Here is a 48399-nt window from a genome sequence, read left to right as displayed (position 1 = left end):
ACGGGCCACCGTGCATCGTCGACACCGCTCTTGTGCGGATGTTGCGCCACCTAACAACGAAGATGCTTTGTGCGCACACAGCGGTCTCACGCATGAGCGCTTCCCACCGCACATTGTTCACGCTTCCTCTTTCTGACTCAGCGCAGCGGCTCTTTCAGCAGCGCCAGCGCTTCCAGCGCCGAGGCTTCCTCATGCACGATCGCCGCCAGGCTGCGCGCAATGGCGGCTGGGCTGCGATGCTGCCACACATTGCGGCCGATCGCGATGCCTGCGGCTCCCGCATCCATGGCATCTTCCACCATCTTCAGCAGGCTGGCGTCGTCATTCATGGCGGCACCACCCAGCACGATGACCGGCGTGAAGCAAGAATCCGTGACGCGGCGGAAATCTCCCGGCTTCGCATCGATCGGGTAGGGGACCTTCACCACATCTGAGCCGAGCTCGGCGGCGAGACGGGCGGCAAACTGCACCTTCTCCAGCGTGTAGTGCTGGCTCTGGCCCAGACCCACGGGCAGCGCCTCGATGATCGTCGGGATGTCCAGGTCGAAGCTCGTACGGATGAGGTCGGCCACCTCCTGGAAATTGATCCGCTCATTGAATCCGCCGGGGTAGAGCATGTTCATGACGGCATTCGCACCCACCATCTCGGCCTCTTCGATGCCGTAGACATTGATGGATCCAGCGCCTTCACCCTCGGTGCGCACATTGTACACGTCCGTGCGCAGGCAGATGCCCTTGCCGGCCATCGAGTCAGAGGCACGCATCGCCACGCCCAGGTTGATCACGTAACCGTCCACATAGGGGCTGACGCTGTCGATCATGTCGAAGGGGTTTTCCAGCCCGGGCACAGGGATGGCGCAGCCGTGGTCGATGGGCAGAATGACGGTGCGTCCGTTGCGGAAGAAGGCTTCGAGATTTTCTTGGCGGGTCATGGGGAAGGGGAATGCATGGAGGGGGATAGGGGGGCGGTCAAGCAATGGTCGGACTGTCTGGAGCCCTGTGGGGGCGCAGCCTCCTTCTTGGGGAGGCCCAAAACCAGAAAATGCCTCAGTCCTTGCCCTCTTCCTCAGAGGTTTCGACGCTCGGCCGCTGCCGGATGCACACTTTGTCGATGCGCTGGCGGTCCATGTCGATGATCTCCAGGTCAAATTGCTCCACCGTGAAGCATTCTCCCTCGCGGGGCAGACGCTTCAAATGATGCATGATGAACCCGGCCAGCGTCTGAAAGCTCTCCGCCTGGGTGCTCACCACGACGTCGAAGCCTGAAATGGCTGCGTTGACCGCATCGATCTCCGCCATGCCATCCACCATCCAGGTGTGCGGATCGGACTGGCGGATCTCCATCTGGCCGGGCAGATCAGGCCGGAGCGTGAGGTCACCCACCACTTCCTCCGCCAGATCCTCGACCGTCACCAGACCACGGACAATACCGAACTCATCCGTTACCATCGCGGCGTGCTGAGGGGCCTTGCGCAGTTCTTCCAGCAAGGTCAGCGCCGGTTGGTTGTCAGACACAAACACCGGCTCGCGCATGAGCTCGCTGATCTTTTGGCCAGACTTGGTGGCCAGAGCTACGAACAGAGCCCGCAGGGAAACCATGCCTACCACATGGTCACGCGTCTCGTCATAGACGGGAAAGATCACCTGCCGTGCGCCCTCCTGCAGATACTCGGCAGCACTCTCAGCGGTGTCGTCGATGTGCAGGAAGATCACCTTCGGCTTGGGCTGCATCACCTCCTCCGCGCGCACATCCCGCAGGTCAAAGACGCCCTCCACCATCTCGCTTTCACGGTGGTGCACATTGCCGGTGGTCAGGCCCTCGCGCACCATCACTTCCACTTCGGCCAGCGTGGGACCGCTCGGCGGCACGGATTTGCCAAACAATCCCAGCATCGTGCGCGTGCTCAGCTCCAGCACCCACACCAGCGGGCTGCCGATCTTTGAGATCAGGTTCATCGGCCCCGCCATGAAGATGGCGATACCCTCCGGGTTCCTCAGCGCCAGGCTCTTCGGCACCAGTTCACCAATGATGAGAGACAGGTACGTGATGAATGCCACCACGATGGCGAAGGCGATCTCGTCCTCCTTCCCCGCCATCCATGCCCATGGGATGTTTTTCAACCACGGCTCCACGTAAGCGGAAAGGCTCGCTCCACCGAAAGCGCCGGCGAGCACGCCCACCAGCGTGATGCCGATCTGCACCGTGCTGAGGAACCGCTCCGGGTTCTCCGCCAGCTTCAGCGCAAGTCTTGCCCCGGTGCTGCCTTTCTCGGCCCGATCCTGCAGCCGCGCCCTCTTCGCGGAGACGATGGCGATCTCGGCCATGGCAAACAGGCCGTTGAACACAAGGAGGACAATGATGATAACAAGCTCGGTCATGAAGGGGAAGCAGCCACGATGGCGTGGATTGGCGCAGAGGCAATTGTGAACGAGAGCGGGTTAGGCTGCCTGACTCCTCCGCGCAAACCACTTCCGGATCTCCTCCGCCCACAGAACGCTGCTGCCGATGAGGAACAGCAGGAAGAAGTCCGTCAGCGGGATCGGCACCGTGTAGAAGATGCGGTTCATCGGCTCGGTGTAGATCACCATCATGTGCAGGGCCATGCCCAGCACCAGGCCGCCGACGAGCCAGACGTTCTTCAGCACATCCAGGTTCAGGCTGGATTTGAGAGCGCTGCGGCAGTTCAGCACATTGAACCACTGGCTGATCGCCACCAGGGTGAAGGTCTCTGTCTGCACAAGCTCAAAGGGCGCGCCGCTGTTCAGCCGCCACATGAAGAAGCCGAAGATGGCCGTCACGCTGGTGCTCACCATGAGCAGCATGCGCCGCCACATCGGCGGGGTGATCAGCGGCTCTCCCATCGGCGTGGGCTTGCGGCGCATCTCATCGCCCTCCAGGCCTTCCATGATGAGGTTCACGGTCACCGTGCCTTCCGTCACGATGTTGATCCACAAGATCTGCACTGCTGCCAGGGGCAGGGGATAACCGCAAAGCAGCGCCAGCAGCAGCACTAGCACTTCGTCGATGCTTGTCGTGAAGAGGAAAAGCACCACCTTCTTGAGGTTTTGATACACCAGCCGGCCTTCCTCCACGGCCTTGACGATGGTGGCGAAGTTGTCGTCCGTGATCACGATCTTCGCCGCGCCCTTGGCCACTTCCGTGCCGGTGATGCCCATCGCCACACCCACATCCGCCGTCGCCAGGGCAGGGGCATCATTCACGCCATCGCCGGTCATCGCCACCACCTGCTTCTGGGATTGGAAAGCTTCCACAATGCGCAGTTTCTGCGCCGGGTGCACACGGGCGAAGACGGAGATGCTGCCCAGCCTGCTCCGCAAATCTTGTTCGGTCATCTGCTCCAGCTCGGCACCGTCCACGGCAATGTCACCTTCCTTGGAAATGCCTAGCGCGGTGGCGATCGCCAGCCCCGTGGCCTTGTGATCTCCCGTGACCATCACCGGCCGGATGCCTGCTGCACGGCATTCCTCCACGGCAGCCTTCACCTCATCACGTGGCGGGTCGATCTGCCCCAGCAGGCCCAGAAACTTCAATTTTCCACGGAACGGTTCAAAGCCTGCCTTTTCATCCAGCGGAAGGTCCGTCACTTTCGCCACGGCAAGCACACGCAGGGCTTGCGAGGCCAGATCCACAGCGGTCTGCTGGGTTTTGGCAAGATCGAGCGATGAGGTGTCGCAAAGCTCCAGCAGCATCTCCGGCGCACCCTTGAGGATGATTTTGGAGCCGTGCTGGGTGGCCATCATTTTTGTGGCCGAATCAAAGGGAATCTCGCCCTTGCGGGGATGCTGCTTGCGCAGCGCATCTAGGTCCACGGAACCCTTCGCAGCCACCGTGAGCAGTGCTGCTTCAGTGGGATCACCCAGGGCTCGCCAGCGAGTGTCCTCCTTATCGGGCGGTACAAGCTTCGCATCATTGCACAGTACCACACCTTCCAGCATGGCCTTCAGCGTCTCATCATCCGAGGTGGAGATGTTTTTGTCCTCCAGACTGAGCTTTCCTTCCGGTGAGTAACCTGCACCGCTGACCTTGATGAGACGGCCGTCCGGCAGCACCAGCGTGGTCACCGTCATCTCATTTTTGGTTAGGGTGCCCGTCTTGTCACTGCAGATGATGCTCGTGGAGCCCAGCGTCTCCACGGCCGCGAGACGTCGCACTATGGCACCGCGTTTCGCCATGCGCTGCATGCCCACGGCGAGGGCGATGGTCATGGCCACAGGCAGGCCCTCAGGCACCATCGAGACCATCTGGCTGATCGCTACCATGAAGATCTGGTCAAACGGAATGCCGCGTGACAAACCAAACACGAGAATCAGTACGAACAGCACGATGGAGGCGATCACCAGCCAGCGCCCGAACTGCTGCAGGCGCATCTCCAGCGGTGTTCGCGGCTCGGAGGCCGTCGCCGTCATGCGCGCGATCTTGCCGACCTCCGTCTCCACACCCGTGGCCACCACCACCGCACGTCCGCGGCCCGCCGTGAGATGCGTGCTGGAGTAGATCATGTTTCTCCGATCTCCCAATCCAGAGTCTTCGGGCAAAACTTGAAGGTGTTTCTGCACGGGCAGTGACTCGCCCGTCAGCGCCGCTTCTGTGGCTTCCAAGGAGGCCGCTTCCAGCAGCCTCGCATCCGCACCCACCTGATCACCAGCGGCCAGCAGCAAAATGTCTCCCGGCACGAGATCCTTCGCTTCGATGATGGTTTCGTGGCCATCACGAGTCACACGCACCTTGAGCGCCGAGAGCTTCCTCAGGGCCGTCATGGAATGCTCGGCACGTCCTTCCTGGATGGCGCCGATCACGGAGTTCACTAGCACGACGACCAGAATGACCACAGCGTCACTCGCGTGACCCATGGAAAACGAGATGATGGCGGCAACAAAAAGGATGTAAATGAGCGGGCTGGCAAACTGCGCGGCAAACACCTTCCACATCGGCTTGTGCTGCGCTTCCGGCAGTTCGTTTGGCCCATGTTCCGCGAGTCGTTCAACGGCGTCGCCGTTGCTCAGTCCTTTTTCGATGTCCGTTCGCAACGCAGAGATTGCCTCGGATGCTTCCTTGCTGTGCCAGATAAGAGGCGTGGTCGCAGGCATGATAATATTCTTTTTTACCTACGCATAGACTCACCCCGTTGGTTGTGCTGTCCGGAGCATTGTCAGGAAACCGCTACATAACTTCTAACGAAGTTTATCTCGTTGGTTCTCAAGGGTTGACCCAGGCGTTATCTTTGTGCAGGGGAAAATGCCAGCCCGGATGCCCGGTGTGACGGACTGGCCCAACAAAATCCGCAGAAATCACACATCATGCACCACATTCTATTCCTTCAGGATCTCGCTGTCGTGATGATGATCGCAGCCGTGGTCACCATCCTGTTCCGGCAGTTGAAGCAGCCGGTCGTTTTGGGCTACATCCTGGCTGGCGTCATCATCGGTCCGCACACGCCTCCGTTTCCGCTGATCCATGACAAGCACACCATCGAGACGCTTTCTGAGCTCGGGGTGATCTTCCTCATGTTTTCGCTCGGGCTTGAGTTCAGTTTGAAAAAACTGACCAAGGTGGGTGCCACGGCCTTGATCGCGGCTTCAGCGGAGATCGTGCTCATGATCTGGGTGGGCTACCAGCTTGGTCAAGCATTTGGTTGGGGCACGATGGATAGTGTCTTCCTCGGGGCCATCCTCTCCATCTCCTCCACCACCATCATCATCAAGGCTCTCGAGGAGATCGGGAAGACGAAAGAGCGCTTCGCGCAGATGATCTTCGGCATCCTGATAGTGGAGGACATCCTGGCCATCCTCATGATCGCCATGCTCTCAGGCTTTGCCACCACGGGCTCCCTGGCTGTGAAGGACGTGGCAGTGACCGTGGGCAAGCTCAGCACCTTCCTCGGAGTGCTGCTGGTCTTCGGTCTCATCCTGGTGCCGCGCCTGCTGAACTGGATCGCCAAGTTCAAGAGTAATGAGATGCTGCTCGTCACCGTCGTGGGCCTTTGCTTCGGTGTGTCGCTGCTCGCTGTGCATCTCGGTTACAGCGTGGCGCTCGGTGCTTTCATCATCGGTGCCATCATCGCGGAGGCACGCCACATCGCTCACATCGAGACGCTCATGCATCCGGTTCGTGATCTCTTTAGCGCGGTGTTCTTTGTCTCGATCGGTCTCTTGATCGATCCGCAGGTGCTCATGGACCAGTGGCTGCCCATCCTCATCATCACGGCTGCTGTGGTGATCGGGAAAGTGCTGACCTGCGGCCTGGGCACCTTCATCGCGGGAAATGACATGAAGACCTCCATGCGCGTCGGCATGGGCCTGGCGCAGATTGGCGAGTTCTCCTTCATCATCGCGGCGCTCGGCCTTTCGCTGAAAGTCACCAGTGACTTCCTCTATCCCATCGCCGTGGCAGTCTCGGCTCTCACCACCTTGCTCACACCCTATCTCATCCGCGGATCTGACAGCATGGTGCGCGGCATGACAAAGGTGATGCCGGACGGCATGATGAAGACCCTCGATACCTACACGGATTGGGTGGGCAAACTCGGGAGTGGCAACGGCAAAAAATCTCCCGCGGCTTTTCTCCGCAAATGGGGCTGGCAGATCCTTCTGAATCTTCTGCTCATCGCCGGCTTCTTCATCGCCGCGGTGTTCATGCTGGACCGTGTGCATGGCTGGTGGCCCACGGCTCCCTGGGGACGTGATGGCATCAAAGGCATGCTCTGGCTGGTCGCGATGATTCTGAGCCTGCCCAACCTCATCGCCATCGTGCGCAAATGGCAGGCCTTCGGCATGCTCGTCAGTGAGATGAGCGTCTCACATGCGGCGGCCAAGGACAACACCAAGGCGCTGCGTGGTCTCATCTCTGGCATCGTTTTCATCGCGGGTTGTGCGGCCCTGTTCTTCATCATTCTTGTGCTCAGTTCCGCCATCCTGCCTTCGCGGAATCTGCTCATCGTTTTGGCGCTCGTGCTGGTGTTGCTGACCATCCTGCTCTGGCGAGTCTTTGTGCGCGTGCACACCAAGGCTCAGTTCGCGCTCTATGAGACTCTCAATGAAGCGCCATTGCCTCACCATGAGCTCGAGGCCTCGGCGATGCCGCCGCTGCTGCGCCATGCGGAGCTGCTCAGCCTCATCATCACCCCCGAGTCCCAAGCCGCCGGCAAAGTCATCGCCGAGCTGCAACTGCGCACGCGCACCGGTGCCAGCATCGTCGGCATTGAGCGCTCCGGTGAGAACATCATCAACCCCAGCGTCTCCGAGGAGATCCGCATCGGTGACTCCGTCCTCCTGATCGGCAGCGCCGAGCAAATCCAAAAAGCCCGCGAGGTCCTTGGTTGATCTCGCAACTGGTGTACGTTGTTCACGCTTCAGCGTGTTCAATGAACTTCCAAGCATACGCTAAAGCGTGAACAACGTACACCTGCTTCGAGCTTCGTCGGAAGCTCCGAACAAAATAGGTTAGCGCTTAGCTCTCAACTGCTCCCGCAGCCTCTCGACCTCACCGAGCAGCTCCGTGAGCAGTTTCACGCCTTCCAGGTTCATCCCGCAGGCTTCACGCAGATGCTCGACTCGTCGCAAACTGCGCACGGTGTCATCATCAAACTGCGGTCGAATGATCCCGCGCTCTTGATACTGCACCAGCGTGGTGGACTCGATGCCCGTGATCTTGGCGAGCACTTCCAGGGTATAGACTTCGTTCATGTCAGGCACGGGGTTTGAAGTTGGAGGTGGCGCGCAGCTTTTCCCAGAGCTCGCGCTCGGCATCACTGATTTGCGTTGGCAGCACAAGATGGATCACCACAAAGAAATCACCGCGCTCGCCGCTCTTGGCCTTCGGCAGGCCTTTGCCGCGAACGCGCAGCGTCTGGCCATTCTCCGTGCCTGCGGGAATACGCAGCTTGATGCTGCCGTCGAGCGTGGGCACGATGACCTCGCCGCCAAGCACTGCCTCCCAAGGTGCGGCATCAAGCTCATGATACACATCCGCCTCACGCGTGGTGAATTCCGGATGCGCCGCATGCCTCACCCGCAGATACAGATCACCCGCCTCGCCGCCGTTGTGTCCCGGCTCGCCATGCCCCGGCACGCGAATGCGCCGCCCATCGGTGGCACCTGGCGGAATGCGCACCTGAAACTCCTGTGTCTCCACGGCGCCCGTCTGGCGGTTCACCGTCTGCATCGAAATCGGCCTCTGCGTGCCATGCATGGCCTCGTCCAGCGAGACCAGGATGTCTCCCTCGATGTCATGCCCACGACGCGCACGGCCACCTCCGCCTGATCGCGGTATGTACTCTTCCTGGAAGCCATACCGGCTGCCACCGCTGAAGTACTGCTCAAAGAAGTCGCTGAAGCCCGTGCCGCCAAAGTGAAACTCCTGCTCATGGCCCTGACTCTGCCCGTGACCGCCCCCTGGATATGGAGGTGGTGCCTGCGCCTCTTCCTGCCAGTTTGCGCCTAACTGATCATACTTCTGCCGCTTCTCAGGATCGCTGAGCACCTCGTTGGCCTCGTTGATCTCCTTGAACTTCTCCTCGGCCTCCTTCTTGTCCGTCGCAGTGTCCGGATGATACTTCCGCGCGAGCTTGCGGAAGGCCTTTTTGATATCGTCCGCACTGGCATCACGGGAGACACCGAGGGTGGCATAGTAGTCTTTGAACTGGGCGGGCATGGTGGTGAACCGTGAAGATACGTTGGCTGCCGATGATGAGGATGAACTGTGTTTGTCTCACCACGGCCAGAGCAGCAGAATGGCCACCCCTCCGAGCATGGCGATGCCCAGGCCCATCAGGGTGGGTTTGATGAACTCTCGCGCACCCAGCGTGACGACGAGGATGCCTTTGAAGACCACATTCGCCATGCCGCCCACCAGGATCATGCGCCAGGCCGTGCCGGGGTCCAGATGCGTGGCACTCACGAGCTTCGCGGTGGAAAGGGTGATGGCGTCCATGTCCGTGAGCCCGGAGATGGCGGCGGCAATGTAGAGACCCGAAGGCCCGAGGTATTGTTTGGCCGCTGCCACTACCACCAGCACCACGGCATAGAGCAGGCCAAAGACGACCGCGCTCTTCAGTTCTGATGGTGGCGACTGCGGCACGCGATGCGTTCCCGTATTTCCCGAGATGCGATAGGCAATGGCCGCGACAAGACTGAACCACACCATCATCGTCACCAGAGGCGGCATCATCTGCTTGAGGTGACCGGGCGCCGTGATGGCCACCTCGGCTAGTACACGCACAAACACGATGGTGGAGGCAATGAGCGCCATAGCGGCCAGGCTGACTCCATTGGATCCTTTTTCCTGGCTCCTTCGTGCGAGGCTGGCCGTGGTAGCTGTGCTGGAGATGAGCCCTCCGAGAATGCTCGTGACCGCTGCCCCCTTGTGACCTCCCAAGAACTTGCCCGCCATGTAGGCCGCGAGGCTGATGCCGATGATCAGCACCACCATGAGCCAGATGGAGAAGGGATTCAGCACGCCCATGTAGCCCATGTCCTCATTCGGCAGGGCAGGGAGGATCACCAGCGCCGCCAGCGCGAGGCGTGCGATCTCGCGCAGATCAGCCTCGCCAATCCGCCTGACCATGCCGTGCAGTGTCTTCTTGCTATGCAGCAGCACCATCACGCTGCCCGCGATGATGATGGCGATCAGCCGCTCTCCATGCACGGTGATGATGCCAAGCACAAACATGACCAGCATGGCCATCTCCGTGGTGAGGCCCGAGTCGGGATCCTCCCGCAGCTCGCTCAGATGCCCTACGATGACCAGGGCGACGAAGCCGATCATGGAGGCGGCGATCACCCAGCCGCCAAACATCATGCCCAGCAGCCCGCACAGAGCCCCGAAGACGGAAAGCAGCGCGAAAGTACGGATACCGGCCACTTTGCTTTGCACCCACTCCCGCTGCAAACCCACCAGCAGGCCCAGCCCCAGCGCCGTCCCGAAGGACTGCAGCAGTTCGGAGGTCTCGGGAAGCGTCGCAGGCATGAGGAAAGGTCGCCATAAGACTCTACGCTCTTGCACCCTCTCTTGCGCTGTCCAAACTCGACCTTGTGCCAACCGTCACCCCCTCCCTGGTCGCATCCCTCCGCTCTGCCGTTGATCCCTCTCGCGTGCTCACCGAGCCCGAGGACATCCTGCCGTACAGCTTTGACGGCACTGCTGCACTGAAGGTGAAACCCGGCGCGGTGTTGTTTCCCCTCACGGGGGAGGAGGTGGCCGCCTGCGTGAAGCTGGCCCGTGCTGCGAAGGTGCCCGTGGTCACCCGTGGCTCCGGCACCGGCCTCAGCGGCGGCAGCGTGCCTCTGGAAGGCTGCCTCGTCCTCTGCCTGGCGCAGATGGACAAGATCCTCGAGGTCGATGAGAAGAACCTCACCCTGCGTGCGCAGAGCGGTGTCATCACCAAAGACATCGACGACGCGGCAGGGAAGGTGGGCCTGTTTTATCCGCCAGATCCCGGCAGCATGAAGATCAGCACCATCGGCGGCAACGTAGCCGAGAACAGCGGCGGCCTGCGCGGCCTCAAATACGGCGTCACCCGTGACTACATCATGGGCCTGCAGGTCGTCCTTGCTGATGGCACGCTCACGACCTTGGGCAACAAATGCGTGAAGGACGTGGCCGGCTACTCCATGAAGGACATCTTCATCGGCAGTGAAGGCACGCTCGGCATCATCACTGAGGTCATGCTGAAGCTGGTGCCGAAGCCGAAGGCGCGCAAAACCATGCTGGCCCTTTATGACAGCATGGAAGCCGCCGCGGAGACCATCAGCGCCATCATCGCGGCGAAGATCATCCCCTGCACTCTGGAGTTCCTCGACCGCATGACCGTCGGTTGCGTGGAAGACTTCGCCAAGATCGGCCTGCCCACCGAAGTGGAAGCCGTGGTGCTCATGGAAACGGATGGCCATCCTGTGGTGGTCGAAGAAGAAGCCGCGCAAATGATGGCGCTGGCCCGCCAGCATGGTGCTCGCGAGGTGCGCGCTGCTGCGGATGATGCCGAGGCCACACGACTGGCCACCGCACGTCGCAGTGCCTTCTCAGCCCTGGCTCGCAAACGGCCCACGACCATTCTCGAAGACGTCACCGTGCCGCGCACGGAGCTGGCCCACATGGTCAAGTTCATCCGCGAGGTCGCTGATCGTCACAAGCTCATGGTCGGCACCTTCGGTCATCTGGGCGATGGCAACCTGCACCCCACCTTCCTCACCAACGAACGCGACCATGAGGAGATGCATCGCGTGGAGGAAGCACTGGAGGAGATCGTGACCGAGACCATCCGCCTCGGCGGCACCGTCACCGGTGAACATGGAGTTGGTTTGGCCAAAAAGGCCTTTGTGAAGCGTCAGCTTGGCGAGGCCAGCTATGAGCTCATGCGCAGCATCAAGCGTGCTCTCGATCCCGAGTGCCTGCTGAACCCGGGGAAGATTTTTGATCTGTGAGTTCGAGTGCTATTTCCATCACCGCCGCCGAGACTGTCTGCTCGCTTGGCGGCTCTTTATCTGAATGTCTCGCCTCCTGGCGTGCTGGCAAGACAGGTCTCGCCGAGCATGACGGCATGCTGCAGGGCCGCATTGCGGACCGGTCCGTGCTCAAAGGCCGGCGATATGGTGCCGTCTCGAATCTCGCCGTGCGTGTGGCACGTGCCGCCGTGGAGCGTTCTGGCTGGACTGCCGAGGAAACGAAGACGGCCTGGCTCTTCGCCGCCAGCAGCCGTGGCAATGCGGATGAACTTCTCGGCCACAATGACTGGCGGCGCCCTTCCGCACGCTTCCGTGCCAGCAATACCATCCACAGTGAGATCGCTGCCGCCGTGAGTATTGAACTCGGCATTCGCGGTCCCTGGCAGATGCTTTCCAGCGGATGCTCCGCTGGTCTGGATGCGCTTGGCATGGCCTGGACAGCTCTGCGCGCAGGCTTGTGCCAGCGTGCGCTTGTGGTGGCCGCAGACTTGCCGCTTGTGCCGGAGTTGATCGAGGCTTTCCGCGCGACTCGACTGCTCGCCACGGACTCTCTTAATGATCCGCTGTCTCCGACAACGACGGGTTTGCATCTCGGTGAGGCCGGTGTGGCTCTGACTCTGGAGCTTTCGGAGACTGGTCTGGCTGAGGTCACGCGCTATGCGGCCAACAGTGACGCCTACGACTCACTGGCAATACCCGAGGACGGTGCATCTCTGGCTGAGTTGCTCTCCACCTTTCCACGGCCGGTGATCATCTGCCCTCACGCCACCGGCACGCCGAATCATTCCAAGTCCGAGATGCACGCGCTGCGCACGGCTTTCGTGAATCCTCTGCCGTCCATCCTGCTGCTGAAGCCTTTCACGGGCCACACGCTTGGTGCCAATGGTTTGCTGGACACCGCACTCATCGCCTCTGCGCTGCCCAATCTGCCTGGAAACCTTCCCGGCCTCACCGGTGTCTCGCCAGATGTCGTGGATCTGCATGTGGGAGATGAGATTCTGAAAATCACCTCCGGCATGGGCGGGCATAATGCGGCCATCGGTTTGAAGGTCGTGGCTCCGCCGGTGCCCATTGAGATTCCGATCCCGGTCCCGCCATGAGTTGTGTTGTTCGACAGATCATCGCGCTCCTGCTGCTGACGGCTTCCATGTCAGCGGCAGCGGATCTGGTCCGCCATGATTTCTCAGGCTCGGGCATGTCCACCACTTTCCGCATCGCTTGTTATGCCGAAAGCAAGGAAGCTGCTGCCAAGGCGGTGGATGCTTGTTTGGAACGTGTGGCGTATCTGAATGCCATCTTCACCGATTACGATCCCGCCAGCGAGCTCATGAAGCTCTGCTCACCCGAGGCGGCGTATCCGAGGAAAGTGAGTCGTGAGCTCTTTGATCTTTTGCAGCGCTCACGGGAGCTGGCGGAGAAAACCGAGGGTGCCTTTGATCCCACCTGCGGACATGTCACGCATCTCTGGCGGCGTGCGAAGCGGCTGAAGAAGCTGCCTCCGGCGGATCGTCTCGCTCAAGCCGTCGCTGCCACAGACTGGCGTCGCATCACGCTGCATCCGGAAACACAGAGCGTCACGCTCACTCCAGGCACCTTGATTGATCTGGGCGGCATCGCCAAAGGTTACGCGGCCGATGAATGCCTGCGCGTCCTCAAACAGCATGGCATCACGCGTGCCGTGGTTCTTGCCGGAGGCGATACATCTGCAGGCGATCCTCCGCCGAACGAAGAAGGCTGGGAGGTCACCCTGCGCACAGACTCGCAGCATGAGAGCAGCATCCGTCTCGCGAACCGCTGTGTCTCCACCTCCGGAGATCTCTACCAGTTCACCGAGATCGAGGGCGTGCGCTATTCGCACATCGTCTCGCCGAAGACCGGTCTCGGTCTCAGGGAACGCGTTGCGTGTTCCGTCAGCGCACCGGACTGCACCACCAGTGATGCCCTGGCCACCGCCATGTGCGTGCTGGGCAAGACAAAGGGTGCTGAAGTGGCTGCCCGCATTCCTGGTGTCGAGCTTCGTTTCCCGGAGTGACTTCGTTGGAAGTTTCTCGGTTGGCTCGCGTTCTCGAACGCATCATGCGCCTCTTTGTTCTGCTTCTTCTTGCTTCGTCATTCGTGCTTCGGATTTCGTCATTCGCTGCCGACAAGCCCAACATCCTCTTCCTGCTCTCCGACGATCACAGCGTGCCTTACCTAGGCTGCTACGGCAATCCCGACGTCCGCACACCCACGCTGGATAAACTCGCTGCCGATGGCATTCGCTATGATCGCTTCTTCACCTCCTGCCCGCAGTGCGTGCCTTCGCGTGCCGCTTTGATGACAGGCCGCAGCCCCGTGGCCGTGCGCATGGTGCGCTTCACCTCGCCGCTGCCGGAGAACATGCCCGCGCTTCCCGATCTGCTGCGTGACCAGGGCGGCTACTTCACCGGCATCGCCGGCCGCAGCTATCATCTCGATGGCCCTGCCACTGGCAAGAAGGGCGCGCCGCGTGCGGCTCCGGTCATGGGCGAGGTGATGGACCGCATGAACCTGCGTACCTTCAAGAAGCGCGCCGACTATGTGGAAGAGAAGAGTGATGGGATGAAGAACTTCGGCGGCAAGCTGGCCACCTTCCTGGACCTCGTCCCAAAGGGCGAGCCCTGGTTCTTCTGGCTCGGCTTCAGTGATCCGCATCACACCTGGGACACAGTCTCCTCCAAAGGCAAACTCGATCCCGCGAAGATCACGCTGCCTCCGCATCTGCCGGATCTTCCCGGCGTGCGCCAGGACCTCGCGAAGTATCTGCAGGAGGTCGAGCACCTCGATGAAGATGTGCAGACCGTGCTCGATGTGCTGCAAAAGCGTGGCCTTGCGGAGAACACGCTGGTTGTCTTCATCGGCGACAACGGCATGGCCATGCCTCACGGCAAAGGCTACCTCACCGATCCCGGCATCAACACCCCCTGCATCGTGCGTTGGCCGGGTGTGACGAAGCCCGGACAAGTGGCCCGCAATCTTCTCTCCGGTGAAGACTTCACTCCGACCATGCTGGAGGTCGCGGGCGTGCCGGCTCCAAAGGAGATGAGCGGCATCAGTTTCGCCAAACAACTGCGTGGCGAGTCCTTCGAGCCACGGAAATACATCTTCGCCGAGCGCGGGCCTCACGGTGGTGATGGCGGCATGAAGCCAGACATCACCGCGAATGCCTTCGATCTCGCCCGTTGTGCGCGCAGCGACAAGTTCAAGCTCATCTACAACTGCACCCCGCATGGTGCGGTGGCCCCTGTGGACAGCAAAGGCGACCCCAGCTGGACCGAGATGGAAGCCGCAAATCAAGCTGGCAAATTGGCCCCTGAGTTCGTGAAGACCTACTTCACCTCACCTCGCCCCACCTTCGAGCTCTACGACCTTGATGCAGATCCTGGTGAGTTGAAGAACCTCTCTGGTGATCCGAAATACAAGGACACCGAGTATGATCTGAAGCGCGCGCTGACCGAGAAGATGGTTCTCGACTGGGACTTCCTGCCAGCGCCTTTGCGGTGAGGTATGTTTAAATGATTGTTAGGTCGACTCCAGCCTTCTGCGAGCCGGAGGCTCGAAAGCAGGTAGCCGGGGGTGAAGCGAGGAACGAGCGAGAACCCCCGGCTAATTTCTTTGGAGCCTCCAGCTCGACTTAGAGAGCCTCGTCCCCAAGCCGCTTGTCTCCGACGAGGTAACCCTGCACATAGTCCTTCACCGCGTCATTCAGCGTGAAGAGCGGCTCGGCGTAACCAGATTTGCGCAGACGGGCGATGTCCGCGCAGGTGTAGTACTGATACTTGGCCTTCAGATGCTCCGGCATGGGCACGAAGTCGATCACCGGTTCCTTGCCCAGTGCGGCGAAGATGCCGGTGACCAGTTGCACCCAGGTGTGGGCCTCGCCGGAGCCGAGATTGTAGAGACCGCTCGCGAGAGGCTCCGTGGCCAGATGCAGAGTCATCTTGATGGCGTCCTTCACATACAGGAAGTCACGCATCTGCTCGCCGTCCTTGTAGTCAGGTCGGTCGGACTTGAAGAGCTGCACCTTGCCGGTGTTCAGGATCTGGCCGTAGGCCTTGTGCACCACGCTGCGCATGTCCGCCTTGTGGTCCTCGTTCGGTCCGTAGACATTGAAGTACTTCATGCCGACAATGCGGCGGTCCATGCCGGTGCGCTTCGCATGCAGGTCGAAGAGATGCTTCGAATAGCCGTACATGTTCAGCGGACGCAGGCGGTGCAGATCTTCCAGCTCGTCATCCATGCCCAGGGAGCCATCGCCATAGGTCGCGGCGGAGGAGGCATAGACAAAGCGCGTGCCCTTGGCGACCGACCATTCGGCCAGCACCTTGGTGAACTCATAGTTATTCCGCATCAGATACTCCGCGTTCTTCTCCGTGGTGGCGGAGCAGGCGCCGAGATGGAAGATGACATCAAACTTGCCCAAAGAGTCCGGGTTGCTGCGTGCCTGCTGCTCCAGATCCGTGCCGTCGATGTAGTCGTGGAACTTCAGCGGTACCAGATTGCGCCACTTTTCATCAGAGCAGAGCTTGTCGCTGATGATGACGTTCTCGAAACCGCGGCGGTTCAGCTCCCACACGAGAGCGCTGCCGATGAATCCGGCTCCGCCGGTGACGAGGATTCGACTTTCTGAAGACTTGAGCATCCAGGCTGTTAGCGAGGAGGCGGGAGATTTGCAACCCGCTTGTCCGTCACTGTCTACGCTCTGCCATGCGTCATGCCGGCAGAGTGAGCACGCTGCTGTCTCCGTGGAGACGTGAGGCTGTGCCTTCGTGGCTGGATTCACCGAGCCTGCGGTGCGTCCAGACATCTGCTGGAGTGTTCTCGCACTCGCCAAAAAGCATCAGCGCGGTGTCATCCGTCTGGCCGGGGAAGGGGAGACCCCAGGCAGGTGCGGTGGAAAAGACTTCGTCGAGCTCCACTTCATCCCATTCGCCACCGGAAAGGCCTGGCGTCATCCACACGGTCAGAGTGCCTTCCAGATGCGCGCGGAAGGAGGCTGTGCCCGCATCCAGGAAAAGGCAGGCAGGGCTGATCTGGCTGGCGATCTCAGCGAGCCTGGCGTGCGTGGCATGCGGAGGGGCCAGCGAGACCGTGGCACCCACGTGCGAGGCAGCCATGAGCAATGTCTGCGCATCGGGATGATCTGCAGACAGGCCAAAGAAGACCACATTGCCGCGCTCCACCCCATTGCGCTGCATCCACGTCGCTGCACGGAGCACATCATCCCAAACCTTCTCGGCGGTCGTCAGCTGGCCACGATGCAGGCATTGCTTCTCCGGGCTTTTTTCAGCGAGATCAGCGAGGTGTTGGCTGAAGAAGAAAGGCTTATGCTTGTTCTCAAGGGAGAAGGTGGCGGGAGAGAGAGGCATCTTTATAATGACTATTATTTTCAGAAAATGTCAATACTTTGTCAGTGGAATGTAATGATGCATATCGAAAAACAGCATTGAGACGGCCTTGTTTGAGAGACATTCAGCCTTCAGAACTTCATTCGATCAGCAATTACACTATCCGTAACACCCTTTCGATGTAACAACATTACACTGAGTTTAATGAAACTTAGAAAAACAGATATGCTAACCATCAGGCCGCGATGATTTTTCCCCAAGGTCGAAAATCGCGCCTAAGTGTTGGCTATCAACTTAATCGAACTGAACTCTTTGAGCTGGACGGTGTGGTAGATATACGGCTTGGGAGGTTTCTGCCTTTCCCAATTTATTCTTTTTATGTATTCAAACAAAATCCGCTGAACAGCCTAGCTATTCAGCGGATTCATAGGGAAGGTCGAAATGGAAGAAAAAGTTTCAGGCTCCAGCGAGCAGCTTTTCCCACAAAGCGTCATTGACCAGCACTTTGGTGATGAATTCCTCGCTGCTTGCGGAGGCGCTAGCGGCGGGAGGAGAGGTCACCGGAATCTCAAGGGTATAGGTCACACCCTTGCCTTGATTGTCGGCAGCCTTCACCGAGCCGCCGTAGTGATGGGCGAGGAAGAACACGCCGAGGAGATTCAATCCAAACTGTTGGTTCGCCGCATCACGTGAGGCAAAGGGATCAAACACGGAGCGCAGCGAATCGGGCGGCAGTCCCGTCCCGTCGTCACTCAAGGTAAACTGGATGCGCACCGGACTGCCGGCCACACTCAGCGGAGCGGCGTGGAAGGTGATGGTGGAGCCTTCGGGAAGACTCACCAGCTCGTCCTCGAGCAGAAGCTCAAACATGCGCGCAAACTTGGCTGGCTCGACGTGCAGGGAAGGGAGGTTGGCCGGGATGTCTGTCTGCACGGTGATGCGGCGCTCGGCGAGGCGTGATTGAAACTTGGTGAGCACACCCTGGATGATCGTCGCAGGATCCGCGGCAGCTTCGCTCGCAGCGGCCGTGGCGATGCCGTCCAGATGACTCACCAGTTCACTGACATGATGTGCGTGTTGAAGCACCTGCGCATGGAAGTCACGCCAGAAGGACGGATCACGCAGCCGGTTCATATCCAGCTCTTCGTAGCGGAGCTTGGCCGGTGTCTGATGCAGGAAGGTGCGCACGGCATCCAGCGGATTGCGCAGATGCTGGCTCAGGCCTGCGGCAAGCACGCCCAGGCTGATGATGCGGTCCGTGACGATCATGTTCTGCACCACGGAGAGCTTCTCCAGCAGCAGCTCGTCACGCTCACGCTGGAGCAGGAAGTACTCGATCGCACGTTTCAGCGTGTTGCGCATGTCCTCGATCTGGATCGGCTTCGAGATGTAGCGGAAGATGTTGCCCTGGTTCACTGCATCCACCGTCACACCGAAGTCGGCATAGGCCGTGATCATCATGCGCACCATGCGCGGGCGGATCTGCCGTGCGCGCTCGATCAGCTGGAGGCCTTTTTCACCGGGCATGCGCTGGTCAGTCAGCAGCACGCCGATCTCGTCTCCACGCTCCTGGATGAGGCGCATGCCCTCGGCTGCGCTGGAGGCGGTCAGGATGCGGAAATCGTTGCTAAAACTCTTCTGAAAGTACTTCAGGGACATTTCCTCATCATCAACATAGAGGATGCAGTAGCGCTTGTAGTCGTGCATAGGGCCAGGGGTTAGAGAATGGAGGCTTCCTCTCTCATGGTACGATAAGAAGAAGCGTCTGGTAAATCCAGGATAAATTCAGTGCCAGCTCCTTCTTTGGAAAGGATGGTGACGATTCCTTGGTGATCCGCGATGATCCGGTGGCAAATGGAGAGTCCGAGACCCATGCCTTTGCCTACTTCCTTAGTGGTGAAGAAGGGGTCGAAAACCTTCTCCTGGGTCTCGCGGTTCATGCCGATGCCGTTGTCCTTCACGGAGAGGACCACGCGGTCACCACGCTCGTGGGCCTTGATCTGCACCTTGGGGGTCTCGCCATTGGCAAATTTCTTCTCCTCAAACGCATCCACAGCGTTTTGCAGCAGGTTCACCAGCACCTGGGTGAGCTGGCCGCTGCTGCCATGCAGCAGCAGATCCGGGGTGGCCTCCACCACGAACTGGATGCCATCCCTCTGATGATGGGAGAAGAAGCGCACCACGGTCTGGAGCAGCTCCTGGACGCTGAAGTCCATGAAGGCCGCCTGATCCGGACGGGTAAAGCCGCGCAGGTCGGTGATGATGGTGCCCACACGTTTCACGCCGTTTTCGATGTCCGTCAGCGTCTCGGTGAAGTCAGCCCTGGCATCATCAGGCACCTTGTCCAGGTTCAGCCGGAGGTAGTAAAGCCCCTGGGTGGCGAAGTTAAGCGGGTTGTTGATCTCATGGATGAGGCCGGCGCTCATACGTCCCAGCGCGGAGAGTTTCTCATGCTGCACGAGCATGGACTCCGTCTCCTTCAACTGTTCCAGGGTGGCCTCGAGCCGCTTCTTCTGCTCGCTGAGCTCACGCTGATAGCGGTGTGACTCCGCCAGGTTCTGCAGGCGCACACGCACCTCCGTGAGAGAGAAGGGCTTGCCGATGAAGTCCGTGGCTCCCGCCGTGAGGGCCTCGATCTTCGTGCGCTCATCCGGGCGCGCCGTGAGCAGCACCACCGGGATGTTCCGCGTGCTGGTGCGGCTCCTGAGTTCACGGCAGACCTGCATCCCGTCTTTGTAGGGCATCATGAGGTCGGAGAGAATGATGTCAGGATGGAACTGCCCTGCCTTCGCCACCGCTTCATTGCCATCATTCGCCTCGATGATCTCAAACTCAGGCGCGAGCTGGGAGCGCAGGTAGTTCATCATGTCCGGCTCATCTTCCGCGATGAGCAGGGTCACCTTCTTCTGGTCTTTGCTCCGGTGATTGTGCGGTAGTGGCATGGGCGCCTGGCTGGCGCTTGCCGCGGCACGGCGTGGTGAGTCTGCCAGCGAGGTGGAGAACTCGGCACGTCGATAGAGATCGGCAATCCATTCACCCGTGGACGGCTCGCCGTCAGCGTTTGCTTTGGTGCCATTCAGCAGAGGCTGGGTCTTCGGTGTCGCGGGTTCATACGGCAGGTAAACCGTGAACGTACTGCCTTTGCCAGGTCGGCTGGCCACATGCACGTTGCCCCCGTGCAGCTCGACGATTTCCTTCACGAGCGCGAGGCCGATCCCCATGCCCTGAAAGCGACGCTGGGAGGTGGCATCTGCCTGGAAGAAGCGGCTGAACAACTGCGGAATGTGCTCCTTGGCAATCCCCACGCCTGTATCCTGCACACGAATCAGCATCTGGTCACCATCACGGCTGGCGCTCAGCGTGATCATGCCGCCTGCCGGTGTGAACTTGAGGGCGTTGAAGAGCAGGTTCAGGCACACGCGCTCGATCTTTTCCACATCCACCATGACCGGACGTATCTCCGGATCACAGGTGGTCTTCAGCGTGATGCGCTTGTCCTTGGCCAGAGCCTGGCAGGCGCTGCCGAGACCGTTGATGAAGTCCGTGAGAATGAGCGGCGTCTTCTGCAACTCCATGGTCTGGGACTCCAGCCGTACAAGGTCGAGCAAGGTGTTGATCAGCTTCAGCAGCCGCATCGCATTCCCCTGCATGGTGGTGAGCATCTCACTCTGCTCCGTGGGTGACACCGTCCTGCCCTTGTTCAGAAGCGTTTCCACCGGCGCGATGAGGAGGGTGAGCGGCGTGCGCAGCTCATGGCTGATGTTGGCGAAGAACCGGCTCTTGGCCACGTCCAGCTCACGGAGCTTTTGATTACCCTCTTCCAGCTGCGCGTTGGCCTCCTGCAGCTGCTCATGCTTGGCGTCGAGAGTCTTGCGCAGCAGGAACTCGGAGAAGCGGCTGTTGTTGTAAAAGGCGGTGCCTGCCACCGTGAACACACCGGTGACGAAGATGAAGTAAGAATTGTTGAAGAACAGTCTTCCGTTATCAATCGGCCCCTGGCCGAAGCTGGCGGCCAGATAGATCCCCACCGTGAGCAGCACCACGAGCACGCTCTCAAAGAGCGGCCAGCGCATGAGAATGGCGGCGCCCACCAGCACCAGGTTCAATCCCGCGTAGTAAGGGGAGGCGTAGCCCTCGCTGACATAGACCATCCAGCCGATGGAACCCATGAGCGGGAAGGCCATGCACAAGCCCAGCACGCGATGCCAATCCCGGCCGATGGTGGAGTTCAGGCCAAAGTAGATGGCCACCAGGAGAATGCCGGAAATGACCCGGAAGTGCAGAAATCGCCACATGCCTTCCTCACCGTAAACGACAAGGTCCAGCGTGAAGCCCCCCACCATGAAGATCGCCGCCAGGATCGCGCACAGCCGGTAGTTCTTGATACGAACGTCCCGCTCGTAAGCCTGAAACTCTCGTCTCAGGCTTGCGCTGGCTCTGTAAAGACTGGGCTTGGCAGGAGCCATTAAGCGGGACTCTCGGGTTTGCGCACTTCGAGGAAAATGTTCACGCCGGTGGCATCAGGCACCACCCGGATACATTCGGGTGGCGCGCTGCCTGGCGCAATGCTCAAAAATTGTGCTTCGTCCCGGTAGACCAGGTGCCACTCGGCCAGGTACTCCATCCAGTTCCGCCAGTCGTTGCTCGGGTGCACGTTGGTGGCGATGAGGAGCCCTCCCGGGGCCAGCATGTCGTAAAAGATCTCCAGCAGCCGCTTGCAGATACGGTCGGAAAGGTAGTCGAAGAGTCCCGCGCAGTAGACGAGGTCATACTTGCCTCCCTCTCCCGCCTTCACGGATTCCTTCAGCACCTGCTGCACGGACCTTTTGATGAAGTTGAGGCCCGTCTTGCGCTGGTAGGCCTGCACATTGTCCTCGGTCGTGCGGCTGGTGTTTTCGATCGTCTCGTCGTTGAAGTCCAGCAGGTTGAGGTCTGCCTCGTCGCAGATCGCGTGGTCCTGGATGAAGCGCTGCACCTCCTGGGCAGGGCCGCAGCCGAGGTTGTAAACCTTGGCACGTCGTCCCAGCTTCCGCGCACGCTCGGTCTCTGCGCAAAGTTGGTTAACCAGATAGACGATGCGGTTCCGGTGCGCGATCACCGGCGGGATCTCCAGATACAGCTTGTTCAGCATCTTCGCATACGTGCTGCTGCCCTCATAGGGGTCACGCAGCATCATGCTGACCATCTCATAGTCCCCCGCATAGCCCAGCGGCTTGGCAAAGGTGCGGTAGACGAACGGTGCGCACAGCACCAGGGGATGCAGCTGACGCTTGATGTAGCTGCGGTGCACAGGCTGGATCTCCTGCGGAATCTCACTGGCGATCTGCTCAAACCGGCGCATCAACGGCAGCATCACCGGCACCACGGGCTCCTCCAGGTTCCGGATGATCTGGACCTCCAGGTGATTGCGGTCCGCCGTCGGCAGCGTGCGGATGCCGAACTCCACCTGCTCCATCCAGCGCCTGAGGTCAGTCAGGAGCGTCTGGATGTCTGACACCACGATTTTGAACTCGGGCGTCACCCGGAAGACACGTGTGCTGTCCTTGAGAAACTCGGCCAGTTCCGCCTTCAGCTCACCGCCATCCCGCAGTGGATTGAAGGTGTCGACATCGCGCCAGCCTTCTTCCTCGAGAGCTGCCTCGAGAATGAGCATGATGCCCGCGTTGACGAGATTGCTGATGACCGCGCGTCCCGAATACAGCGTGCGGTCATTCACGTTGATCTGAAACTCGGTCAGCACCTCGGAAAGCTGGAGAATACTGTAGGGATTATATACTTCAAAGACAGCAACATGACGCGTCACGCGCAGCAAGGTGCCGCGCACTTCAGCCCCCTGGCTGTTGCGGCAATAGATGATGCTCAGCCGGTCGCTTGAGAGCGCACTTCCTGGTGTCTGTGGGACAATTTCGAGAGCCATATGACGAGGCTATATCAGCCGAATGCTTCCAGCCCGACAAGCTGGAAGCACAGGTGAACAAAGTTGGTGCCGCAGAGTGGCCTGCAAACCCTTGAGGATGAGCATGCCTGTCTTTAAAAAATATGAGTGAAACTCAAATGGAATACGTGCCACTGATGCCGGTAGGTGCCATTAAGTGCAGGATCCACATTTCCACCCACATCTCGATCCGGGCTAAAAATGAAGCCGTAGGTCGCATCAATTCGATTGCTCTTTCCGCGCCAGCCAACACCGAGGCTGAAGATGTGGCGGTCATAGGCCGGAATCGCAGGCGTGAAATATTTGTCGGGCATGGAGTTCTCCGAGAACAGGTAGCCGGAGCGGACGATCCATGCCTCGTTAAGTTTGTAGCTCACCGCTGTGCCGAGATCGATCGAGTCCTTGTATTGAAGAGGAACTCTTTTTAGCGGCGGGGGTAGATTTCCAGTGCGGATCGGGATGTCATCGTGGCAACTGTTGTTAATCCATTTGGCATCGAAGCCGATGGTGAAACGGTCAGTCACGTCGAATCCATAACCCAGGGCCACCGAGCCAGGGAAAGTCATGCTGGTTTCGAAGTCGCTGCGCAGGGTGGTCGGGGCGACGCCAAGGATCTGGTAGTCACCGTCCATGTCCACGCGGATCGGCAGGCGGCCCACAAGTGAGATGCGCTGGCGCGGGGTGACCTTCCAAAGAATATTGCCAAAGCCGCCAATGCCCCAGCCCTGCGCATCCAGGCGAACTTCGCCGACTGGGAATCTCAACTGGCTGAACTGGAGATCTCCACGCATGAAGTCCAGACCCAGGCCAGCGCTGACCTTTTCCGTCAGGCGGAAGGCCATGGAAGGCGTGATGCTCGTGGTGATCAGGCTTGATTCATAAGGCACCTGAAAGCGCAGGGGGCCGGTCTTGGAGTACTCAGAGCCCAGACCATACGGTGTGCTCATGCCAATGCCGAAGGCGACATTCTTGCTGGAAAGCGGGAAGACGGCGTAGAAGCTTGCTGGATAGACCCATGGCTGGTCATTGTCCATCGAGACACCGGCGTCTGACTTGAGGCCGATGTCTGAACGCCACAGCGCGGCATTCAGGAGCACCTCAGGGCGATCAAAATCCAGCATGGCAGCCGGTGCCACGCGGGACACGGAGGCGTCCCGAAGGTTGGCATACCGGGCACCGGCAAGGCTCAGTGCCTCGGCGCTGTCAGGGATCAGGGAGAGGGACTCCGCCGCATGACCACGACCGTTTGTGAGGAGCGTGGTGAGGGTGATGCCCAACCAAATATGGTTAATTAACTTCATGGTAAATTAAACTGTAATTGGTTGCGCGCGGTATGGCAAATTGTCAATCTTGCTAAGTAATTGAGTAGGCGGAGCAGAAGATGGCGGGGTGGTTACATGTTGTCCGGATGCCGACTCTTCCAACATTCGGGAAATCACGCCTAATAGGTCTAATACATCGAATGGCTTGTTAAGATAGTTCACCCCGACGGTGAGGGCTTCGCCGCCATGAATCATGGCAGGTTGATAGCCGCTCATATAGATAACTGGCAGGGTGGGTGCGGCGGCACGCAGATGGCCTACCAAATCAAACCCTGTTAGTCCGTCAGGCAGGTAAACGTCTGTGACGAGCATGTCGATTTCCTGATGATGGGACTGCCACAGTGTCCAGGCCTCCAGCGCGCTGTGGGCCTTCATGACTTGATGACCCTGGCTGCTGAGAATGTAGCCCAGAATGTCACAGACTGTCTTTTCATCGTCCACCACCATGAAGGTGAGCTGCCTGCCTGAGGCTGATGTGGCATTCCGCGCGGTCATGACGCGCTGCATGGCCGCCTGAGGCTGCTGGGGGTCCGCTTCTGGCAGCACCAAGGTCTGCGTGCATGTGCTGTCAGTGCCTGCACGCACCTGCAGCATCCCGCCCAGGCTCTCTGCCAGCTGGATGGCTGGCACGAGACGGTCACAGGCTTCTTTCTCCACCAGGGCAGCGTCATCGACAGGCCCCAGACTATAGCTGAGATGGACCAGCATCTGCCGTCCCTGGGCATCAGGAGCCAGACGGGCGTCCATGGTCGTGCGGCTGGAGAGGGTGATGTTGATGCTGCCACCACGCGGCACCTGCTCCTGGGCACGGATGACCATGAGGTTCAGCAGGCGGGTGAGGAGCGTCTCGGAGGCGCAAACAAAAAGTTCGGTCTCGCTGTAGTAGAGCTCCATGCGCAGCTTCTCCTTCAGCACCCGGCCCATCATCTCCACCTGCTTCTGAATCACAGGCACGGCATTGAAGACATGCGTCTCGGCCGGCATCTCCACATCTGAGGTGAGCGCCATCATCTGCTGGCTGAGGAAAGAGGCGCGCTCGGCGGCCTGCATCATCTGCTCCATCGGCAGCGTGGAACCCGAACCACCTGGAGTCAGCAGCGCTGAGCTCAGATGACCCTGGATCACGGTCAGCGCATTGTTGAAGTCATGCGCGATGCTGGCCGCGAGGCCGGACATCACATCGATGACCTCCGCATCTGAGCGCTTCTGCTTCAGCTGGTCACGGAAGTTCCTTTCTTGATACAGCTCTCCGGCGACCTTCTCGGCACGCAGGGAGGTGCGGGTCAGGCGGCTCTGCAGGTCAAGCTGGCGGCAGGCCATCTCTCTCTCAGCCACCCACTTCATGCACATGGCCTGGCAGAGCTGCAGCACTTCGATCGGGTCAAAGGGCTTCTTCAAAACCACGAGGCGATGGCTCGTGCCCAGCTCCTCCACGATCTCCTGCCAGGAGTAGTCCGAATAAGCGGTGCACAGCACGATCTGCAGATCTGTCTGCGCGCGCCACAGGCGCTTCACCGTTTCCACACCGTCGATGCCGGGCGGCATGCGCACGTCCACGATGGCCACGGCGAACGGCATGCCCTGCTCGATGGCAGCCTTGGTAAGATTTTCCGCCTCTGCACCCTGGCTGGCAAAGGCAGTCTGAAAGTTAGGCCGCACCTTGGCCTGATGACTGCGCATCTCGTCAAAGAGGATGGCCTCGATGCTCTCGAGCTCTTCCACACCTGAGGTGGAAGGACAGAGAATGCGACGATAGTCGTCCCGGATGGTCGGATTATCGTCAACGATAAGCACGCGTTTGTTAGAGTACATAGGCACGGTGGATTTGGTTAGGGAAATCGGGAGAGAAAGGGACGGTTAGATCGGAATGGAGGTCGTGTATTTGAGAGGACGGGGCATGGTGCCGGTGATCGTTTTGGCTGCGGCGGCCAGGGCAGGCGGGGCGAAGTTCGCGGGGAACTCCAGCGTGAAGCTGGCCCCATTGCCCTCGCCTTCACTCCAGGCGCTCAGCTTGCCGCCGATCTCCTCCACCAGCAGGGCGGCGTGGTGCAGGCCGAAGCCGTTGCCCTCTTTGCGGGTGGTGAATCCGTGGGTGAAGATGCGCTGAAGATTGTTCCGGCTGATGCCGCAGCCTGAGTCCTGCACGGTCAGTGCCGCGACACCGGTCTGCGGCTGGCTGATGGTCATGGTGATGTGCCTCTCCCGGACACCCGTGGCGGACACTGCATGACGTGCATTGCTGATCAGATTCACCAGCACCTGCAGCATGAGATTCTTGGGCAGCATGACCGGAGGCATGTCCGCGAAGTTCCGCGTGATCTGGATGTCGTGATCCCTGAGCACATCACCCTCGAGGGCCAGGGACTGCTCAAACAAGTTCGCGAGGTCCACAGCCTCCTCCATCTGTGAGGCGCGGCCATGCACCTGCTGCAGGGCGATGACGTCCTTCATGTGCTCGATGTGCTGCACCATGCCGATGGCATCGATGTAGAGCTGACGGCTTTCCTCGGCCAGATGCTCGCTGACGGAGATCAGATAAGCTGGCAGGCGGCGGCCTTGCGGGCTCTCTTTGATGAACTTGGCCATGTTCGCCTCGTTCTCGCGCAGCAGGCGCGCTGCCTTGCCCAGGTTCGCCCCGCGTGAGGAGGCCAGTTTTTCCACATGCAGCTTGGCACTCACATTGAGGCTGGTGAGCACGTTGCCGATGTTGTGCAGCACGCTCTTGGCGATCTCCGCCTTGCCCGCTTCATGGGCGGCTTCCACCTGCTGGCGGTGCGCCCGCATTTGCATGTCTTCCTGCGCATGGCGCTGGGACACGTCCTTCAGCACGCCGCACATGGTCAGATGGCCGTTTGCATCCGGGAGGGCCACGCCGTTTTCACACAGCATGGCGTAGCTGCCATCCTTCTTCTGGAAGCGGAACTCGATCTGGAAGCGCTTCACCTTGGTCAGGGAGTTCTTCCACGCGGTTAAAAGGTTCGGCAGATCCTGCGGATGCACACGGTCGCGGAAGAACTGGGTGCCGGACATCCATTCCTCATGCTTGTAACCCAGAAAGCCTTCTGACTGCGGGCTCAGGCTGATGTAGTTCCACATGTGGGGAGAGCGCTGCCAGAGCACGCCGGAGATGGCGCTGACCAGCAGGCTCAGCTGGGCTTCCTCAAAGCGCAGCGTCGCCGCCATGGAGGACATGTGCTGCTCACGCTGCTGGCTGCGCTGCAGCAGGGAGGTGAAGACGGCGATCAATGCCGCGCAGAAGATCATCATGATCACCGCCAGGATGCAGGCGTTTGTCAGCAGCGGTGCCGCGGCCGCATGATTCAGCGGCTTGCGCAGCATGGCCGCGAACTGGATGGTCCCGCAGATCCCCAGGAACAGGGGCAGCAACAGCAGCAGCATGCGCACATTCACCGACTGGGGATGACGGACGAAGAACCACGCCACCAGGCCATACCCCAGGAGACCTGAGAGCATCAAGGCGAGCGGTTCTGGCATCGAGATCAAAGCCATGGTGAAATGCTTGTCGCGGCAGATGTTGAAGCCTGAGAGGGAAATCATAGAGTCCGGTGACAAAAGAAAAGGGGAGGTCGGGCGGCTCGCGGTCCAGCACGCCCGGGGGGTGATCACATCAGGGTTTCACGCCAGACGGCAGGGTGGAGGAATGAGCTCAAGGTGCTGCCGTGGTCGCCAGCACCTCCGGCGAGGGTTTCCATGCGCATGCCATCGCGGAAGCCGATGGCCGGGTAGAGCCACTCTTCACCGCCGATGTGCAGTTTCGGAATGAGCGCGCTGCCCAGGTGCTCGACCTCCCAGCTCAGGAGCATGGGTTCCTCATCGGAAAACTGGCCGAGGAAGAGATCCACATCAGGGATCATGCCCAGAAGGCCGCTGTCATTGAGGAGATCCCAAACCTCACCCGTCTGGAGGTCAAACTGGACGGCAAAGCCTACCGAGGATGTTTTGCCCTCAGGTGAACGATGCCTTGAGACTAGACCAAACATGATCTGGCGGGGACTTTCCTCGGGAATTATATCTACCTGAAAGCCAAAGCGCAAGGGATGGGGAGGCACCTCGAGGATTCCAAAACTAACCATGTCGAAACTGGCGAAGGCCATTTCGGGGCTGACGAAGGTTGTTGGTGTATGCATATATTTTTGGAAATTATATTAATGACGTTCAATATATTCCAAAAATCAATTTAATTATGGAATTTTAAATATCAGTGCCTAGAGATTGACAGCCCGAAAAGGCAAGTTTCCCTGGTGGCGGAGGCCGGGACAGAGAGTTTAGTCAATTGTTTAAACAATAGGTAATGCTTGCCGCTACTTGTGTGCGGCTGCTGCGCCGCCTTGGGGTTTCCGACCCTTTTCCACATCATGGGTGCTGGAAGCGGAAGGCGGATCATCTCACAAAGAAACACCTTTTCGAGATGGAGCCGGGCTGGACCCACGTTCATGCTCGATCCTATGAAGCTGCTGCTCCCGACCCTCTCTCTTCTCATTTTCTTGTCCGCCTGTGGTGAGAAGAAACCCACTTCGCCCCCGAACCAGACACCCCAAGCTGCCTCTCCCGCTCCCGCCACCACGACCTCGCCTGAAAAAAGCGCCCCTCCTGCCGGTCCGAAGAAGGTCTACTGGACCCCGGAGATGCTGCACACCGAGATCAAATACCATAATCCGGACTACGATGGCAGCGGCGAGTTCAACCTCCAGGACGGCCAGCCCGTGGCTATCAGCCTTCGTGGAGCCAAGATCCGCAATCTTGAGTTCCTGCTGCGTCTCAGCCCCCTGGCGTTAGACCTCAGCGGCACGCCGATCCAGGACATCCGCCCCACCAAGGGCATGAAACTGGTCGAGCTCTACCTGGAGGACAGCCCTGTCACTGATCTCTCGCCGCTGCGGGGCATGCCCTTGGAGAAGATTTACCTGAGCCGCACGCCTGTGAGTGATCTCAGCGCCCTGGAAGGAGCCCCGCTGGTGGAGGTCAATGTGGTCGACACCAAGGTGGCGGACATCACCCCCCTGGCGAAATCACCCATCCAGATGCTCTGGCTCACGGGCACGCCGGTGGAGAGCATCACAGCGCTCAAAACAGTGCCGCTGGTCAGCCTGACGCTGCACAAAACCAAGGTCGCCGACCTCTCGCCTCTCTCCGGCACCTCTCTTCAGCGTCTGCACATTGGCGAGACTCCGGTCACGGACCTCACCCCGCTCAAAGGTGTGCCCCTGACTCGGCTGGTCTTCACGCCAGCGAACATCAAGACCGGCCTCGATGTGGCCAAAAGCCTCCCGGTGCAGGAGATCGGCACCCGCTTTGACGAGAACGGCAAGGATCTCATGCCGCCGGAGGCCTTTTGGGCACAGCTCGGGAAGTAACAGACACGCCGCCACTCTCCCGCATGTCCTTCCTCGAGCGCCTCTTCGCCCTTCCGCCGGTCCGCAAAGCCATCTGGAAATGGTGGTACCCTTATCTCACGCAGCGCCTGCGGGGGGAGGAGGTGCTCTTCCTCAACTACGCCTTTGAAACCGCGCCGCCCGTGGGCTTGAAGCTGGAGTCTGAGGACGAGCCTAACCGGTTTTGCATCCAGCTTTATCATCATGTGGCCTCGCAGGTCGATCTGCGTGGCAAGACAGTCCTCGAGGTAAGCTGCGGTCATGGGGGAGGTGCCTCATGGATCACGCGCACCCTGCACCCCGCCTTCTATACCGGGCTGGACCTCAATCCCGCGGGCATCCATCTCTGCCAGCAACGTCATCACGTGCCTCATCTCGATTTCAAACAGGGCGATGCGCAGAAGCTGCCCTTCGCCAATGAGTCCCTGGATGCCGTGATCAATGTCGAGGCTTCACACTGCTATCCGGACTTTCCGGGCTTCCTCGCCGAGGTGGCCCGCGTGCTCAAACCTGGTGGCCACTTTCTCTATGCCGACTTCCGTTTTGATCATCAGTTCGCGGAATGGGAAAGCGCCATCGCCGCTGCGCCGCTCACCGTGGTGCAAGCCCGCGATATCCGTGAGGAAGTGCTGCGCGGCATGGAAATGAACGCAGCTCGCAATGAAGCGCTCGTCAGCAGCTGTCTTCCCAAGCTTCTACAGCCCGTCGGACGTGACTTCGCCGGAGTGCCAGGAGCGATGGTCTACGAGGACCTGAAGTCCCGAGAGATGTCCTACCGCTCCTGGTGTTTTCGAAAGGCGTGATCCGCCATCAGGCTATTCCAGCGTGACACCGCCCACATAGATCGGCGTGTTGGCGCTGGTGGTCGGAGGCTCGGCGAAGCGGTTGGGCAGTGGTGAGAAGTGGAGGAAGCCACCCCCGATGCGGCGTTGAGGAATGACCATGCCGCGGAAAGAGACCGTCCTGCGAACGAACCGATCTTCCGCGCCCGGCACAGGCTCGTTGACCTTGAAAGTGCCCGTGAAGAATCCCGTCGGTTTATAAACGTCCAGTTTCAAATTGGACGTGTTTGGCTGGTCCACGAGCACTCCTCCAGCTTTGGTGAAGGTGAGACCGGTCTGGACGCCTTCGGGCATGCCATCCGCCGCGATATTGATGTTGGTTCTCCCGATTTGTTCAGCGGATGCATCCGGTGGTGTGAAAAACGGGATGTCTTTGGGCACGAAGTAGCGCCCACCTCGCACGGGAACTTCGGTATTGTAGCCCTCAGGCAAGAGTCTTGCGCCTGGCTGGGCTGGGCGTGCCATCATCAGGGTGCCGTCCACGAGGCCGGTTTCCTCCGTGCTGGAACCCTGGGTGTTGATCCGGCCCCAGAGTCGCACAGGGCCTGATCCCAGCCGCACCAGCATCAGGGTTCCGTTGGATACCCCGTTCTGCCCCATGTACATGGGCGCCGAAAACGTGAACCCAGTTCCATCCGCCAGAGTGCCAGCACCCGTGGCCTGGAAATCTGAGCCGACGGTGAAGGTGCCGAAGCCCTGACCGGCCAGACCTCCCATCAAGAACGAATAGCGTCCTGCCAGAGTGTGGCGCCAATCTTTGTTGAGAGGGAAGAGTGGTTCCAGCGCCGCGGTTTGCTCGGAAGTGCCGCCCTCAGCAGAGCCATATTCCAGCATGAGTCGTGCAGAGATGCCGTTGGAAGGAAAACTCTCCTCAGTGGCATATTGGTCCATGATCAGGAGCACGGATCGATAGCCCAAAAAAGAAGCCAGCCGGAGGGTCACCGAGCGTGTGGCATCTGCGGTGCTGACGTTCCATTGGCCTGCAAAAGGCCGGTGCACCGTTCCAAAGGCCAGCGATCCGCTGAAGCCTGTGCCGTTTGTGGTCACGACCTGAAGCAGCCCGGGCCACGCGGGAGTTTCCGTGTTGGGCTCCGGAATCATGATAATGCCTGCTGTTTTGTGAGGCGTGCCGAAGTGGAGTTTGACGTTAGGCTCTTCTGTGGCGGAGAAAATTTTGAGCTTCAGAATGTAGGGCAGGGCACTGCCAAAGCGATTTTCGGCCATGATCTTCACCGAGTAATCGCCAGCCTGTGTCGGAGTTCCTTCGATTCGATAGCCTTGTTGCGTGAGTTGAACTCCGGGGGGCAGCCCTTCGGCGGAAAAGACAGGACCTTCAGGAAGGTCAGTGAGATCACTCAGCATGATGACACCGAACGGATAACCTACCTGCCCAACGCGCGAGCCAGTTGCGGCAATGATGGGCACGCGAAGCACCTCGATCATGTGGTCGCTTGCCAAAGCAGTCGCTGTTTCATCCATCGTCAGCTCAGCAGCAACCCTCAAGGGCAGAGCTCTTGAGAGCGCCATGACTGATGGGATGGTGAGTGTGGCTGTTTGTGTGCCCTGCATGGCCCACGACTCCGTGTAGGTTGGGGCACCTACATAGGGGTAGAGCCACCGCACGCGTATGCCTGGTCCCCAGAATCTCGCTGTGAAGCTGAGGGAGTCACTGGGGTTGGCGACGACAACGGACGATTGCTTTTCAAACACCCCCAAATTCATCAGGCAACTCATTCGTGCCGACCCCGTGGACCATACATCCAGGCGGTAGCGTCCTGCGTGCGCAGGTTGCGCCGAAGGGATGTACAGATAAGGCAGGGTGCTGCCCGGGAGTGCACGTCCCTCCTTATACCACTGGCAGTTGAAGCGTCCGCGTGGACCAGCGGCATCCGCCTGCAGCTTCACAGGCTCTCCTTTGGCAATGAGCATGCTCAGCATTCCCTCGGACACGAAAGGAGCGAAGTCACCAGACCTCGCCTGGAAATCTATTTTGTAGACGTAAGGGGCTTGTGCGCTGTCAGGATGGAGGGCTTCAAGAGACAGCCGGTAATCACCAGCCGAGGGAGGGGTCAGAGTCAGCTTCACCCGCGCCTTCCCGAGGGGTGGGAGAGTGACGGGCGTGAATGAATGCCCAGTCAAACTGTTGGCCCCTTGGACTGGCGTGATGTTCACACCCGTCAAGTGCAGTGGGTTGGTGCTGGAATTCTGCAGTTCTATTTCAGCGTTGCACGGCTGGCCAGCCACTAGCTCTCCGAGATAGATGCCGCCGCCCGGGGGCGTCGCCTCCGCGGGATCCAGCACCAGGGAGTCAGCCGCGAGGAGTGACCGAAGAGGGGTGAACAAAAGACGCTCGCCCCTGACGATCATGGCGGTTTCTGAAGTGGTGGCGAGGGCATAAGGATAGCCTGCTTCCAGCCTCCTGACGAACTGAGGCGGCTCGGAAGCCAGATAAAGATCGGTTCCTTGGCGGCCATTGACGACGAGGGCGCTTCCTGCCATGTCAGCGAGGTAGGTTGAAGCTTCGTTGGTTTGAGAAAACCTGACCTCGGAACTCACACGCCACCCCGTAGCAGTGCGCTTGAAGAAGACACCCCATGCGCTTGGGGAATTGCATTTGGTGACCAGCAGACGGTCACCTTCCAGGCGCACGATGGGGGAGTAAAAAAGATCTCCCTTCGCCATGGGAATAGGGAGGGTGGCTGTCTGATTCATCGTCCCACCCGAAAGCTCATAGAAAAGAACGTCTCCCTTGCTGCTTTGGAGTACCATGCCCTTGTGAAGATTGAGGATGGCCAGCTCACTGCCGTTCATGGACATTTCAAACCCGAAGTGGTCCCCTCCCGCACGTTCAACCTCTCCGAGCAGAGTGGCTTGTCCATTCTGCAGCCGGTAGGATCTCACCCGGACCAATGACTGGGTGGAATCCAGGCGGACGAGCTCCGTCACTGCCAGATACTCTCCCGAGAAAGCAAACCCCTGGCCGAAGGAACTCAAATCGGGCTGCGACGGTTCGATGACATACGCAGGTTGATCTGGCCAGATGGAGCCCTGCTTTTCATAGACGTAAACGCGCCCGACATGGCCGGTTTCATTGAAATGAGCGTCTCCTACAGCGAGTCGATTGCCGGCAAGGATCACTTGAGCGCCAAAGCGTGTGAAGCTGTCCGCAGTCGCCGGGGGCAAAAGAATTTTGACAACCTGCCAGCCTGTCATTCCCCGTTCCAAGATATGGACGTGTCCTTGAGGCCGGTTGCCTATGGAGGAGTGGGGATTTCCAATCGCGGCCGTGTTGCCCTGCATGTCCACCATGCCACCAAATTGTCGACCGTCAGGCGGAGTGAGGGCCTGGTCTGCGGCTGTGGAAATCGAAGTGGTCGACAGGACCAGTGCCAGGGCCATGCGGGCGACCCAGGACTGCAAAGATTGACGAAGGGGGGGCATCGTCTGCCCTACCTCAATCTACGGCTATTGTCATCTTCGCGATCAGATGAATAGGCCCTCGGGTTGAATTCCTGAGGGCCCGCTTCTTATCAGCTACTTGGAAGACTTTTTCTTCGCGGCCTTCTTGGCGGGCGCCTTCTTCACAGCGGCTTTTTTAGCAGGCGCTTTCTTGGCGGCAGTCTTTTTGGCCGCAGCCTTCTTCGCCGGTGCTTTTTTCTTCACAGGAGCTTCTTCAGGCTCCGCGCCTTCAGGCTGCCATGGCACGACAGGGGCGTCTCCCCACAGTTCTTCGAGTGCGTAGAATTCACGCTTCTCAGGTGACTGCACATGCACAAGCACGTTCGGGTAGTTCACGATGATCCACTGGCTCTCAAAAGCACCGTCGACAAACATCGGCTTCAGCCCTTGCTCCTCGCGCATCTGTACTACGATCTCGTCACGCACGGCGCGGAGTTGCGGTGAGGAACTGGCAGTGCAGATGACAAAGAAATCTGTCACTGGGGACAGTCCGCGCAGGTCCAGCAGCACGATGTTTTCGGCTTTCTTGTCGTCGGCATACTTGGCGCAGAGTCGCGCGGTTTCGAGGGCGTCCATGAGTGATTGATGAATGAGCGGACTGTGAGACCACTTTCGGCCCGCGCGCAAGCAAGCATGCATAGGATCAGTCACGGCATATCCTGGTGCTCAGCGGTCGAAATTCATTTTGCAGAAGATGAATAAAACGCTTGCGCAAGGAAGGTGTTCATCTACCATCCCGACCCGTTTCCAAACGGGAACACGTTCCTGAGTAGCTCAGCGGTAGAGCGGGTGGCTGTTAACCACTAGGTCGTAGGTTCGATCCCTACCTCAGGAGCCATCTATCCGGCAGAGTAGCTCAGGGGTAGAGCAGAGGACTCATAAGCCTTTGGTCGGGAGTTCAAATCTCCCCTCTGCCACCACCCCTTACTGGGGTTTGAAACAGGTGGCGAAACCACCTCGATGCAGAAGAGCTGATTTGGAAATCAAGCGAGCAAGCTGGAAGCTTGCGCCACCTTACTTCTCCGCCTCATACAGGGAGGCGATTCCCATCGTCAGGCGATGCGAGGTCACGCGGCTGAAGTCACACGAAGTCATCAATGACTCCATGTCGCGGCCAGAAGGGAAGCGCTCGATCGAGCTGCACAGATACTCATACGAGGCGCGCTGGCCTGTGATCCAGCCCGCGATGCGCGGCATGATGCGCTTCAGATAAAACAGATACGCCGGACGAATGAGCGGCAGTGTCGGAATGGAAAAATCCAGCACGAAGAGCGTGCCTCCGGGCTTCAGCACACGGCGCATCTCCTTCAGTGCCTCGGGCCATGAAGCCATGTTCCGCAAACCAAAGGCCACGGTGAGCACATCGAAGCTCGCATCTTGAAAAGGCAGGTTCATGCCATCCGCAGCCACCAAAGCTCGCAGTCCGCCTTTTTGCGCCTCACGCATCATCGGCACGGAGAAGTCTCCGCCGAGCACCTTGGCGTTTGGGCAGGCTTGCTGCACCGTCGTGGCCAGATCACCGCTGCCGGTGGCTAGATCAAGGATGCGGCTGGGCTTGCGTGCGGCCACAAGGCCTGCGGTCTTCTTCCGCCAGAGGACATCAATGCCAAGACTGAGCACATGATTGGCCAGCACGTAACGGCGGGCGATTCCCGCGAAGGCTTGTTTGACAAATCCGGCGTCTTGCATGGGCAAACACATCCCGTGTTAGGGGATGGTGCGCTTGAGAGGACTCGAACCTCCACGATGTTACTCACTAGAACCTGAATCTAGCGCGTCTACCAATTCCGCCACAAGCGCACGGATCTGAACGGGCCGTGATCATCCGCAGCCTGGAGGTTTACACAACTGAAAAGATGAAAATCTTCCCTTCTTTTTCAAAACAACCCTCTCGCGTTATTCCTTTCTCTCGCGGTGCCCCTTCTTGGATTCGGGTTCATGGATCAATCGTTCACTGCGAGAGGAAGGATTGACTCATGAGAAGGCAAACAGAAACGCCTCAGAAATCGAGGTAGATCTCTGCACGACGGTTCTTCGAACGTCCCTGGGGATCGTCCGAGCCATCAGCTTTCTCGTTCGGGCTCAGAGGCTGGGCCTTGCCCAGACCGGTGGTGATGATCTGCGCCTCGGCCACACCGAGACCCACGAGCTGTTCCTTAACCGTATCTGCACGCGAGCGGGAAAGGCGGATGTTGTAGCTGTCCGTACCCTTCGCGTCCGTGTGACCGGCGATGTGGAGCTTTTTGTTGGGGTCGGACTTCAGCAGGCCTGCCACGATCTCGAGTTGCTTCTGCGCGCGGGGATGAAGCTGCGCCTGATCATACTCAAAGTAGAGCGCCAGAGACTCACCACCTGAAGGATTCTTCACGATGGGTGTGTAAGGCACGCCCATTTTGGAGGCGGAAGCCGCAAAGGAACTGAGGATCTCGGAAAGGTTCAGACCCACCACACGCCACGGTTGGTCCTGACCTGCGCGTTGCAGTTCCAAGCCAAACTCGGTGCTTTGCTGTAGGCTTGGGGACTGCACCTGGGCGATGACCCAGGACACTTCGGGATTCGCCACGGTGATGATCATCGGTTTCGTGGGCTTGAACTCATACTGCCCCTCTTCAAACACGATGCAGAGACCGGCGAGACGTTCCGCAGGCACACGCTTTTCATCCACAAACTTGCGCGCTTCAGCGAAGTCATGTCTCAGCAAGGCACGCACGAAATCACTGCCAAAGCTCAGCGCATCATCGCCTTTGGAGACCGCAATGAGCGGCTTCCTGGCGGCATTGGCAGGCGGCTGGGCTGGGGATGTTGGTGCCGCAGCTGTACTTCCTGGTGCCTTCGGAGCCGCTCCAGGAGCTGACGGATTTGCCGTCATGGGAGCGGTGGGTGCCGGAGTCACAGGCAGCGCTGCGGCGAGCTCTTGAGGCAGCTCAAAGCGGGTGATCTTCCAGCCCATGCGTTCATCACGCTCCAGGTCGAGCTGTAAACGCAGTGGCGTGGTGCTGGTGCTGCCGGGCAGCGTGAAGGGCACGGCAACGCGGGTTTTGTTTTCCACCATGCCGAGAATCTCCACCTGGTCCTCCGTGCCGATCTTGGCTCCGAGATCCTTCACCATCTTCTCCAGCATCGCCGTCGCATCAGCGGCCTGGGTGGGATCAGCGGCGGCCACCAGACTGCCTGCACGGGCAAACTCACCTGCGGCCAGACTGCGCACCATTTCCTTGCCCAGGTCCAGAGGACGGGCAAAGCCGAAGGTGGGTGGCGGTGTGGCCGGCTTTTCTTCTGCCACACTTGGTGGAGCCATCGCGGCCTTGGCGGGAGCAGCAGCGGCTTCCGCAGCCTTTGTGGCAGCGGCTTCCTTCTCGGCGACCTCGGCCTGGGCCTGCGCCACTTCAGCCTGCTTCTTCTCCATGGCTGGTTTGGTGACGAGGAAGAACACCAGCGCGGCGATGACCAGAGCCAGCACGATGAGCATGACCGGCGAGACACGGCCGTTCATCCATCGTCGGGCACGCAGGGAAGGGAGTTGGCAGGAGGGCAGCATGAACCGGAAGGCTAAGGGTGGCAGCAGTAAAGATGCCATGCTCTCCGCCCTGTGTCCAAGCGGCTTTTCGTGGCGATTCCCCGTGTGGCGGCAGACGTGAGACTGCCGCTTTACTCTCGTTTGGACGACTTGCCGTAGTAGGGGAACTTGTCCCAGCCATCATAGGCCGGATCCACACGCGGGTCGTTCGTCTGCTTCATCCACTCATCCACCCGGGCGCGCAGTCGCTTCAGCGTCTCTGCATGGCTGGCATCGGCTGCCACATTGCTGATCTGGTGCGGATCCTTGCGCAGATCGTAGAGTTCTTCAGCGGGGCGCTTGCCAAAGATGAGCGCGATGTGTTTGGCAAAGGCCGGATCGTCCTGGTGGTCGAGCAGCACATCCTTCACGCGCGTGGTGTCCACATCGCCAAAGGGGCGATCATGGATGAACTTCACATCCGGATCTCCAGCGGGCCAGCGGTCCGGGCGCAGGTTGCGAATGTAAAGGAAGTCACGGGTGCGGATGGCACGCATGGGGTAGCTCAGGTTGTCATGCCGCACATTTGCGTGGCGTTCACGCTCGATGAAGATGGCATCACGCGATGTTGGATCAGCCTTTCCAAGCAGTAGATTCTTGACGCTATGCATGGACATCTCCGCCGGAGGTGTGAGGCCCGCGAGCTCAAGAAACGTTGGCCCGAGATCCGCCACATTCACAAACTCCTCCACTTTGCGTCCCGCACTGAGCTGCTTTCCCCAGCGCACCGCCAGTGGCACGCGCGAGCCAGAGTCATAGCAGTTCGCCAGACCGCGTGGCAACTGCCAGCCGTTGTCGCTCGTGTAGATGATCACGGTGTTGTCGAGCTGCCCAGCCTTCTCCAGTGTCGAGATGGCAGCGGCAGCTTCGTCATCGAGTTTCATGACTCCGCCGTAGTAGTTCATCAGATCGTCACGCACCTCGGGGCAGTCAGGCAACTCCGGTGGCACGGTGAGCCGGGTGGCATCGAGCTTTTGCTTCGCGAGATCGAGGCAGGGAAGTTTGCCGCCTTTCGTGGCGGTGTCGGTGTTGCCGAGCCAGAAGAAGAAGGGCTTCGTGGCATCACGCTTCGCGTGGAAGTCGGCGAAGTCCTTGAACTTCGGTCCCACGGGATTCTCCTGCCAGCCCGAGACTTCGTAGTTCCCCGGTGCCCAGGGCTTGCCGCTATAGCCGATGGCATAACCAGCCTCGCGCAGCAGTTGCGTGACCACCGGAGTATCCTTCGGAAAGCCGCTCCACAGGTTCGCCCGCTCGCCGATCTGATGCGCCGCCTTGCCGGTGATCAAACACGATCTTGTGGGTGAGCATGAAGGTACCGGATTGAAGGTGTGGGTGAAGAGCACCCCTTCACGCGCGATGCGGTCAAACGCCGGCGTCTTTGCCATCGGGTCTCCCAGGATGCCTGCCGTGGGCCATTTCCAGTTGTCGCCAATGATGAATAGAATGTTAGGCTGATTAGTGGCGTGCAAGACGCCGCAGAGCAGCGGCAGAGCGCAGGCCAGGATGATAAACAGACGGCTGATGCGTCGGGTGGATGGAGGGTTCATGCTTCAGGGTTTCTCTGGAATGATGCGGGAGAGTGCTTCCTCGAGCCGCTGACGCATTTCGAGGAGCTTGTCACGGCGCACCTCACTCTTGGCGAGGTTGCGATGCTCGTGTGGATCGTGGGCGATGTCGTAGAGTTCCTCGTCGCCGTTGTGGTAGCGGATCAGCCGCCAGTCACGCGTGCTGAGCGCATGGTTTCCTGGATCAATCGTGGTGACCACCGCGCGGTCGGTCTTCAAATCAGGATTGCTGATCAGTGGCGCGAGCGAGACACCGCTCAGGCCCTCTTTCGTTGGGAGATCACACAACTCGATGAGCGTGGGATAGAGATCCACAAGGCTCACCGGTTCGGCGCACACCTTGCCGCGCACAGCCTGCTGGCTTCGCGGTGGGACGATGATCAGGGGCATGCGTGTCGACTGCCGCCAGGCGGTCCATTTGCCCCAGTGCTGCTTGTCGCCTAGCTGCCAGCCGTGATCGCTCCATAGCACGATCCAGGTGTTGTCCGCGCACGCGGAGGCATCGAGCTTCGTGAGCAAGCGGCCGATCTGGCGGTCCACGAATCTGACGCAGGCCAGATAGGCCCGCACGGCCTCGCGCCACTGCTGGTGTTTTACGACAAGTTCGTGCGTGCCCGCAGTGATGGGATCAAGCGCGAACTGTCGCGCCACTTCACCGAGGTCATCCAAGTCATTCGCATCGGTCTCGGGCAACACGATATCCTTGGTGGGTGGCAAGGCATCGAAGTCCTGTTTGGGGGCAAAGAGGGGAATATGAGGCCGGTAATAGCCGACACCTAGAAAGAGAGGTTTCGTGTGCGGTGTGTCCAGCTTTTGCATCGCCCAGTCGGTGATGCGCGTGTCACCCATCTCGTCATCTGGCACCTCCACAGAACCCCAGTCGAAGGATTCGCCCTCTCTGCCATCGGCGTTTCGCTCGCTCGGCAGGCCGTTGAGCGGCAGCACCCAGTCACGTGCACCTGGACCACCTGTGATGATGTGCTTCGGGTGCTCGCTGCCCTTGCTCGGCAGTTCGGCATCCGTGTAGCTCGCCTGCTTCTGCGTGAAGGGGCTCCAGCGCTGTTCGGTCTCAAAGTAGTCGTCAAAATATCGCGGACCGTTTGAGTGGTAGATCTTGCCTGCGCCGAGAGTTTCGTAACCTGCGGCTGCCAGATGCACCGGCAGTTGCAGGTCCTTGGCGGGCGGCTTCCCCTGGGTCTTGCCCCAGTTGCTGAAAACCCCGGTCTGGTCCGGATGGCGTCCGCAAAGCAGTGCTGTGCGCGAGGCCAGGCACACGGGGGCTGCGCAGTGGGCATTGGTAAAAAGGACCCCACGCTGCGCCAGCCGGTCCATGTTCGGTGTCTGCGCCTGAGGATGGCCTTTCATGCAGCCGATCCAGTCATTGAGATCATCCACGGCGATGAAAAGAACGTTAGGCCGTGCTGCTTCTGCGCGGGCGCTGCCGGACATGCACCCCACTCCAAGCAGGAAAGCGAGAAGTCGTGTTTTAAAGCTCATGGCTTGGGAGAGATTTTTTCCAGGGTCATCCGCGCATCGCCGACAGTGACGCCGGTGACATAGACGATTTTCTTCGTGGCCACCGGCATCTCTTTCTCAAAGGCAGTCAGCTTGCGCTCGTCGTCAAGGTGCCATTCGGGATGGTAGATGCCTGTCTTGAAGTAGGGCGTGTAGTCCACTCCGATGGTGCCATACACGTTCGGTCCTGTGCGCTCCATCATGAGCTTGCCGTCCTTCCAGATTTGCAGTAGGCCGTCATCCTCGGGCGACCACTTCGCGTGAATGACCCACATGCTCCACACGCCACGCTGCACAGGTTCGTCGAGTTCGACCTTGGTGCGACCTGGCTTGTCTTGCGGAGAGCCGAAATGCTGTCTGACAAACCAGCGGTCGTTCGCGACAGAGATCGCCAGATTGGGATGAGTGGGCCGCCAATTTCCGGGAATGCCATGCCATTGCATGACGATGTCATCTCCCTTCGCCGGATCAAAAACCCACTCGTCTGGAATGAGCAGTCTCACTGCATACCACCGCTCCTGAAATCCTTTTTCAGACGGTAGTGAGATCTCGGAGCGAAATGAATCCGGCGCCCGCTGCACCACCATGCGCACGGCCATCTTTCCTTCCGCCAAGCCTGGCGCATCCACCACGGAGACACGTTCAGGTGTCGGCTTGGCGAGCTCGTACTGGTCGTTCTCAGAGAAGTTCCAGCTATCCAGCCTGCCGGACCGAAAATCGTCATGGAAGAGGACGGCTTCACCTTGATGGAAGACATCGGAAACGCGCAGCCGGCGAGAGGGCGTGAGGTCGTCAGCGGCGGGAACTGCACCTGCAAACAGCAGGCTGTTGAAGATGAGAAGAGCGAGGCGTGTTTTTCGAGGCATGGAAGGTGGCGACTTTCTCTTTCCACGCCGTCCTCCAAATATGACGAATAATTTTCTCCTCAGTCCTATCAAGGGAGCTTCCTGACCGCCAGGCCATACATGAAAGGTTTGTTGTTAGGCGCGGCGGGATTCATGGGAGAGCCAAGCGTCACGAATCCCGGCGCACTGATGCGGCGCTTCCACACGGCAAAGGTGTGGTAGGCGCGGTCATCCTGATAAAAACGGGTCTCTTCTTCAGGAGGAGTGTCACGGGGTATCCATGGGCCGGAGCGCAGTTGATAGCCGGTGTCCTGATAGTCCTTCTGCACCCATTCCGGGGCTGGGGCGCGGACGTGGACCATGACATAGAGATCACAGGGCTGGGTGATCTGAAGGGTGATCTGAAGGTCCGCTTCATAGCGGTCAATGCTGAAGGTTCGGATCAGGTCCGCACCTTCCAGTTCTTTGGGGAAGGCTTGTCCCTTCATGGCATGCCAGGTGCGTGTGTGTCCGGTGGTGTAAACCCCAGCGCCTTCACCCATGCCAGCGCGCACGAGTCCGTAGTAGCCTCGGAAATCAATGTCCGTCACGTTGTCGCTCGCTGCGGTGACCACATCGGAACTCTGCTGGGCATCCAGTGATCTCGCATCCGCGCTGAGGGCGATCATTTTCAAGCGCGCCGGCTTGCGTGCCTTGCTGATGCGCACGGCATCACCCGCATTCAGCGTGACCTCAGGAGCCTTGTGCTTGGAGGATGGCTCATAAACTTCCACGGTGCCCTCAAACACGGCCACATCCGTGGATTGCGCCGGACTGGCCGAAACGCCGAAGCGCGTGCCGAGATCCACCACATGCGCGTCAGCGGTGTCGACGATGAAGCCCTTGGCCTGCGTTCCCACATCAGCGGTTAGGCTGCCGTGAAGCAGGCGGACGTGCATCGAGTTCAGCAGCTCAAGCTTCGCCGGTCCTTTCAGGTCCACCACCGCTCCTGAGGCAAGTTTGATGCTTAGCGTGCCCTCGGCGATCTCGATCTTTCGTTCCATCAGATGTTCGCCCAGCTCGTAGCTCGATCCCTGGACGGCGATCACTTCAAAGTAGGCGCCACTTTGCCACCACAGCGTGGCTAGAGTCCCTGAGAGCAGGATTACCGCTGCTGCTGCGAGCGCCATCCATCTCTGCGGCTTCCACCGCACACGTTGAGGCTTGGCTTCCGCGCGCGAAGGATCGGCGAGGTGAGCACGCCCGTGCTGCCAGCTCAGCATGGCGTGGATCTTCATCTGCTCGATGTACTCCCGCCGTGCCGCCTCGGATTCATCGAGAATCTGCGCGAGCTGCGCGCTCTCGTGCTCAGTGGCAGAGCCCTCGATCTGCGCCTGGCAGAGCCTTTGAAAGGTCTCCTCGTTCATCACGATGAGGCCTCCTTTCCAAGAGTGAGCTCCACACAGGCCGCCAGGGCCTTGCGCAGCCGGTAGAAGAGCGCGGAAGCTGCATTCTCTGCCATTTGAAGCTTCGCGGCGATCTCCTGCACCGGCTCTCCACGACCGTATCTCGCGGCCACCAGTTCACGCTGCCGTGGTGGCAGTTTCTCCACGCATCCTTCCAGGGCCGTGAGCTCCCGCTCCGCGTTTTCCTCCACCGATTCAAACAAGTCGGCAATCTTCAGCATCAGCTCCTCCTGAAACACCAGTCGTGACCGTGCCTGGCGCGTGCGCCATGACAGCACCTCATTCCGCGCAAACACATAAGCCCAGCGCAGGAAGGGCTGCTCAGCATCATACAAAGCCGCTTTTCGGCAGAGCTTCAGATTCGTCTCCTGCAACACGTCGTTCGCCTGGTCCAGCCCGCCCATCAGGGACACGATGTAGGCATACAGCGCCCCCTGTGACGCCGTCAGGCGGGTCACAAATTCAGCAGGCAAACCTCCGGGTTCGGCATGAGACATGGCAGTACTATCCACACTGTGGCCTGAATCTGACGATTCTTTTTTGGCCGATAAAGCAGGGACGGTCACTCAGCCTGCCAAACTCCGTCCAGCTGGATGCCATCTTCACCCTTCTTGTAGCGGGCGAGGAGTGTGGTTGGACCCTGGGGCTGTTCCACAAGGAGTGTACTGCCCGTGGCAACGGCCGCGGCGATGGCGTTCTGCCATTGGCCGTCTGATACCGCATCTTCAAGCCGTGTCTCCGTGCCATGTATCACCCACTGCCTGCCTCGTCCTTTGAGACGCAGTAGGTTAGGCCAGCCAGGGATGTCCAGTCCGGCGATCACACTGCCCGGAGGCAGGGGCGATGGATCCATGAACCAGGCCCTCGAGACGATCTGCCGCAGGTGATCGAGGTGACTGCCGCGAATGTCCGTGATCCAATAGTGCGACAAAGCTGGCAGATTTAGCAGGGCGGACCACGCGGGATCATTCACCCACTTCAGCGAACTGGCGATGACCTTCCAGCCACTCTCATCATTGCCACGCAGGATGACATTGAAGACATCCGGCGTGACTTCATCAGGCGTGACCTTCGGCTGCCAGTGCTGGAGGAAGGTGAGAAGCGTGGGCTCGAAGCGAGCTTTCTCCAGCCGTGTCCGCCAGCGCTGGGCCGCGGCCTGCCAGAGCGTGAGTTCATGACCTAGCGGCCGCAGATGCTTCAGCAGCGCTTTGGGCACGTCCGCAAGCCTGCCGGTCTCAGGAGTGATCTGCGGATCACCCAGGCAGGTGGTAAAACTCTCAGGCAAGCTCATAGCAGGCTGGATCAGCCCTGAAGGAGTAACGTCTCAGCTCGCTTTGTCGATCAGCTTGGAAAACTCCGAGAAGAAGTATTTCGCATCATTCGGGCCAGGAGCGGCTTCGGGGTGATACTGCACGCTCAGCACAGGTGCCTCACGATGCCTCATGCCTTCGATGGTACCGTCGTTCAGATTGATATGCGTAACCTCGACGTTCGAGGGCAGGGTGCTCGGGTCGATGGCGAAGCCATGGTTCTGTGCGGTGATGCTGACCTTGCCGCTGCGCAGGTCTTTCACCGGCTGGTTGCCGCCGCGATGGCCGAATTTGAGCTTGAAGGTCTTGCCACCATACGCGTGGCCGAGAAGCTGGTGACCCAGGCAGATCGCGAAGATCGGTGTCTTGCCGATCAGCTGCTTCACCTCTTCATGGATGTAACCGAGCGCGGCGGGATCGCCAGGGCCGTTGGAGAGGAACACACCATCTGGATTCTTCGCGAGCACGTCGCTGGCCTTCGTGGTGGCAGGAACCACTTCCACGCGGAAGCCGGCCTGGCGCAGGCTGCGGAGGATGTTCTTCTTGATGCCGAAATCGTAGGCCACGATGTGATGACGGGCCTCAGGCAGCGGACGAAAGGCGCCGGTCGGACCGCCTTCGCGGTTTTGGCTCGGGCTGGGGATGTCCCACTCGCGGCTGTCGGTGTCTTCGGGGTCCCAAAGATAGGCTTTCTTGGTCGTCACTTCCTTGACGTAGTCACTGCCGCTCATCGGCGGGCTCTTCTTCGCGGCCTCGATCGCCTGCTCGACCGTGAGTTCGGTGGTGATGACGGACTGCATGGCACCGCGGGTGCGCAGGTGCTTGGTCAGCGCGCGGGTGTCGATGCCCTGGATGCCGGGGATGTTGTAGCGGGTGAGGTAGTCGTGCAGAGACTCAGTGCTGCGCCAGTTGCTCGGCACATCGCAGAGTTCCTCGATCACGAAGCCGCGCACATGCGGCTCGGCGCTCTCATCATCCAGGAGGTTGATGCCGTAGTTCCCGATCATGGGATAGGTCATCGTCACGATCTGGCCGCGGTAGGAAGGATCTGTCAGCACTTCCTGATAGCCTGACATGGAGGTGTTGAAGCAGGCCTCGCCATTGGTTGTGCCTGCGGCACCAAAGGATGTGCCTTCAAAATACCGTCCGTCTTCAAGTGCCAGGATTGCTTTCATCAAGTGTGTCAAAAGTGGGTGGGGGAAGTCCCTTCCTGGATGGAAGAAACCGCGCCACCTAGCGCGGCTGTACAGGGATTGCAAATACTGGGTGTTTAACTTCTGTTCCCTCGCGAATTTTCTTTCCTTTGATCCCGCGATTTTGAGAATGGCGGCAAGAGTTCCCCCCGCTCGAAAATGACTTCCGCCGCCGCCACAGTCCTCCTTGCCCGTACTCATGGGCAGGCGTTCCGGCACCGCGTGGAGGAGCTTTTGGCCAAAAACCGCCTCATGGTGGCCACGATCTGCGGTTTCCTGCTGCTTTACGGGGTGGCTGCCTACATCCTGGTGTCCCGGGGGCTGGGCTTCATCCACCGCACACCGCTCTTCGGGCCTTTGCTGACAGAGCGTCTGGTTTACCTGCTGTTCTTTTTCTTCTTTGTGATGCTGGTGATTTCGAATGCCACGATCACCGGCATGGGCCTTTTCCGGCGGAAGGACATGGAGTGGCAGGTGGCCCTGCCTGTGCCGGAGCGCAGCCTGGTCCTGTGGAAGACGCTGGAAGGCATGACGCTAGCCAGCTGGGGCCTCATCGTGCTCAGCGCGCCCATTCTGCTGGCTTTGGGGCAGCTTTTTCACAGCGGGCCCATGTTTTACCTCCTTGGCTTGCCCTCGTTGATCTGCCTGGTGACCATCTCGGCGAATGTCTCCACCTGGGCTCTGCTGTTGCTGGTGCGGTTCGCCCGGCGCTGGTGGTGGCGCGTGGTCATCGGGGCAGGGTTGGTTTTGCTCGGGGTGACCTTCCAGCGCTTCTGGGTGGAGGTGCCGGAGAGCGTGCGCGGAGGGGACATCATGACCAGCCTGCATGATGTGCTGCGCCACACGGAGATGTGCATGCATCCGCTGCTGCCCAGCTCGTGGGTGGCAGAGTCGCTCTTTGCAGCCAGCCGGGGCCTGCATTCCCAGGCGGTTTTTTATGTCGTGGCCCTGCTGGCAAATGCTCTTTTTACCTTGGTGGTCACGGCACGGCTGGGGCACTCCATGTTCTACCCGGCCTGGCATCGTGTCATGACGGCGGCCCCGTCGGCGCAGGGCAGGAAAGGGGAGCTGGCCTGGTTCAAGCAGCCTCAGGCCAGGGCCAAGGCCAGGTCTGAGATGTGGGGGAAGCTCCTCGGCCTGGATCGTGCCTCCTTTGCCCTCCTGGCCAAAGATGCCCGCACCTTTCTGCGCGAGCCGACCCAGTGGGGCCAGTGTGTGCTCATCTTCGGGCTGCTGCTCATGTACAGCTCCAATCTCAAGCGCCTCGGTTATGACCTGCAAAACCCCTTCTGGACCCTGGTCATCAGCCATCTGAACCTGCTCGTCTGCTGTCTGGCTCTTTCCACCCTCACCACGCGCTTTGTGTTTCCGCAGTTCAGCATGGAGGGGCAGCGTTTGTGGATTCTCGGTCTTTCGCCGGTGCCTTTGGAAAAGTTCATGGCGCTGAAACTCAGGGTGATCGCAGGGGTGCTCTCGCTGCTGACCACGCTGCTGGTGGTGATGTCCGGCATCTCGCTGGAGCTCCCGTTTCGCCGCGCGCTCTTCTTCAGCGGCTCGGTGATCATGCAGAGTTATGGACTGACGGCCCTCTCCCTTTCGCTCGGGGCCATGCTGCCGAACTTCCGTGAGCCGAACCCCGCGCGCATCATTTCTGGCTTCGGCGGCACCCTCTGCCTCATCGGCAGCTTCCTGTATATTCTCGGCAGCGCAGCGGTGCTGGCGCTGCCAGATGTGATCGCCTGGAAGGCGACGGTACAGAAGACTCCCTTCACGCAACAGCAGGTCATGACCGGTGAAATCGTGGCATTACTGTTCGTCTTTTTTCTGACGATACTGTTCGGAGGAATACCATGGTGGGTCGCGAAAAAGAAGACGAAAAACCTGGATTATTTAAGAGAGCTGTAATACTCATATCGCTAAATCAAAATTTTAGCGATTACCATGTCTCGCAGACCTGCCACTCCCGTTGCTCCGTCCTCGGCATCCAGTACCAGCGCTGTCCTCGACTCGCCCGAGGACAATGTCATGCGTTTCGATAGCGCACCCGAGTTTTCCTTCCGTCAAAATGACGATGACTCCATGGAGGACATGGAGCAGCAGGTGAAGGAAGCCCAGCATCGTCTCGCCGCCCTCCGTGCCCAGCAGGAGGAAGTGGAACGCCAGAAGCAGATCCTCGAAGCCCTGCGCCAGAAGCAGGACCGCTTCATCTCTGGCAAGAAAGAGGTCACCGAAAAGCTTGAGCGCGCTCTGCGCTCCATCATGGACGAGCTTGATGAAGCGCGCCGCCGTGTCGAGGACCTCTCGCTCACACAGCAGGATTTCGAAGACCGCATGGAGGAGCTGAAGACCTATCTGCCAGAGCGCTGGCAGCGCAGCCAGCTCGATCATGAGCTGGACCGCGCGCTCGCCTCTCTGGACGATGCCGAGACCAGCTATGAAAAAGGTGTGCGCCGCCTCATGCAGCATCGCAACTCTGCGCCTGCGGAGACCGCCATGCCCGTGTCGCCGATCCACACTGCCCTCGCCTCCCAGCAGCAGGAAGACGAAGTGAATGAGGTCGAGCCTGCCCGCCGCCCGCTCTTTGCCTCCAGCCAGGATGACCTTCTGACCTGGGTGCGCCGTGGTTTCGCCTTCAACGCCGCTCTCATCGGTGCCCTGGTGATCCTGCTCATTCTCGCCCGCATGATGTTCTGATTCTGTCCTTCAAAAACTCCCATCGTTCAGCTCTCCCGATATGAACAAAAAAGTTCGCGCCTCGCGCTCCCGCTACGTCTCCGATCTGCTGGCAGAACCCCTGCCAAGCGCCAAGCCCACCAAGTCCCGCATCCGTCAGCTCGAGTCCCGCTCCCGTGAGCTGGATGACGAGATCACCCGCCTGGAGTGCAGCATCGCCGCCGCTCCTGTAGCCATGCGCCAGCGCCGTCTTGCGACGCGCAACACGCTCCCGGCTCCCGAGCCTACTTTCTCCCGGACCAAGCGCACCGCCAACGGCCGCGTGCCGCAGGTGCAGCGCCGTGCCCGCCGCAATGCCCGCATGGGCAAGCTGGTGGAGCTCCTGGTCGTCTTCGGCGTTCTCGCCGCCGCCCTGGGCTGGATGAACCAGTGGCTGCACTGGTGGAACTAAAACAAGTCACCGTGAGTTGGTTGCCTTGTCTTGGCGGGGCTGGATGAAGCACTCTTGTGCATCTCCAGC

The 48399-nt window shown here is 59.7% G+C and carries 36 protein-coding genes and 3 tRNA genes; 12 read left to right on the top strand and 27 right to left on the bottom strand.

What is annotated here, in order from left to right:
* Positions 1-137: 137 nt before the first annotated feature.
* The 3 genes from BGE01nite_RS24340 to BGE01nite_RS24330 form a co-directional block, all read right to left on the bottom strand.
* Complete coding sequence (locus BGE01nite_RS24340; protein ID WP_146854658.1) at positions 138-932, bottom strand: class I fructose-bisphosphate aldolase; 795 nt, start codon at positions 930-932, stop codon at positions 138-140.
* 115 nt (positions 933-1047) lie between these two features.
* On the bottom strand, positions 1048-2379 hold the full coding sequence (locus BGE01nite_RS24335) for a hemolysin family protein (RefSeq protein WP_146854656.1): 1332 nt from the start codon (positions 2377-2379) through the stop codon (positions 1048-1050).
* Between the two features lie 60 nt (positions 2380-2439).
* A complete protein-coding gene (locus BGE01nite_RS24330; RefSeq protein WP_146854654.1) occupies positions 2440-5109 on the bottom strand; it encodes a cation-translocating P-type ATPase in 2670 nt (889 codons plus the stop codon).
* Positions 5110-5319: 210 nt separating this feature from the next.
* Here BGE01nite_RS24330 and BGE01nite_RS24325 point away from each other — a divergent pair, with 210 nt between their 5' ends.
* Complete coding sequence (locus BGE01nite_RS24325) at positions 5320-7341, top strand: monovalent cation:proton antiporter family protein (protein WP_146854652.1); 2022 nt, start codon at positions 5320-5322, stop codon at positions 7339-7341.
* A 120-nt stretch (positions 7342-7461) separates the two neighbouring features.
* Here the strand turns inward: BGE01nite_RS24325 and BGE01nite_RS24320 are convergent, their stop codons facing one another.
* Genes BGE01nite_RS24320 through BGE01nite_RS24310 form a run of 3 tightly spaced genes read right to left on the bottom strand, consistent with a single transcriptional unit; the run spans position 7462 to position 9985 of the window.
* A complete protein-coding gene (locus tag BGE01nite_RS24320; RefSeq protein WP_170267023.1) occupies positions 7462-7704 on the bottom strand; it encodes a MerR family transcriptional regulator in 243 nt (80 codons plus the stop codon).
* A 1-nt stretch (position 7705) separates the two neighbouring features.
* A complete protein-coding gene (locus BGE01nite_RS24315) occupies positions 7706-8671 on the bottom strand; it encodes a DnaJ C-terminal domain-containing protein (protein ID WP_146854648.1) in 966 nt (321 codons plus the stop codon).
* A 57-nt stretch (positions 8672-8728) separates the two neighbouring features.
* The gene (locus BGE01nite_RS24310) at positions 8729-9985 is read right to left on the bottom strand and encodes an MgtC/SapB family protein (RefSeq protein ID WP_146854647.1); all 1257 of its coding nucleotides are present in this window, start codon (positions 9983-9985) and stop codon (positions 8729-8731) included.
* A gap of 47 nt (positions 9986-10032) precedes the next feature.
* Between BGE01nite_RS24310 and BGE01nite_RS24305 the strand changes: the two genes are divergently transcribed.
* From BGE01nite_RS24305 to BGE01nite_RS24290, 4 genes are read left to right on the top strand one after another with little or no spacing between them, the layout of a single operon-like run.
* Entirely contained in the window at positions 10033-11439 is a 1407-nt protein-coding gene (locus tag BGE01nite_RS24305) for an FAD-binding oxidoreductase (protein WP_146854645.1), read from the top strand.
* On the top strand, positions 11436-12560 hold the full coding sequence (locus tag BGE01nite_RS24300) for a beta-ketoacyl synthase N-terminal-like domain-containing protein (protein ID WP_146854643.1): 1125 nt from the start codon (positions 11436-11438) through the stop codon (positions 12558-12560). Before BGE01nite_RS24305 ends, BGE01nite_RS24300 begins: the two co-directional genes overlap by 4 nt.
* Positions 12557-13492 (top strand): FAD:protein FMN transferase, encoded by a 936-nt coding sequence (locus BGE01nite_RS24295; RefSeq protein ID WP_146854641.1) that lies wholly within the window; start codon positions 12557-12559, stop codon positions 13490-13492. Before BGE01nite_RS24300 ends, BGE01nite_RS24295 begins: the two co-directional genes overlap by 4 nt.
* 44 nt (positions 13493-13536) lie before the next feature.
* Positions 13537-14982, top strand: a complete 1446-nt coding sequence (locus BGE01nite_RS24290; protein WP_146854639.1) for a sulfatase family protein — start codon at positions 13537-13539, stop codon at positions 14980-14982.
* 130 nt (positions 14983-15112) lie between these two features.
* Here the strand turns inward: BGE01nite_RS24290 and rfaD are convergent, their stop codons facing one another.
* The 9 genes from rfaD to BGE01nite_RS24245 all read right to left on the bottom strand — a co-directional run bounded on the left by rfaD (position 15113) and on the right by BGE01nite_RS24245 (position 28084).
* On the bottom strand, positions 15113-16120 hold the full coding sequence (rfaD, locus tag BGE01nite_RS24285) for an ADP-glyceromanno-heptose 6-epimerase (RefSeq protein ID WP_146854637.1): 1008 nt from the start codon (positions 16118-16120) through the stop codon (positions 15113-15115).
* A 70-nt stretch (positions 16121-16190) separates the two neighbouring features.
* Positions 16191-16847 carry an AMP-binding protein gene (locus tag BGE01nite_RS24280; protein ID WP_146854635.1) on the bottom strand — a complete coding sequence of 219 codons (657 nt, stop codon included), beginning with the start codon at positions 16845-16847 and terminating at the stop codon, positions 16191-16193.
* A gap of 435 nt (positions 16848-17282) precedes the next feature.
* Positions 17283-18533, bottom strand: coding sequence for a hybrid sensor histidine kinase/response regulator (locus tag BGE01nite_RS24275; RefSeq protein ID WP_146854633.1), 1251 nt, complete (start codon positions 18531-18533; stop codon positions 17283-17285).
* An 11-nt stretch (positions 18534-18544) separates the two neighbouring features.
* Entirely contained in the window at positions 18545-21292 is a 2748-nt protein-coding gene (locus BGE01nite_RS24270; RefSeq protein WP_146854631.1) for an ATP-binding protein, read from the bottom strand.
* A complete protein-coding gene (locus BGE01nite_RS24265) occupies positions 21292-22743 on the bottom strand; it encodes a class I SAM-dependent methyltransferase (protein ID WP_146854629.1) in 1452 nt (483 codons plus the stop codon). Before BGE01nite_RS24265 ends, BGE01nite_RS24270 begins: the two co-directional genes overlap by 1 nt.
* 113 nt (positions 22744-22856) lie before the next feature.
* The gene (locus BGE01nite_RS24260; RefSeq protein ID WP_146854627.1) at positions 22857-24062 is read right to left on the bottom strand and encodes an OmpP1/FadL family transporter; all 1206 of its coding nucleotides are present in this window, start codon (positions 24060-24062) and stop codon (positions 22857-22859) included.
* Positions 24063-24068: 6 nt separating this feature from the next.
* Positions 24069-25877 carry a response regulator gene (locus BGE01nite_RS24255; protein ID WP_218033087.1) on the bottom strand — a complete coding sequence of 603 codons (1809 nt, stop codon included), beginning with the start codon at positions 25875-25877 and terminating at the stop codon, positions 24069-24071.
* A gap of 63 nt (positions 25878-25940) precedes the next feature.
* The gene (locus BGE01nite_RS24250; RefSeq protein ID WP_146854623.1) at positions 25941-27641 is read right to left on the bottom strand and encodes a PAS domain-containing sensor histidine kinase; all 1701 of its coding nucleotides are present in this window, start codon (positions 27639-27641) and stop codon (positions 25941-25943) included.
* Positions 27642-27706: 65 nt separating this feature from the next.
* Entirely contained in the window at positions 27707-28084 is a 378-nt protein-coding gene (locus tag BGE01nite_RS24245) for a hypothetical protein (RefSeq protein ID WP_146854621.1), read from the bottom strand.
* 465 nt (positions 28085-28549) lie between these two features.
* On the opposite strand from BGE01nite_RS24245, the gene BGE01nite_RS24240 reads away from it, so the two are divergent.
* Positions 28550-29458, top strand: coding sequence for a leucine-rich repeat domain-containing protein (locus tag BGE01nite_RS24240; protein WP_146854619.1), 909 nt, complete (start codon positions 28550-28552; stop codon positions 29456-29458).
* 23 nt (positions 29459-29481) lie between these two features.
* Positions 29482-30279: a phthiotriol/phenolphthiotriol dimycocerosates methyltransferase gene (locus tag BGE01nite_RS24235; protein WP_146854616.1), complete on the top strand. Its 798-nt coding sequence runs from the start codon at positions 29482-29484 to the stop codon at positions 30277-30279.
* A gap of 12 nt (positions 30280-30291) precedes the next feature.
* Here BGE01nite_RS24235 and BGE01nite_RS24230 read toward each other — a convergent pair whose 3' ends face one another.
* Both BGE01nite_RS24230 and rsfS read right to left on the bottom strand, forming a co-directional pair.
* Positions 30292-33501: an immunoglobulin domain-containing protein gene (locus BGE01nite_RS24230; RefSeq protein ID WP_146854613.1), complete on the bottom strand. Its 3210-nt coding sequence runs from the start codon at positions 33499-33501 to the stop codon at positions 30292-30294.
* Positions 33502-33852: 351 nt separating this feature from the next.
* Positions 33853-34353, bottom strand: a complete 501-nt coding sequence (rsfS, locus tag BGE01nite_RS24225) for a ribosome silencing factor (protein ID WP_170267021.1) — start codon at positions 34351-34353, stop codon at positions 33853-33855.
* Between the two features lie 187 nt (positions 34354-34540).
* Here rsfS and BGE01nite_RS24220 point away from each other — a divergent pair.
* Positions 34541-34615 (top strand) — tRNA-Asn (locus BGE01nite_RS24220).
* A 7-nt stretch (positions 34616-34622) separates the two neighbouring features.
* Positions 34623-34697 (top strand) — tRNA-Met (locus BGE01nite_RS24215).
* Between the two features lie 94 nt (positions 34698-34791).
* Here BGE01nite_RS24215 and BGE01nite_RS24210 read toward each other — a convergent pair.
* The 10 genes from BGE01nite_RS24210 to carA all read right to left on the bottom strand — a co-directional run bounded on the left by BGE01nite_RS24210 (position 34792) and on the right by carA (position 45188).
* A complete protein-coding gene (locus tag BGE01nite_RS24210) occupies positions 34792-35466 on the bottom strand; it encodes a ubiquinone/menaquinone biosynthesis methyltransferase (protein WP_146854609.1) in 675 nt (224 codons plus the stop codon).
* A 26-nt stretch (positions 35467-35492) separates the two neighbouring features.
* Positions 35493-35577 (bottom strand) — tRNA-Leu (locus BGE01nite_RS24205).
* Positions 35578-35776: 199 nt separating this feature from the next.
* Positions 35777-37315: an OmpA family protein gene (locus BGE01nite_RS24200; RefSeq protein WP_170267020.1), complete on the bottom strand. Its 1539-nt coding sequence runs from the start codon at positions 37313-37315 to the stop codon at positions 35777-35779.
* A 110-nt stretch (positions 37316-37425) separates the two neighbouring features.
* Complete coding sequence (locus BGE01nite_RS24195; RefSeq protein ID WP_146854605.1) at positions 37426-38880, bottom strand: sulfatase family protein; 1455 nt, start codon at positions 38878-38880, stop codon at positions 37426-37428.
* Positions 38881-38883: 3 nt separating this feature from the next.
* Entirely contained in the window at positions 38884-40347 is a 1464-nt protein-coding gene (locus tag BGE01nite_RS24190; protein WP_246145791.1) for a sulfatase, read from the bottom strand.
* A gap of 44 nt (positions 40348-40391) precedes the next feature.
* Positions 40392-41279 (bottom strand): polysaccharide lyase family 20 protein, encoded by an 888-nt coding sequence (locus tag BGE01nite_RS24185; protein ID WP_146854601.1) that lies wholly within the window; start codon positions 41277-41279, stop codon positions 40392-40394.
* A 68-nt stretch (positions 41280-41347) separates the two neighbouring features.
* Positions 41348-42664, bottom strand: coding sequence for a FecR domain-containing protein (locus BGE01nite_RS24180; RefSeq protein ID WP_146854599.1), 1317 nt, complete (start codon positions 42662-42664; stop codon positions 41348-41350).
* Entirely contained in the window at positions 42664-43200 is a 537-nt protein-coding gene (locus tag BGE01nite_RS24175) for a sigma-70 family RNA polymerase sigma factor (RefSeq protein ID WP_146854597.1), read from the bottom strand. The genes BGE01nite_RS24180 and BGE01nite_RS24175 overlap by 1 nt, the downstream gene beginning before the upstream one ends.
* Before the next feature lie 65 nt (positions 43201-43265).
* Positions 43266-43994 (bottom strand): hypothetical protein, encoded by a 729-nt coding sequence (locus BGE01nite_RS24170; RefSeq protein ID WP_146854595.1) that lies wholly within the window; start codon positions 43992-43994, stop codon positions 43266-43268.
* 33 nt (positions 43995-44027) lie between these two features.
* Positions 44028-45188, bottom strand: coding sequence for a glutamine-hydrolyzing carbamoyl-phosphate synthase small subunit (carA, locus tag BGE01nite_RS24165; protein WP_146854593.1), 1161 nt, complete (start codon positions 45186-45188; stop codon positions 44028-44030).
* 177 nt (positions 45189-45365) lie between these two features.
* On the opposite strand from carA, the gene BGE01nite_RS24160 reads away from it, so the two are divergent.
* Genes BGE01nite_RS24160 through BGE01nite_RS24150 form a run of 3 tightly spaced genes read left to right on the top strand, consistent with a single transcriptional unit; the run spans position 45366 to position 48330 of the window.
* On the top strand, positions 45366-47111 hold the full coding sequence (locus BGE01nite_RS24160) for a putative ABC transporter permease subunit (RefSeq protein WP_146854591.1): 1746 nt from the start codon (positions 45366-45368) through the stop codon (positions 47109-47111).
* A 36-nt stretch (positions 47112-47147) separates the two neighbouring features.
* Entirely contained in the window at positions 47148-47900 is a 753-nt protein-coding gene (locus BGE01nite_RS24155; RefSeq protein WP_146854589.1) for a hypothetical protein, read from the top strand.
* A 40-nt stretch (positions 47901-47940) separates the two neighbouring features.
* Positions 47941-48330 (top strand): hypothetical protein, encoded by a 390-nt coding sequence (locus BGE01nite_RS24150; protein WP_146854587.1) that lies wholly within the window; start codon positions 47941-47943, stop codon positions 48328-48330.
* Positions 48331-48399 lie beyond the last annotated feature (69 nt).

Source organism: Prosthecobacter gellanilyticus (assembly GCF_007992435.1).
Taxonomy (GTDB): Bacteria; Verrucomicrobiota; Verrucomicrobiia; order Verrucomicrobiales; family Verrucomicrobiaceae; genus Prosthecobacter; species Prosthecobacter gellanilyticus.
This window is presented reverse-complemented; position numbering and strand designations above follow the sequence as displayed.

Coding starts and splice junctions, on each gene's coding strand:
- rfaD (WP_146854637.1), bottom strand. CDS start 16,120: ATGCTCAAGTCTTCAGAAAGTCGAATCCTCGTCACCGGCGGAGCCGGA.
- BGE01nite_RS24330 (WP_146854654.1), bottom strand. CDS start 5,109: ATGCCTGCGACCACGCCTCTTATCTGGCACAGCAAGGAAGCATCCGAG.
- BGE01nite_RS24170 (WP_146854595.1), bottom strand. CDS start 43,994: ATGAGCTTGCCTGAGAGTTTTACCACCTGCCTGGGTGATCCGCAGATC.
- BGE01nite_RS24200 (WP_170267020.1), bottom strand. CDS start 37,315: ATGCTGCCCTCCTGCCAACTCCCTTCCCTGCGTGCCCGACGATGGATG.
- BGE01nite_RS24245 (WP_146854621.1), bottom strand. CDS start 28,084: ATGTTTGGTCTAGTCTCAAGGCATCGTTCACCTGAGGGCAAAACATCC.
- BGE01nite_RS24155 (WP_146854589.1), top strand. CDS start 47,148: ATGTCTCGCAGACCTGCCACTCCCGTTGCTCCGTCCTCGGCATCCAGT.
- carA (WP_146854593.1), bottom strand. CDS start 45,188: ATGAAAGCAATCCTGGCACTTGAAGACGGACGGTATTTTGAAGGCACA.
- BGE01nite_RS24210 (WP_146854609.1), bottom strand. CDS start 35,466: ATGCAAGACGCCGGATTTGTCAAACAAGCCTTCGCGGGAATCGCCCGC.
- BGE01nite_RS24190 (WP_246145791.1), bottom strand. CDS start 40,347: ATGTCCGGCAGCGCCCGCGCAGAAGCAGCACGGCCTAACGTTCTTTTC.
- BGE01nite_RS24290 (WP_146854639.1), top strand. CDS start 13,537: ATGCGCCTCTTTGTTCTGCTTCTTCTTGCTTCGTCATTCGTGCTTCGG.
- rsfS (WP_170267021.1), bottom strand. CDS start 34,353: ATGGACGCCCTCGAAACCGCGCGACTCTGCGCCAAGTATGCCGACGAC.
- BGE01nite_RS24260 (WP_146854627.1), bottom strand. CDS start 24,062: ATGAAGTTAATTAACCATATTTGGTTGGGCATCACCCTCACCACGCTC.
- BGE01nite_RS24250 (WP_146854623.1), bottom strand. CDS start 27,641: ATGATTTCCCTCTCAGGCTTCAACATCTGCCGCGACAAGCATTTCACC.
- BGE01nite_RS24235 (WP_146854616.1), top strand. CDS start 29,482: ATGTCCTTCCTCGAGCGCCTCTTCGCCCTTCCGCCGGTCCGCAAAGCC.
- BGE01nite_RS24175 (WP_146854597.1), bottom strand. CDS start 43,200: ATGTCTCATGCCGAACCCGGAGGTTTGCCTGCTGAATTTGTGACCCGC.
- BGE01nite_RS24320 (WP_170267023.1), bottom strand. CDS start 7,704: ATGAACGAAGTCTATACCCTGGAAGTGCTCGCCAAGATCACGGGCATC.
- BGE01nite_RS24185 (WP_146854601.1), bottom strand. CDS start 41,279: ATGCCTCGAAAAACACGCCTCGCTCTTCTCATCTTCAACAGCCTGCTG.
- BGE01nite_RS24325 (WP_146854652.1), top strand. CDS start 5,320: ATGCACCACATTCTATTCCTTCAGGATCTCGCTGTCGTGATGATGATC.
- BGE01nite_RS24195 (WP_146854605.1), bottom strand. CDS start 38,880: ATGAACCCTCCATCCACCCGACGCATCAGCCGTCTGTTTATCATCCTG.
- BGE01nite_RS24295 (WP_146854641.1), top strand. CDS start 12,557: ATGAGTTGTGTTGTTCGACAGATCATCGCGCTCCTGCTGCTGACGGCT.
- BGE01nite_RS24280 (WP_146854635.1), bottom strand. CDS start 16,847: ATGCCTCTCTCTCCCGCCACCTTCTCCCTTGAGAACAAGCATAAGCCT.
- BGE01nite_RS24240 (WP_146854619.1), top strand. CDS start 28,550: ATGAAGCTGCTGCTCCCGACCCTCTCTCTTCTCATTTTCTTGTCCGCC.
- BGE01nite_RS24315 (WP_146854648.1), bottom strand. CDS start 8,671: ATGCCCGCCCAGTTCAAAGACTACTATGCCACCCTCGGTGTCTCCCGT.
- BGE01nite_RS24160 (WP_146854591.1), top strand. CDS start 45,366: ATGACTTCCGCCGCCGCCACAGTCCTCCTTGCCCGTACTCATGGGCAG.
- BGE01nite_RS24310 (WP_146854647.1), bottom strand. CDS start 9,985: ATGCCTGCGACGCTTCCCGAGACCTCCGAACTGCTGCAGTCCTTCGGG.
- BGE01nite_RS24265 (WP_146854629.1), bottom strand. CDS start 22,743: ATGGCTCTCGAAATTGTCCCACAGACACCAGGAAGTGCGCTCTCAAGC.
- BGE01nite_RS24180 (WP_146854599.1), bottom strand. CDS start 42,664: ATGAACGAGGAGACCTTTCAAAGGCTCTGCCAGGCGCAGATCGAGGGC.
- BGE01nite_RS24270 (WP_146854631.1), bottom strand. CDS start 21,292: ATGGCTCCTGCCAAGCCCAGTCTTTACAGAGCCAGCGCAAGCCTGAGA.
- BGE01nite_RS24340 (WP_146854658.1), bottom strand. CDS start 932: ATGACCCGCCAAGAAAATCTCGAAGCCTTCTTCCGCAACGGACGCACC.
- BGE01nite_RS24275 (WP_146854633.1), bottom strand. CDS start 18,533: ATGCACGACTACAAGCGCTACTGCATCCTCTATGTTGATGATGAGGAA.
- BGE01nite_RS24335 (WP_146854656.1), bottom strand. CDS start 2,379: ATGACCGAGCTTGTTATCATCATTGTCCTCCTTGTGTTCAACGGCCTG.
- BGE01nite_RS24150 (WP_146854587.1), top strand. CDS start 47,941: ATGAACAAAAAAGTTCGCGCCTCGCGCTCCCGCTACGTCTCCGATCTG.